Here is a 57,671-nt window from a genome sequence, read left to right on the forward strand (position 1 = left end):
GACCTCGACCGCGGCTTCTGGGACTTCCTGTTCTAGCGGTGCCGTGTCCCGGGCAAGCGCCGGGACGCGACACCGGGACCCCCGCCACGATGCCGCGTAGCCGTCGCGGCATCAACCCTCGTCGTCCGCCGCCGCCGGCGGCGGCGCGGCCACGGTCGTCGGCGCCTGCGGCGCCAGGGGCGCCAGCACCGGCATCGACGCCGCGACCGGCGCGCTCACCAGCATGGTGGGCGGCTTGCCCAGCGTGATGCCGTTCTGCGCCAGCCGTTGCAGGATATCGAACAGCAAGGTGCTGCGCGTGCCGTAGGCCTGGCGCGGGGAGGAGACATACGCCGTGGCGTTGAACTGCAGATTGCCGGCGTCGATGGCGTCCAGGTAGACATTGGGCGCCGGCGTCTCCAGCACGTCCGGGTGTTCGGCGAAGGCCGCCAGGATGGTTTCCTTGATCGTGGCCGCGTTCGCGCTCAGGGGCATGGGCAGCTTGATCTGCACCAGGCCCAGCGGGTTGGCGTGCGTGACGTTGCGCACGGTCTTGGTGATGAACTCCGAGTTCGGCACGATCACCGTGGAGCGGTCGCTCATCTGGATCTCGGTGGCGCGCACGTTGATCCGGCGGATGTCGCCTTCCACGCCGCCCAGCGACACCCAGTCGCCCACCTTCACCGGCCGCTCGGCCAGCAGGATCAGGCCGGACACGAAGTTCTGCACCACCGCCTGCAGGCCGAAACCGATCCCCACCGACAGCGCGCTGGCGACCCACGCCACGCGCTCCAGCCCGATGCCCAGCGCCGACAGCGACAGGGCGATCGCGATGACGATGCCGACGTAGCCGAACAGCGTCGTGGTGGACGTCTGCATGCCGGTGTCCAGCGTCGTGGTCGGCAGGAAGCGCGCGGTCAGCCAGCGCTTGAGCATGCGCACGGCGAACAGCCCGACGCCCAGCACCAGCAGGCCCTGCATCAAGGCCGCGGGGCGCAATTGCACTTCGCCGATGGCCAGGCCGTTGCGCCACTGGTCCACGCGCTGCAGCAGTTCCGTCGGCCCTTCGCCGAACTGGCTCAGCACCAGGGTGATGGCGACGATCGCGATGAACAGGCGCACGATGCCCGACAGCAGCACGGCGGCCTGGTCGCGCAGGCGCGGCGTATGCCTGTCCTGGTCCTTATCCTTGTCCTTGTCGCCGTGGTCGCGCCGGGAGCCCAGCACGGCCATGAAGAAGTCGTCGGCCAGCAGGGAGAGCAGGTAGGTGGCCGCGACCACGATGATGCTCCATATGAGCTGCTTGACCACGAAGTTGCCGAAGGCCACGTAGCCGACCAGCAGCGCCACCAGGGAGCCGGTCAGCGCCAGCCAGATCGCGCTGACCACCACCACGTACAGCAGGCTGCGCGGCGGCACGCGTCCGGTCTCGGGATCGCGCAGCGCGCTGCGGCGCGCGCGTTCCAGCCGGGTCAGGCCCAGCGCCACGACGCCGCCCAGCACGAGGGCGGCGATGCAGTTGGCGAGTATGGTGGTGCTCAGGCTGGCGCTGATGACGCCGGGCAGGCGTTCGAATACCCAGATCAGCGTCACCACCGGACCCAGCGTCAAGGGGAACCAGCGCATGCGCCGGGCGATCTCGTCCGGGATGTTGAGCAGTCGCCACGACGGGCGCGAGGGTTCGAGCAGGGCGATGCCCAGGCCGGCGACGAAGCCGCCGAAACAGACGATGCCCGCGGTGCCGGCCAGCAGGGCGCGGGTGTCGTCGGCCAGCTCGCCGCTCCAGTCCAGCGCGATGAAGGCCAGTTCCGCGATCAGTCCCGGCGTGATGGTCGCCAATAGGACGATGGTCAGTGCGTGCACGGAACGGCGCAGCCGGCCGGCGGGCACGCGGGACGCCGTCAGGCGTATCAGCGCGCGGCTGATCAGCGTCCACAGGCCGATCACGATGGCCAGCGCCGCGGCCAGCGCGATCCAGGCCCATCCCGGCAGGCCGGCCAGGGCGGTGCGCAATTCGTCGGTCAGCTCGCCCAGGCGCGTGATGTCGCGCGGCCCGTCGCCGCGGAATTCCGACCAGAAGGGCGTGCCGAGGACGGACGCGCGCCGCTCGCCCAGGCGGGCCTGGAACTGGGCGCGGCGCACGTCGGCGACCTGCGCGGCGGTCTGCGCGCCTTCCACCGACAACAGCCGCGCCAGCTTGACCTGCGCGTCCAGCGCGGTGCGGGACTTCTCGAGTTCGGCGCGCTGCGCCGCGACGTCATGGGCTTCCTTGGTGCCGTCCGGGATCGGACCGAGTTCGGTCAGGCGGGCCTGCATCGCCGCCAGCGCCGGCGCGAGGCGGTCGGCGATGGCGTCGGCCTTGGTCTGGATGTCGAGCGCGGCGGCGCGCCGGCGCAGCAGCTCGGCGTCGTCGGTTTCCTCGGCCAGTCCCTTGCGCAGCGCGTCCATCTGCTTGCGCGCCGCGTCCAGGGCTTTCTCGGGCGATTTTTCGGCCTCGGCCGGCGCCGCGGCGCCCTGCGCATGGACGGGGGCGGCGATGCCGGCAAGGAGGAGGCCGAAGCACAGGCTCAGGCAGAGCCAGACGGCGGCGATCAGGGCAGGGCGGCGCCGGGCAGGGCGCGGCCGTGCCTCATGGGCGGCGCCGCCGGCAGCGGCGGCGAGATCGGCGGCGGCGCGGGCCTGGCCGGCATCCCGCGCGGGCCGGGCCGCCGCCGGGTCCGCCGCGGCTTGCCCGCGGCTGGACGAAACGATGGAGGAATTCATTCTTGCGGTGGGAGTTCTGCGACGGACGGAGCATAGCAAGCCGATTTCCTCCTTGTGCAACAAACTAATGCTGCGACGGCCCGCGCCGCGACCGGAGGATATGCTGGACGAACGCACGGCCCGGCGCCGGGTACACCGGTTGCGGCCCGTAGGACTTTCCTCGTTCCTTTTACAGGAGGCGGTAATGGTCTATGACCTTTGGTATTGGGCAGGCATTCCGGGACGCGGCGAATTCGTCCGCCTGGCGCTGGAGGCCGCCGGCTTGCCGTATCGGGACCGGGCCCGCGAAAAAGATGGCGAGGCCGCCATGCTGCGCGACATGCGCGCCCATCCGCAGTGCCCGCCGTTCGCGCCGCCGTACCTGGTCGCTGGCGAACTGGTCATCGCGCAGACCGCCAACATCCTGCTGTTCCTGGGCGAGAAGCATGGCCTGGCGCCGGACGACCTGGGCGGGCGGCTCTGGGTGAATCAATTGCAGCTCACCATCGCCGACGTGGTGACCGAAGCCCACGACAGCCATCATCCCGTCGCCGCCGGCCTCTATTACGAAGAGCAGCAGGAAGAAGCGCGGCGCCGCGCGGACGACTTCCGCAATAGCCGCATGCCGAAATTCCTGGGCTATTTCGACGCCGTCCTGGCCGGGCGCGGCGACTGGCTGGCGGGCGGCATGCGCTGGACCTATGCCGACCTTTCCCTGTTCCTGCTGGTCGACGGCCTGCTCTATGCCTTTCCCAAGCGCATGGGGACGCTGGCCAGCCAGTATCCGCGGGTGTTCGTGCTGCATGCGCGGGTGGCCGGCCTGCCCGAATTGCAGGACTACTTCAAGAGCGACCGGCGCGTGCCGTACAGCAGCGACGGCATCTTCCGCCATTACCGGGAGCTGGACAGCGCCTGAGCGTGCAGCGCGTGCCGCGACGCCTCCAGTTCCTCGCGTATCCAGTCGCGCAGGGTGGCCAGCGGCGGCCAGTCCCGCAGGGCGGGCGGGTAGGCGAGCTGATAGGTATTGGCCGGATCGTAGAGGATGTCGACCGGCGACAGGCGCACGAGACGGCCGTCGCGCAGGGCGTCGGCGGCCAGCAGCTCCCGCACCACCGCCAATCCCAGGTTCTGTTCGACCGCCGACAGCAGCAGCCCCGCGTCGTTGAAGACCGCCACCGGGGTCGCCTTGCAGGGCGCGCCGGCCGCGGCGAACCACGCTTCCCACAAGCCGGCCTCGCCGAGCAGGGGTTCGCGCGCATAGTCGGCCGGCGTGGCGCCCGCCAGCCGCCGCGCCGCGGCGGGCGAGCCGACCAGGATCATGGGCATGGGGTGATCGAACAGCTTTTCCGATTCCAGCCCCGGCCAGGGGCCGCGTCCTTGCCGCAGGGCCGCGTGAAAGCCCTCGCGCCGCACGTCCACCAATTGCTGCGAACTTTCGATTTCCAGTGCGATATCGGGGTGCCGCTCGCGCCAACGCCCCATGCGCGGCAGCAGCCAGCGCTGCGCGAAAGACGGCAGCACGCTCAGGCGCAGGCGCTGCCTGGCTGAACTGGCCGCCGCCGCGGCCGCCTGCATCCCTTCGTCCAGTTGCGCCAGCGCTTCCTTGACGTAGGGCAGCAAGGCCGCGCCCGCGGCGTTCAGGCTCAAGCGCCGCCCATGCCGATCGAACACCGGATGACCCAGTTGCGTCTCCAGCACGCGCAACTGCTGGCTGACCGCGCTGTGCGTCAGGTGCAGCGCTTCCGCCGCCGCGCGCAGGTTCTGCAGCTCGGCAACGACGCGGAAGGTGGGCAGGGTGTTCAGGGGAAGTCTCGGCATCTGGTAAGAATAGCTTTCCAGTGTGGCGAGAACAAGTCGATTCCCATGGGAGAGCTGGTTCCATATCCTGAACAGCAGGGCATTCGAGATTCGCTCGGCCCGGCCGGGAAGCGCCTCGCTTCCGCGCCGCCCCGCAGGCGGCGGTTTCCAGGGGAAACGGATGAGTCAGGAACCCTACCCGGCGCCGGCGGAGGCCCGCGATGTGCCGGATGCTGCGCAGCCGATGCCAGCGGCGCCACCCGTCCAGCCGGCGAAAGCGGCCCAAGGCGGGGTGGCGCGGATACTGCGCTGGTTGGCATCGTGGCGCCGGCCTCGGCGGGGCGAGGCCGGCGCGTCGTTGAGCGGGCACATGATGCGCGACATCGGCATGCCGCACGACGTAGCCGACAGGCTCCAGGCGGAACGGGAACTAGGGCAGGCGCGCGACCCGGATCCGTGGCGGTGGTGAGGCCGTCATCGCGCCGTCGCGTGATGACGCGATCGCCTCATCGTTTCGCGTTGTTGTTCAGCCGCCAGCATTCAGCGGCTTTACTGCTCGACCGCGCCCAGCTCGCAGGGCTTGCCTTCCGGCGGCCGGATGTCGAACACGTTCAAGGTCATCGAGATCATCGTGTAATAGCCGGCGATGCCGACCAGGTCGATGACGCCCGCCTCGCCCAGCACGTGGACGATGCGGTCATAGAGCGGCTGGGCGATGGTGCGCTCCGCATGCAGGACGTCGAGGAATTCGTGGATCAGGGCTTCGTCCGGATTGCCATAGGGAATCGGCCGGCCGTCGCGCAGGGCTTCTATCATCTCCATGCCGATGCCGGCCTTCAGCGCGGCCGGCTTGTGCGCCCACCATTCGAACTCCGAACGCCAATGGTGCGCCAATATCAGGATGGCCCATTCCGAAAGCCGCGCCGGCAGGCTGGTCTCGAAGCGGCAGTAGCGGCCCAGCGCCTGGGCCGGCTCGGCCAGCGCGGGGCGATGCAGCCACACGGCCAGGGGGCCGCGCACCTGGCCGCGCGGTCCGGAGGTGATTACGTCGTGAATGCGTTTTTGTTCGGGCGTCATCTGAGCGGGCTCCAGCAGGGGAACTCGGGGCAAACGGGTCGAACTCATATGACTTCTCCAAAGCATCCAGGGCCGCGCGGGCCGGCGAGCCGGGTGCTCCGGCGCGGCCGGATGGGCGCGAACTACAAACTGCGAACGTACGCACGACACGGCGTAAGGTGAGACGTATGTGACGTGTGCCTGCCATTGTTGCCGGTGCGCCCCTACACGCATCTGAAACCGTTGCGCCGCCGCATACCGCCGCGGGGCGGGGCAGGACTGCCCGTCCTGCCTGGCCATAGCCAGGACAGGTCTCTATCTCTATATATAGATAGGACCGAGGCAAGCTGTGGATGGGACCAAGGCAAGCGGATCCGCCTGCCGGCAGGACCGGGATACGGATTCAAAAAAATTTGCGGGGGGCGCCTGCAAGCTTCAAAAAGCTGTGCTATAGTCTCGCACCTTCGCTGCTCCAACACGAAAACGCAACGACGAAACAGTAGGAATAACCCTCGGTTTCGACGAAGCAAAGTCGGAGTGAGGCAACGAAGATTGAAGTGAGAAGAAGCGGTTGACGGTTGAGCGCACAGCGCCGCCCGACACGGTTTCAGCGAGATCCGGCAACGGATCGAGCAAGGCTGCATTCAGATGCAAGGCGGTGACTTCGACGAAGCACGCAGCGTTTGAAGGAAGTAAAAAAGTTCAGAAATGAATTTGACAACTTCGAAAAACTGCTTCATAATCTCGTTTCTCTGCTGCTGACACAGCGACGCGACGAAAGCCGCCCAGCAAGTCAGGTAAACAGCAGGCAGTACGTAGTACCGAATTCAGCAGTACCGCTCTTTAACAACGAAACAACCGATAAGTGTGGGCGCTTGATGCGGATCGCGCGACCGTCGAGCAATCGATGGCGCCAACGAAATCAAGTGCTCACAAAGAAGTAAGAAATGCGAGACAAAGCAATTTGTCTTGGTTCTCACTTCCTTTGAGCAAATGCGAAATGCGTCCTTGGTCTGGCTTGCTGGATTAGAGGGCGCGCAAACAGAGATTGAACTGAAGAGTTTGATCCTGGCTCAGATTGAACGCTAGCGGGATGCCTTACACATGCAAGTCGAACGGCAGCACGGACTTCGGTCTGGTGGCGAGTGGCGAACGGGTGAGTAATGTATCGGAACGTGCCCAGTAGCGGGGGATAACTACGCGAAAGCGTAGCTAATACCGCATACGCCCTACGGGGGAAAGCGGGGGATCGTAAGACCTCGCACTATTGGAGCGGCCGATATCGGATTAGCTAGTTGGTGGGGTAAAGGCTCACCAAGGCGACGATCCGTAGCTGGTTTGAGAGGACGACCAGCCACACTGGGACTGAGACACGGCCCAGACTCCTACGGGAGGCAGCAGTGGGGAATTTTGGACAATGGGGGCAACCCTGATCCAGCCATCCCGCGTGTGCGATGAAGGCCTTCGGGTTGTAAAGCACTTTTGGCAGGAAAGAAACGGCGCTGGTTAATACCTGGCGCAACTGACGGTACCTGCAGAATAAGCACCGGCTAACTACGTGCCAGCAGCCGCGGTAATACGTAGGGTGCAAGCGTTAATCGGAATTACTGGGCGTAAAGCGTGCGCAGGCGGTTCGGAAAGAAAGATGTGAAATCCCAGAGCTTAACTTTGGAACTGCATTTTTAACTACCGGGCTAGAGTGTGTCAGAGGGGGGTGGAATTCCACGTGTAGCAGTGAAATGCGTAGATATGTGGAGGAACACCGATGGCGAAGGCAGCCCCCTGGGATAACACTGACGCTCATGCACGAAAGCGTGGGGAGCAAACAGGATTAGATACCCTGGTAGTCCACGCCCTAAACGATGTCAACTAGCTGTTGGGGTTTTCGGACCTTGGTAGCGCAGCTAACGCGTGAAGTTGACCGCCTGGGGAGTACGGTCGCAAGATTAAAACTCAAAGGAATTGACGGGGACCCGCACAAGCGGTGGATGATGTGGATTAATTCGATGCAACGCGAAAAACCTTACCTACCCTTGACATGTCTGGAATGCCGAAGAGATTTGGCAGTGCTCGCAAGAGAACCGGAACACAGGTGCTGCATGGCTGTCGTCAGCTCGTGTCGTGAGATGTTGGGTTAAGTCCCGCAACGAGCGCAACCCTTGTCATTAGTTGCTACGAAAGGGCACTCTAATGAGACTGCCGGTGACAAACCGGAGGAAGGTGGGGATGACGTCAAGTCCTCATGGCCCTTATGGGTAGGGCTTCACACGTCATACAATGGTCGGGACAGAGGGTCGCCAACCCGCGAGGGGGAGCCAATCCCAGAAACCCGATCGTAGTCCGGATCGCAGTCTGCAACTCGACTGCGTGAAGTCGGAATCGCTAGTAATCGCGGATCAGCATGTCGCGGTGAATACGTTCCCGGGTCTTGTACACACCGCCCGTCACACCATGGGAGTGGGTTTTACCAGAAGTAGTTAGCCTAACCGCAAGGAGGGCGATTACCACGGTAGGATTCATGACTGGGGTGAAGTCGTAACAAGGTAGCCGTATCGGAAGGTGCGGCTGGATCACCTCCTTTCAGAGCGAAGCGTGATTGGTGTCAAGCGTTCACACTTATCGGTTGTTGATATGGCTGGATCGGTGGCAGGGCAGAGAGGTTTATTTGTCTGTCATCCACAGCGGATCCGATGATTAATTGGGTCTGTAGCTCAGTCGGTTAGAGCACCGTCTTGATAAGGCGGGGGTCGTTGGTTCGAATCCAACCAGACCCACCAGGTTTTACGCGGCGCGGTGTATGCGACGGGTAAATGGGGGTGTAGCTCAGCTGGGAGAGCGCCTGCTTTGCAAGCAGGATGTCATCGGTTCGATCCCGTTCACCTCCACCACGAATTGCTTGGGTAACCGGGCAAGTGGGTGAGTAGGCTGATCGTCGGGTCCGTGGAAAGCGAAGAGAGTCCAACGTTTAGGGCTGCATCGAGTGTGATGCAGGGTTAAACGTTGGGTTTTTAATCCAATAAAGCTGTATATCGTTCTTTAACAATCTGGAAGAAGCAAAACGACAATGTGTTCGTCGAGTAGTTCGAGTGATCGGACGAAAGGTGAATACGGGTTGTGATTGCATTAATAGTTCTAAAGCAATTTGGAACGGCACAAATGCGATGTCATGTCAGACATTGAATTGAAGGTGGTTGTTTGGTTGTATAGCCATTAGCGTTATAGGATCAAGCGACTAAGTGCATATGGTGGATGCCTTGGCGATCACAGGCGATGAAGGACGTTGTAGCCTGCGAAAAGCTGCGGGGAGCTGGCAAACAAGCTTTGATCCGCAGATGTCCGAATGGGGAAACCCACCGTCGCGAGACGGTATCCATGACTGAATACATAGGTCATGGAGGCGAACCGGGTGAACTGAAACATCTCAGTAGCTCGAGGAAAAGAAATCAACCGAGATTCCGAAAGTAGTGGCGAGCGAAATCGGAAGAGCCTTCACGTTTTAGCACGCAGGATAGTCGAACGGTATGGAAAGGCCGGCCGTAGCAGGTGATAGCCCTGTAGACGAAATTCTGGGTGTGGAACTAAGCGTGAGAAAAGTAGGGCGGGACACGTGAAATCCTGTTTGAAGATGGGGGGACCATCCTCCAAGGCTAAATACTCGTGATCGACCGATAGTGAACCAGTACCGTGAGGGAAAGGCGAAAAGAACCCCGGAAGGGGAGTGAAATAGATCCTGAAACCGTATGCATACAAACAGTAGGAGCCTCCTTGTGGGGTGACTGCGTACCTTTTGTATAATGGGTCAGCGACTTACATTCAGTGGCGAGCTTAACCGAATAGGGAAGGCGTAGCGAAAGCGAGTCCGAATAGGGCGATTCAGTCGCTGGGTGTAGACCCGAAACCAGATGATCTATCCATGGCCAGGTTGAAGGCACGGTAACACGTGCTGGAGGACCGAACCCACTAGTGTTGAAAAACTAGGGGATGAGCTGTGGATAGGGGTGAAAGGCTAAACAAATCTGGAAATAGCTGGTTCTCTCCGAAAACTATTTAGGTAGTGCCTCAAGTATGACTGCGGGGGGTAGAGCACTGTTATGGCTAGGGGGTCATGGCGACTTACCAAACCATGGCAAACTCCGAATACCCGCAAGTCCAGCTTGGGAGACAGAGCACCGGGTGCTAACGTCCGGACTCAAGAGGGAAACAACCCAGACCGCCAGCTAAGGTCCCCAATTATCGCTAAGTGGGAAACGAAGTGGGAAGGCATAGACAGTCAGGAGGTTGGCTTAGAAGCAGCCATCCTTTAAAGAAAGCGTAATAGCTCACTGATCGAGTCGTCCTGCGCGGAAGATGTAACGGGGCTAAGCGATAAACCGAAGCTGCGGGTGTGCACTTAGGTGCACGCGGTAGGAGAGCGTTCTGTAAGCCTGTGAAGGTGGCTTGTAAAGGCTGCTGGAGGTATCAGAAGTGCGAATGCTGACATGAGTAGCGATAAAGGGGGTGAAAAGCCCCCTCGCCGTAAGTCCAAGGTTTCCTGCGCAACGTTCATCGGCGCAGGGTGAGTCGGCCCCTAAGGCGAGGCAGAGATGCGTAGCTGATGGGAAGCTGGTTAATATTCCAGCACCGTCGTACAGTGCGATGGGGGGACGGATCGCGGAAGATCATCAGGGTGTTGGATGTCCCTGTTGCTGCATTAGAGAGGGCGCTTAGGCAAATCCGGGCGCATGACTCAAGGGTGTGGCGCGAGCGAACATGTTTCGCGAAGTGATTGGAAGTGGTTCCAAGAAAAGCCTCTAAGCTTCAGCTGTACGAGACCGTACCGCAAACCGACACAGGTGGACGGGATGAATATTCCAAGGCGCTTGAGAGAACTCGGGAGAAGGAACTCGGCAAATTGATACCGTAACTTCGGGAGAAGGTATGCCCCGGTAGTGTGAGGCGCCTGCGCGCTGAGCATGATGGGGTCGCAGAGAATCGGTGGCTGCGACTGTTTATTAAAAACACAGCACTCTGCAAAGACGAAAGTCGACGTATAGGGTGTGACGCCTGCCCGGTGCCGGAAGGTTAAGTGATGGGGTGCAAGCTCTTGATCGAAGCCCCGGTAAACGGCGGCCGTAACTATAACGGTCCTAAGGTAGCGAAATTCCTTGTCGGGTAAGTTCCGACCTGCACGAATGGCGTAACGATGGCCACACTGTCTCCTCCCGAGACTCAGCGAAGTTGAAGTGTTTGTGATGATGCAATCTACCCGCGGCTAGACGGAAAGACCCCATGAACCTTTACTGTAGCTTTGCATTGGACTGTGAACCGGCCTGTGTAGGATAGGTGGGAGGCGCTGAAACCGAGTCGCTAGATTCGGTGGAGCCGACCTTGAAATACCACCCTGGTCTGTTTGCGGTTCTAACCTTGGCCCGTGATCCGGGTTGGGGACAGTGCATGGTGGGCAGTTTGACTGGGGCGGTCTCCTCCCAAAGCGTAACGGAGGAGTTCGAAGGTACGCTAGGTACGGTCGGAAATCGTGCTGATAGTGCAATGGCATAAGCGTGCTTGACTGTGAGACTGACAAGTCGAACAGGTGCGAAAGCAGGACATAGTGATCCGGTGGTTCTGAATGGAAGGGCCATCGCTCAACGGATAAAAGGTACTCTGGGGATAACAGGCTGATACCGCCCAAGAGTTCATATCGACGGCGGTGTTTGGCACCTCGATGTCGGCTCATCTCATCCTGGGGCTGTAGCCGGTCCCAAGGGTATGGCTGTTCGCCATTTAAAGAGGTACGTGAGCTGGGTTTAAAACGTCGTGAGACAGTTTGGTCCCTATCTGCCGTGGGCGTTGGATACTTGACGGAGCCTGCTCCTAGTACGAGAGGACCGGAGTGGACGTACCTCTGGTGTACCGGTTGTCATGCCAATGGCATTGCCGGGTAGCTATGTACGGAAGAGATAACCGCTGAAGGCATCTAAGCGGGAAACTCGTCTGAAGATTAGGTATCCCGGGGCCTCGAGCCCCCTGAAGGGTCGTTCAAGACCAGGACGTTGATAGGTCGGGTGTGGAAGCGCAGTAATGCGTTAAGCTAACCGATACTAATTGCCCGTGAGGCTTGATCCTATAACCCTGATGGTTGGTCCGTGTGGCGCGAGTGAGTGGACCTCGTGCCGGCGGACACCAACAACCCCAACGATTCGACACGATGAAATCATCGTGACGTGGCATCGCGTGTGCAAAGCGATTGCAACCCATCGCCTGAATCTACGAACATACTGTTGTAAGCTTCTTCCCAGATTGGCGCGGCGTGGCTGGTTTACGAACCGGTTCACGACGTGCAACCCCTTACGCCTGACGACCATAGCGAGGTGGTCCCACTCCTTCCCATCCCGAACAGGACAGTGAAACGCCTTTGCGCCGATGATAGTGGACGGACGTCTGTGAAAGTAGGTCATCGTCAGGCTCTTATTGTGCAAACCCCCGCTGGTGATCCAGCGGGGGTTTGTTTTTATGCGCTCGGTTTATGCGCACGGAAAATAGCTGTGCTCGGTTGACGCGCACACGAACAAACAAGCCCTCATGCAAAGGCCCGCCTGGTCATCCAGGCGGGCCTTGTCTTTTCCGCTTGCCGCGATGCCGACGCCGGCGCCGCTCAGGCGCCGTTATGCCGGCGCAAGGTCAGCGCATACGTAAACCGATCGGCGGGAAATATGCTGACCGTCACTTCGAAAGGCGGCTGGCCGGCGCTGACATACCAGCGGGTGACTTCCAGCGCATGGGTATCGGGCTCCACGCCCAGCGCCGCCGCGGCGCGCGCGGGCACGCCGATGGCGCGTATCTCCTGCCTGACCTCGTCGACCGTACAGCCGTACTTGGCCTCGACCATCTCGCAGATCAGCCCCGTGCTCTCATACAGTTGCTCGCCCAGCCCCGCGCCGATATCCGGGTCCAGGTAGACGTCCGTCCAGCACAAGGGCGCGTCGGGTTTCTGCATGTCCACGCGCAGCATGGCCACCCGCATCCATTTTTGCAGGACGTCGCATTTCAATTGCGCGGCCAGCTCCGCGTCGCAAACGACCTGGTCGGTGCCCTGCACGTGCCGCTCGGTCAGCGTGGCGAACTGCATGAGGTCTTCGAGATCCGAGAGCGAACGCTCGTAGGCCTTGCGCGGCTGGGCCGATTCGACGCGGATGCCGGCGCGCTTGCGGCGCGAGATCAAGCCCAGGTTCTGCACCACCTGTAGCGCGGACCGCACGGTCGCCCGGCTCACGCCGTGTTGCTGGGATAGGTCGACCTCGCTGGGTAAGGCCGCGCCGACGGCCAGATGCCCCGTCCTGATCTGCGCGATGAGATCTTGCGCAAGCTCCATATAACGCGCGGCCACGTGTCCTCCCTGTGGTGTTCGTGCTGCCTTGTATGACGCGGACTCTACACGGAGCCGCGTTTCTTACCAAATCTAAGGGTAAACCCTGGTTTCTTCGCATCGTATTCGGCAATAAAGTACGGACTTAATAAATAAGTACGTACTTTATGTTCGGAGACTAAGCATGGAATTCCCGTCCGCCAACGCGGCTCCCCCTCAACCTCCCAAGCCGTTCTATGCCCGCCTGGGCTTCCAGATCACGGCCGGCATCGTGCTGGGCATTGCGCTAGGCTTCATCGATCCGCACCTGGGCGCTTCGATGAAGGTCCTGGGCGACATCTTCCTGCGCTTGATCAAGACCGTGGTCGCGCCGCTGGTCTTCCTGAATCTGGTACTGGGTATCCTGGCTGCCGGCGATCTGAAGAAAGTGGGCAAGATCGGCTTCAAGGCCCTGATCTATTTCGAGGTCGTGTCCACCATCGTGCTGGCGATTTCCATGGTGCTGGCGAACTACTCGGGCGTGGGCGTGGGGCTGAACCTGCAGCCGGATGCCGCCGCCCATGCCGCGGCGACCGCGTCCTACGGCAAGGCGGCCGCGCCGCAGGGCTTCGACGCCTTCCTGCTGTCCATGGTGCCGGACAGCTTCGTCGGCGCCCTGACAGGGCATTCCCTGTTGCAGGTCGTCGTGCTCGCCATCGCCTTCGGCGCCGCGGTGCTGATGCTGACCGCCAGGACGCGCGAGACGGTCGAGGGCGCGTTCACGACGATGTCCGACTGCTTCTTCAAGCTCACCGACCTCGTGATGCGCTTCGCGCCCATCGGCGCCTTCGGGGCCATCGCCTACGCGATCGGCGCCAGCGGCATGCAGGCGCTGATCTCGCTGGGCTACCTGCTGCTGGTCATGTACGCCATGCTGGCCTTCGTCGTCATCGTGGTGTTCGGCGTCATCCTGCGCTGCTTCGGCATGAACATCTTCCACTTCCTGCGCTACTTCAAGGCCGAGATCGGCATCCTGTTCGCCACCGGTTCGTCCGAAAGCGCCTTTCCCCGCATGATGGAAAAGCTGCAGGCGCTGGGCTGCTCCAAGCAGACGGTCAGCCTGGTCCTGCCCACGGGCTATGCCTTCAACCTGGACGGCACCTCGGTGTACCTGCCGCTGTGCGTCATGTTCCTCGCCAACGCCTACGGCGTGCCGCTCACCTGGGAACACCAACTGGGCCTGCTGCTCATCATGCTGGTGACGTCCAAGGGCGCGGCCACGGTGTCGGGCGGCACCTTCATCGTCTTCGCGGCCACGGTCACGGCCTCGGGCATCCTGCCCGTCGAGGGCCTGCCGCTGCTGTTCGGCATCAACCGCTTCACCTCGCAGGCGGTGTGCATCTGCAACGCCATGGGCAATAGCGTGGCCACGGTGGTCGTCGCCAAGCTCAACGGCGATTTCGACGAAGGCCTGGCCAAGGCCGAATACCACCGCGCGCTGGGCCGGCCGGTCAACGCATCCCTCTAGCGCTTTGAACAAACCCGCATTCGCCTGCACAAGAAAGGAAGTACGCAACATGAGAATTACCGCCATCCGGGAGATCTCGGTGCCGATGGAGGGCAACGTCGCCAATGCCTTGGTCAATTTCTCCGAGCATGACATCTCGCTGGTCGCGCTGGTCAGCGACGTGATACGCGATGGCAAGCCGGTCTGCGGCTATGCGTTCGATTCCATCGGCCGCTATGCCCAGGGCGGCATCCTGCGCGACCGCATGATCCCGCGCCTGCTCAACGCCGAGCCCGGCAGCCTGCTGGACGACAGCGGCCGCCGCCTCGACCCCGCCAAGGTCCTGCAAACCGCCATGCGCAATGAAAAGCCCGGCGGCCATGGCGACCGGGCCGCCGCAGCCGGCGCGCTGGAACTGGCCGCCTGGGACCTGAACGCCAAGCTCGACGACGAGCCGGCCCACGTGGCGATCTCGCGCCATTACGGCCGGCAGGGCAAGGCGGGGGGCGTGGACGTCTATGCCGCCGGGGGCTACTACTATCCGGACGACGGCGCGGGCGACGGCACGGCGCGCCTGCGCGAGGAGCTGCTGGGATATCGGGAGCAGGGCTACCGGGCCTACAAGATGAAGATAGGCGGGGCCCCGCTGGCGACCGATCTCAAGCGCATCGAGGCCGCGCTGTCGGTGGCCGGCGACGGCAGCCGCCTGTCGGTGGACGTCAACGGCCGCTACGACCTGGAGATGGCCTTGGCCTGCGCGCGCGCGATCGAGCCCTACAGGCTGCGCTGGTTCGAGGAAGTCGGCGATCCGCTCGACTACCAGTTGAACCGCTGCCTGACCGAGGCCTATCCGCTGCCGGTGGCGACCGGCGAGAACCTTTTCTCCCTGCCCGACGTGAACAACCTGCTGCTGTTCGGCGGCATGCGTCCGGGCAAGGACATCTTCCAGATGGACGCGGGGCTCTGCTACGGCCTGACAGAATACGCGCGCATGCTGGCGCTGATGGAGTCGCGCGGCTACGACCGCGCCCAGGCCTATCCGCACGGCGGCCACCTGATCAACCTGCACATCGCCGTGGGCCTGGAACTGGGCGGTTGCGAAGCCTATCCTGGCGTCTTCCAGCCTTTCGGCGGCTACCCCAAGGGCTGCGGCCTGGGCGGCGGGCTGGTGCGGCCCACCGACGCCCCGGGCTTCGGCCTGGAGGAGAAGGAGAACCTGCGGCCATGGCTGGCGCGGTTGGCGCAGGCGCATTGACATCCACTCACAATGACAAGGACGATTCCATGACGATGCCGACTTTCCAAGGGGCCACCACGGTCCTCGACTCCGTGCTTTTCCGCGATGCCTTCGGCACGCCGGCGATGCGCGAGGTCTTCAACGACCGCGCCCTGATCGAACGCTACATCGAAGTCGAGGTGGCGCTGGCCCGCGCGCAGGCGCGCTGCGGCGTGATCCCGGCCGACGCGGCCGCCACCATCGCCGAGCGCTCCCGCTACGCCGACCTGGACCTCGATCACCTGCGCCACGAAACCGACATCGTCGGCTACCCCATCCTGCCCCTGGTGCACCAGCTCGTGAAGCTGTGCGGCGACGACGCCGGCCGCTACGTGCATTGGGGCGCGACCACGCAGGACATCATGGACACCGCCGTGATCCTGCAGGTGCGCGCCGCGCTCGACCTCGTGGACGCCGACATCGCGGAGCTGCGCCGCATCCTCGCCGACCTCGCGGTCAAGCACCGCGACACGCCGATGGCGGGCCGCACGCATTTGCAGCAGGCCTTGCCCATTACCTTCGGCTACAAGGCCGGCATCTGGCTGGCCATGTTCGACCGCCACGCCGAGCGCCTGGCGCAACTGCGGCCGCGCGTGCTGGTGGGGCAGTTCGCGGGCGCGGCCGGCACGCTGGCTTCGCTGGGCGACCAGGGCCTGGCCGTGCAGCAGGCCTTGATGGAGGAGCTGGGCCTGGGCGTGCCCGCGACGACCTGGCACGTGGCGCGCGACGGCCTGGCCGAAGCCGTGAACTTCCTGGCGCTGGTCACGGGCTCGCTGGGCAAGATCGGGCTGGACGTGATGCTGATGGCCTCGACGGAGTTCGCCGAGGTCTACGAGCCCTTCGTCACCGGCCGCGGCGCCAGCAGCACCATGCCGCAGAAACGCAATCCGATTTCCAGCGAATTGATGCTGGCCGCCTCCAAGGCGGTGCGCCAGCATGCCGGCCTGATGCTCGACGCCATGGTGCAGGATTTCGAGCGCGCCACCGGACCGTGGCATGCGGAATGGATCGCCGTGCCGGAAAGCTTCGTGCTGTCCGCCGGCGCCCTGAACCAGGCCAGGTTCATGCTGGGCGGCCTGATCGTGGACGCGGCGCGGATGCGCGAGAACCTGGGCATTTCGCGCGGCCTGATCGTGGCCGAGGCGGTGATGATGGGGCTGGCGCCGCACCTGGGCCGGCAGCAGGCGCACGACGTGGTGTACGCCGCCTGCCGCGAGGTCAATGAAAAGGGCGGCACGCTGGCCGAGGTGCTGGCCGCCATGCCGGACGTCTCGCGCTATCTGGACCGCCCGGCCCTGGACCGCCTGACGGCGCCCGAAAACTACCTGGGCATGGCGCCGGCCATGGTCGACCGGGCCGTCGGTCAGCGCGGCTGAGCGCGTTCGTGGATGTCGCCGTCCACGTAGAACCAGCAGCCGTCTTCCCGCACGAAGCGGCTGGTTTCATGCAGCCGCTCGCCCTTGCCCTGCCAGCGGCTGCGCGCCACGAACTCGACCGTGGCATGGGTGGCGTCCTGGACCTCGTGGCGCTTGACCGTCAGCCCGAGCCACTTCAGCCCGGGCGGCGACGGCTCGATGGCCGCGGGCCGGGTGGACGGGTGCCAGGTGTCGCGCAGATAGCCGGCGAGATCCAGCACGAAGGCGCTGTAGCGGGACCGCATGAGCGCTTCGGCATCCGGGGCTTGCAGGCGTTGCGGACCGTTATGCCAGCGGCCGCAGCAGGCGGCGTAGGCGTGGCCGCCGCCGCAGGGACAGGCGAGGGGAGCGGCAGGCATGGAGACCCCGGGCTTCACTTGTCCAGCTTCACCTCGAAGCCGCGCTTGACGCCGGGGCGCGCCATCAGGGCCTCGTACCAGCGCTTCACGTTGGGGAAGTCGGCCAGGTCGACCTGGTGCTTCTCGTGGCGCCAGGCCCAGCCGACGATGGCGAAATCGGCCACCGACAGCGGACCCGCGACGAATTCCACCTCGGCCAGGCGGCGGTCCAGCACGCCATACAGGCGGCGCGTTTCGGCCAGGTAGCGCTGCGCGCCGTAGCGGCGGTCGGCCTCGTTCTCCAGGCCCAGGAAGTGATGGGCCTGGCCGGGCATGGGACCGAAGCCGCCCATCTGCCACATCAGCCATTCGAGCACCGGGATGCGGTCGGCCAGCTTGGCGGGCAGGAACTTGCCGGTCTTTTCCCCCAGGTACAGCAGGATGGCGCCGGATTCGAAGACGCTGACCGGCTTGCCGTCCGGGCCGTCCGGATCGACGATGGCCGGGATGCGGTTGTTGGGACTGATGCGCAGGAAGGCCGGCTGGTGCTGCTCGCCGTTGCGGATGTCGACCGGGTGCACGGTATAGGGCAGGCCCATTTCTTCCAGCGCGACGCTGATCTTGCGGCCGTTGGGGGTATTCCAGGTGTGGAGTTCGATGGTCATTGCGTGTGCTTTGCGATGGAAAACCAGGGATAGGCGGGCGTCGAGGGTCAGGTCAGCGCGGGGGCGACGTAGCGCTGGAAAGCGGGGCGCCGCTTCAGGCCGTCGTACCACTTCTGCACATTGGGCAGGGCCGGGCGCTGGATGCCGTCCAGGTCCAGGTAGCGGCGGCAGTAGGCGCCGAGCACGATGTCGGCGAGGGAGAATGCCTCGCCTTCGGCATAGGCGCGGCCCGCGAGGTGGGCGTCCAGCATCTGCCAGAGCTTGCCGCAGGCGTCGGCGGCCGCCTGGATGGCGGCCATGTCGCGTTCGGCCGCCGGCGTGCGCACCAGGCCCCAGAAGACGGAGCGTTCCGCGGGTTGCAGGGTGGACAGCGTCCAGTCCAGCCAGCGGTCGATGCTGGCGCGCAGGCGCGGCTCGGCGGGGTAGAGGCCGGGGCCGGATCCCGGTTTGGCCGATGCCGGATTGCCGGATCCCGGTAGGCCGGCCCCCCCGTATTGCAGGGCCAGGTACCGCAGGATGGAGTTGGATTCCCAGAGGACGAAGTCGCCGTCCTCCAGCGTCGGCACCCGGCCGTTGGGATTCATGGCCAGATAGGCGGGTTCGTTGTTGCGGCCGAATTGCAGGCCGGCATCGATGCGCTCGTAGGGCAGGCCCAGCTCGTCACAGCACCAGAGGACCTTTTGGACGTTGACCGAGTTCACCCGGCCCCATATCTTGATCACACGCGTCTCCTCGCGAAAACGCCAAGCTTGAACGCAAAGGCGCCGCGATGCAACGGTATCGAGACCGGCGCGGCGGCCGCATCATGCGGCGGCGCCGCGGCGATGCGCGCTTTCGGCGGCCTCAGCGCCTCAGCGGCGCAGCACCATCAGGGTCCACAGCGTGAACATGGCGATCAGGCCGATCCAGCAGCCCGCCCACAGGCCCATCAGCGGCCATTTCAGGCGCAGGGGCACCTTCTTGGGATCGACGTGGGCGAGGATGCGGTTGGCATAGCCGAACAGGCCGAAGCTCAGGCCCGGGAAAAAGAGGCGCAGGAAGTAGTCTTGCAGGATGCCCGCCTGGAGCGAGCGCGGCAGGCGCTTGAACGGCTGCTTGGCCAGCAAGGGGTGGCGCATGGTGTCGTTCAGCTCGTTCAGCTTGAACAGATAGATCGTCGCCAGGGAGACGACGGCAATGAAGAAACACGCGACAAAAACGTTGAACGCGACGGTCATCGCGTAGGCGAGCACGGGGGAGGACATGAGAAACGGAGTTGGACAGCTTTCAGGAAGCGGAAAGGGTAACCCGATCTCTTACATAATTCCTACATAAAAACGACGAGACTTCACAAAAAGTCCCAAATGGAGCCCCAAATAGAGCCCCAAGGGAGCCCCAAGGGAGCCCCAAACGGCAGAGCGGCGCTGCGCGGCCGTCCGGCGCATGCAACGCCGCCGGCCGCGCGCCTGCCTTCAGATCACATACAGATCCACGTACTCATGCACCGGCATGGCCTCCAGGCGGGCCTGGTCCAGCGACACGTCCAGGATCCTGGCCTGCTGGCGAGGGGGGAACTGGCGCGCGAGGTTGGTGCGGAACTTGGCTTCCAGCAGGGGGATGCCGTCGGCGCGGCGCCGCTTGTGGCCGATGGGGTATTCGCAGACGACCTCGTCCAGCTTGCCGCCGTCCTTGAATTCCACCGTCAGCGCATTGGCGATCGAGCGCTTGTCGGGATCGTGGTAGTCCCGGGTGAAGGCGGGATCCTCGACGCAGACGATGCGGTCGCGCAGCGCGTCGATGCGCGCGTCGCCGGCGACGTCGTCCTCGTAATCGGCGGCGGTCAGGCGGCCGAACAGGATGGGCACGGCCACCATGTACTGGATGCAGTGGTCGCGGTCGGCGGGGTTGTTCAGCGGTCCCTTCTTGTCGATGATGCGGATGCACGCCTCGTGGGTGCGGATGGTGATCTTTGCGATGTCGTCGGCCGTCTTGCCGGCCTGCTTCAGCAGGTCGTGGACCTGCATCGCGCATTCCACCGCGGTCTGCGAGTGGAATTCCGCCGGATACGAGATCTTGAACAGCACGTTCTCCATCACGTAGCTGCCGTAAGGGCGCTGGAATTCGAAGGGCTTGCCCTTGAAGAGCACGTCGTAGAAGCCCCAGGTCTTCGCGGTGAGGACCGAGGGATAGCCCATTTCGCCGGTGCGTGCCATCAGCGCCAGGCGCACCGCGCGGCTGGTGGCGTCGCCGGCCGCCCAGCTCTTGCGGCTGCCGGTGTTCGGCGCGTGGCGGTAGGTGCGCAGGCTCTGTCCGTCGACCCAGGCCAGCGACACGGCGTTGAGGATTTCCTCGCGCGACAGTCCCAGCATCTGCGCGACCACGGCGGTGGAGGCCACCTTGACCAGCACCACGTGGTCCAGGCCGACCTTGTTGAAGGAGTTCTCCAGCGCGATGCAGCCCTGGATCTCATGCGCCTTGATCATGCCGGTCAGCACGTCGCGCATCGTCAGCGGCGGCTTGCCGGCGGCCACGGCGTTGCGCGAGAGCCAGTCGGCGGTGGCGAGGATGCCGCCGAGGTTATCGGAAGGATGGCCCCATTCGGCGGCCAGCCAGGTGTCGTTGAAATCCAGCCAGCGGATCATGGCGCCGATGTTGAAGGCGGCCTGGACCGGATCGAGCTGGAACTGGGTGCCGGGCACCTTGGCGCCGTTGGGCACGATGGTGCCGGGGACGATAGGGCCCATGAGCTTGCGGCAGGCGGGGTATTCCAGCGCCTCCAGCCCGCAGCCCAGGGTATCGATCAGGCAATTGCGCGCGGTCTCATAGGCCGGCGGGCTCGCGATCTCGTAATCGAGGACATAGTCGACGATGTCGACGAGGACCTGGTCGGGATCGGGGCGGACGTTCGAAACGTGTGTGGACATGGTGGTAGGGTCTCCCTCTGGACGTGCGACAGGAGCCGGCCGGGGAGGCCGGCTCCGCTCCCCTCACTTGTTCACTTGTGCACTTGCTCACTTGCGCTTTTCGAGCGAGACGAACTTCTGGTCTTCCGGTCCCGTGTAGTTGGCGGTCGGGCGGATGATCTTGTTGTCGATGCGCTGCTCGATGATGTGCGCCGACCAGCCGGCCGTGCGGGCGATCACGAACAGCGGCGTGAACATGGCGGTGGGCACGCCCATCATGTTGTAGCTGACGGCCGAGAACCAATCCAGGTTGGGGAACATCTTCTTGATTTCCGCCATGACGGTTTCCAGGCGCTCGGCGATGTCGAACAGCTTGGTGGTGCCGGCCTGCTTGGACAGCTTGCGCGCGACTTCCTTGATGACCTTGTTGCGCGGGTCCGAGACCGTGTACACGGGGTGGCCGAAGCCGATCACCACTTCCTTGTTCTCGACGCGGCGGCGGATGTCGGCCTCGGCCTCGTCCGGCGTGTCGTAGCGGCTCTGCACTTCGAAGGCCACTTCATTGGCGCCGCCGTGCTTGGGACCGCGCAGCGCGCCGATGCCGCCGGTGATGGCCGAGTACATGTCCGAGCCGGTGCCGGCGATGACGCGGCAGGTGAAGGTCGAGGCGTTGAACTCGTGCTCCGCGTACAGGATGAGCGAGGTATGCATCGCCTTGACCCACTCGGCGGGCGGCTCCTTGCCGTGCAGCAGGTGCAGGAAATGGCCGCCGATGCTGTCGTCGTCGGTCTCGACGTCGATGGAACGGCCGTTGTGGCTGTAGTGGTACCAGTACAGCAGGGCCGAGCCCAGGCTGGCCATCAGGCGGTCGGCGATGTCGCGCGCGCCCGGGGTGTTGTGGTCGTCCTTCTCGGGCAGCACGCAGCCCAGCACCGACACGGCGGTGCGCATGACGTCCATCGGGTGGCTGGAGGCCGGCAGCGCTTCCAGCGCCACCTGCAACTGCACCGGCAGGCCGCGCAGGGCGCGCAGCTTCTGCTTGTAGGCCTTCAGTTCGGCCTTGTTGGGCAGCTTGCCGTGGACCAGAAGGTAGGCGACTTCCTCGAATTCGCTGGTGTCGGCGATGTCCAGGATGTCGTAGCCGCGATAGTGCAGGTCGTTGCCGCTGCGGCCCACCGTGCACAGCGCCGTGTTGCCGGCGACCACGCCGGACAGGGCCACCGATTTCTTCGGCTTGAAGCCCGGCTTGTCCTGTTCCTTGCTTTCCTTGGTACTGGAAGTGCTCATGTGTCTGCTCCTTTCCTCAAAGGTGGGTAAGTATCACTTGGACTGTTGGTTCACTTGGACTTCTCGAACAGCGCGTCGAGTTGAGACTCGAAGGCGTGGTAGCCGATGCGGTCGTAGAGCTCGTCGCGGGTCTGCATCAGGTCGACCACATTCTTCTGGTGGCCGTCGTGGCGGATCGCGGTGTAGACGGTTTCGGCGGCCTTGTTCATGGCGCGGAAGGCCGACAGCGGATAGAGCACGATGCCCACGCCCACGGACTTCAGTTCCTCGACGCTGAACAGCGGCGTCTTGCCGAATTCGGTGATGTTGGCCAGGACCGGCACCTTCACGGCGCGCACGAACTTGTCGTAGGTGGGCAGGTCGTAGGCGGCTTCGGCGAAGATGGCGTCGGCGCCGGCTTCCACGCACTTCAGCGCGCGTTCGATGGCGGCATCCACGCCGTGCGAGGCGATGGCGTCGGTGCGGGCGATGAGGTAGAAATCCTCGTCGGTGCGGGCATCGGCGGCGGCCTTGACGCGGTCGGCCATCTCCTCCGTGGAGACGATTTCCTTGCCGGGCCGGTGGCCGCAGCGCTTGGCGCCGACCTGGTCCTCGATGTGGCAGGCCGCGGCGCCGAACTTGATCAGGCTCTTGACGGTGCGGGCGATGTTGAAGGCCGACGGACCGAAGCCGGTGTCGATGTCGACCAGCAGGGGCAGGTCGCAGACGTCGGTGATGCGGCGCACGTCCACCAGCACGTCGTCCAGCGTGTTGATGCCGAGATCGGGCAGGCCCAGCGAGCCGGCCGCCACGCCGCCACCCGACAGGTAGATCGCGCGATAGCCGGCGCGCTTGGCCAGCAGGGCGTGATTGGCGTTGATGGCGCCGATGACCTGCAACGGCGATTCTTCGGTCAGGGCCTGGCGGAACAGGGCGCCGGGCGACGGGGGACGGGACATGCGGATCTCCGGGATGAAAAGGCGGGGGAAAAGGGCCCCCACGCCGCGCGGCTTGCGCCGCTTGCTGCCCCCCAGGGGGGCTTTTTACCTTGGGGCGGCCCGGCGGTAAAAAAGGCCCCCACGCCGCGCGGCTTGCGCCGCTTGCTGCCCCCCAAGGGGGCTTTTTACCTTGGGGCGGCCCGGCGGTAAAAAAATGGGCCCATTTCCACGGGCCCATTTTTCACTTGCGCTGGATTACTTCAGCAGGTCTTTCACGCCGTCGCGCTCTTCGAGCAGCTCTTTCAGCGTGAAGTCCATGCGCTCGCGCGAGAACGCGTCGATTTCCAGGTCCTTGATGACCGTGTATTCGCCGTTGGCGGTGGTCACGGGCACGCCGTAGATGATGCCTTCGGGGATGCCGTAGGAACCGTCCGAGGGCACGCCCATGGTGACCCACTTGCCGTTGGTGCCCAGCACCCAGTCGCGCACGTGGTCGATGGCGGCGTTGGCGGCCGAGGCGGCCGACGACAGGCCGCGCGCCTCGATGATGGCGGCGCCGCGCTTGCCCACGGTGGGGATGAAGACGTCCTTGTTCCAGGCGTCGTCGTTGATGATCTTGTTCAGGCTCTGGCCGCCGACGGTGGCGAAGCGGGTGTCCGGATACATCGTGGGCGAGTGGTTGCCCCACACGACCAGCTTTTCGATGTCGGCGACCGGCTTGCCGGACTTGGCCGACAGTTGCGACAGGGCGCGGTTGTGATCCAGGCGCAGCATGGCGGTGAAGTTCTTGGCCGGCAGGTCCGGCGCGGACTTCATGGCGATGTAGGCGTTGGTGTTGGCGGGGTTGCCGACCACCAGGACCTTGACGGTGCGCTTGGCCACTTCGTTCAGGGCCTTGCCCTGGGCCGTGAAGATCTGGGCGTTGACGGTCAGCAGGTCCTTGCGTTCCATGCCGGGACCGCGCGGGCGGGCGCCGACCAGCAGGGCCACGTCGACATCCTTGAAGGCGGTGCGGGGATCGCTGTGCGCGGTCACTTCCTGCAGCAGCGGGAAGGCGCAGTCATCCAGTTCCATGATGACGCCCTTGAGGGCCTTCTGTGCCTTTTCGTCGGGGATTTCCAGCAGTTGCAGGATGACGGGCTGGTCTTTGCCGAGCATTTCGCCGGAGGCGATGCGGAACAGCAGAGCGTAGCCGATTTGACCGGCGGCGCCAGTAACGGCGACGCGCAAAGCGGGCTTGGACATGAACATTCTCCGTAAGAGTCGTCGAGAAAAAATCTCGCCGGACAGTGTAATCGTTAGGACCTTAAAAAGGGCCCCCACGCCGCGCGGCTGTGCCGCTTGCTGCCCCCAAGGGGGCGCCTCTGCCTTGGGGCGGGCCGGTAGTAAAAAAGATCCTTGCTGACTTTGGAAAAGTCTTTTGCGCCTGGGGAACGATGGCCATATTGCAGTGCGATGACGGCGCGGCGGCGAACCCGCAGGGCAGGCGTATCCTAAGACGAACATGACGTTTACGTCAATTGGACTTATATCTTATATAAGACATAAGACGTTGGACACGCGTCATGCCGTTGTGCAACAATAGCGCCGCTCGTGCGACAGCCCCGTTTCAGCTCACCGCCCCGAACGCCGCGGCCGCCGGCAAACCGAAGAAAATCAATGGCAGATCCCCGGCTAGAAGCCCCCGCTTGGAACAAGAACGCCGCTGGCCGTCCGGCCGGCGCGAGCGCCGCTTTCAGTCCGCTATACCGCCAGATCAAGGAATTGCTGGTGCAGAGCCTCGATCGCGGCGAATGGAAGCCGGGCGAGTTGATCCCCAGCGAAATCGACCTCGCGGCCCGCTTCCAGGTCAGCCAGGGCACCGTGCGCAAGGCCGTCGACGAACTGGCCGCCGAGCACGTGCTGCTGCGCCGCCAGGGCAAGGGCACCTTCGTCGCCACGCACCACGAAGCGCGCGTGCGCTTCCGTTTCCTGCGCCTGGCCGCCGACGAAGGCGCCGAAACCGAAGCCGCCGAAAGCCGCATCCTCGATTGCCGCCGCCTGCGCGCGCCGGCCGACGTGGCGCGCGCGCTGGAACTGCGCGCCGGCGAGACGGTCTTCGCCCTGCGCCGCCTGCTGACCTTCGGCGGCGTGCCCACGGTGCTGGACGAAATCTACCTGCCGGGCTCCGCCTTCCGCGGCTTGACCGTGGAGGCGCTCAGCGCCAACCGCGCGCCCCTCTACGGCTTCTTCGAATCCGAATTCGGCGTGAGCATGATCCGCGCCGACGAAAAACTGCGCGCCGTCGCCGCGACCGACGAGGCCGCCACCGCCCTGAACCTGCCGGCGGGGACGCCGCTTCTTCAGGTGGAACGCATTTCCTACACTTACGGCGACCGGCCCATGGAAGTCCGCCGCGGCTTGTACCGTACCGATCGCTACCATTACCGCAATAGTTTGAATTGATGGGCTTTTTCTTTTGATTTGATAGCAACCCGTTACATGGGTGAAAATAGACGAGTTTTACCCCCGAGGGTCGCAGCACGAAGATTCTCCGGGGCCGGGCATTCCCGCCATCACGATTTTTAGTTTCGAGACAACCGAGGTCGTCATGTCCGACACAGCTGCCAAGCCGCGTCCGCAGTTTCGCAATATCAGCATTGGCCAAATCGCCAAGTACCGCCTGCCCCTGGCCGGCCGTCTGTCGATTCTTCACCGCGTCAGCGGGGCGTTGTTGTTCCTCTGTATTCCCTTGGTCATCCTGCCTTTGCTCGGCGCCAGTCTGGCGTCGGCGGAAAGCTTCGCGGGCGTGGCCTCGGTGGTGGGGCATCCGATCGTCAAACTGATCCTGCTGGTCCTGATCTGGGGCTATCTGCACCATTTCTGCGCCGGCATCCGTTACCTGGTGCTGGACCTGCACATCGGCATCGACAAGGTCTCGGCCCGCAAGTCGGCCGGCATCGTGTTCGTGGTCAGCCTGGCGCTGACCGTGGTTTTCGGTCTCAAACTGTTCGGAGCCTGGTAATGGCCGCTAGCAAGAACTACGGGCCCAAGCGCCTGGTCGTCGGTGCCCACTACGGCACGATGGATTTCCTGGCCCAGCGCCTGACCGCGATCATCATGGCGGTCTATACGCTGGTGTTGTTCATCGGCGTGCTGGTCATGCCGGGCTTTACGTACGAAAGCTGGAAGGCGCTCTTCACTTTCCACGTATTCGCGCTGCCGCTGGGCCAGTTGCTGGTCACGCTGGCCTTCCTGTCGCTGGCTTATCACGCCTGGATCGGCGTGCGCGACATCTGGATGGACTACGTTCGCCCGGTGGGCGTGCGCCTGCTGCTGCAGGTCCTGACCATCCTGTGGCTGGTCGGCTCGGTCGTGTATTTCGCGCAAATTATCTGGAGGCTCTAAGCCGTGGTCGCTGTCAAGAAATCCTTGCCGCGCCGCCAATTCGATGTGGTGGTGGTCGGCGCCGGCGGTGCCGGCATGCGCTGTTCCCTGCAACTGTCCCAGGCGGGACTGTCCGTGGCGGTGCTGTCCAAAGTGTTCCCTACCCGTTCGCATACCGTGGCGGCGCAGGGCGGCGTCAGCGCTTCGCTGGGCAACATGAGCGAAGACAACTGGTACTGGCACATGTACGACACCGTGAAGGGGTCGGACTGGCTGGGCGACCAGGACGCGATCGAATTCATGTGCCGCGAAGCGCCCAGCGCCGTCTATGAGATGGAGCACTTCGGCATGCCGTTCGACCGCAACCCGGACGGCACCATCTATCAGCGTCCCTTCGGCGGCCATACCGCCAACTTCGGCGAGAAGCCGGTGCAGCGCGCCTGTGCCGCCGCCGACCGCACGGGCCACGCCCTGCTGCACACCCTGTACCAGCGCAACGTCGCCACGCGGACCCAGTTCTTCGTGGAATGGATGGCGCTGGACCTGGTGCGTTCGGAAAGCGGCGACGTGGTCGGCGTGACCGCGCTGGAAATGGAAACCGGCGAAATCTACCTGCTCGAAGCCAAGACCACGGTGCTGGCCACCGGCGGCGCCGGCCGTATCTGGGCCGCGTCCACCAACGCCTTCATCAACACCGGCGACGGCCTGGGCATGGCGGCGCGCGCGGGCATCGCCCTGCAGGACATGGAATTCTGGCAATTCCACCCGACCGGCGTGGCCGGCGCGGGCGTGCTGATCACCGAAGGCGTGCGCGGCGAAGGCGGCATCCTGCTGAACAAGGATGGCGAGCGCTTCATGGAGCGCTATGCGCCCACGCTGAAGGACCTGGCGCCGCGCGACTTCGTGTCGCGCTCGATGGACCAGGAAATCAAGGAAGGCCGCGGCTGCGGTCCGGACGGCAGCTACGTGGTGCTGAAGCTGGACCACCTGGGCGCCGACGTCATCAACAAGCGCCTGCCCTCGATCCGCGAAATCGCCATCAAGTTCGGCAACGTCGATCCGATCAAGGAACCGATCCCGGTCGTGCCGACCATCCACTACCAGATGGGCGGCATCCCGGCCAACTATCACGGCCAGGTGGTCGAGTGGAAGGACGGCGAATCCAAGGTCGTCAACGGCCTGTACGCCATCGGCGAATGCGCGGCGGTGTCGGTGCACGGCGCCAACCGCCTGGGCACCAACTCGCTGCTGGACCTGATCGTGTTCGGCCGCGCCACGGGCAACCACATCGTCAATTCGCATCCGGAGCGCCAGCATTCGCACCAGCCGGTGTCGCAGTCGTCCATCGATTTCTCGCTGGACCGCGTCAACGCCCTGGAAAACCGCACCGGCGGCGAGAAGACCCAGTACGTCGCCAACGCGATCCGCGCCTCGATGCAGCGCCACTGCGGCGTGTTCCGCACGCTGGAGCTGCTGAACGAAGGCGTGGGCCAGATCGAGGAACTGGCCGAACAGGCCAAGAACATCTCGTTCAAGGACAAGTCCAAGGTGTTCAACACCGCCCGCATCGAGGCGCTGGAACTGGCCAACATGACCGAAGTGGCGCGCGCCACCATCAAGTCGGCGGCCAACCGCACCGAGAGCCGCGGCGCCCACGCCCTGGACGACCACCCGACCCGCGACGACGTGAACTGGCTGAAGCACACCCTCTGGTACACGGAGGGCAGCCGCCTGGACTACAAGCCGGTCCAGATGAAGCCGCTGACCGTCGAGTCCTTCCCGCCCAAGGCGCGTACTTTCTAAGCAGGATGCCGGCATGAGCACCAAGCGTATCGTTAAATTCGAGATCTACCGCTACGATCCTGACAAGGACGAGCGTCCCTATATGCAGAAGCTGGAGGTCGAACTCCAGCCCACCGACAAGATGCTGCTCGATGCGCTGGTGCGCATCAAGAACGACGTCGACGACAGCCTGGCCCTGCGCCGCTCCTGCCGCGAAGGCGTGTGCGGTTCGGACGCCATGAACATCAACGGGAAGAACGGGCTTGCCTGTACAACCAACCTGCGCGAGTTGAAGGAACCCATCGTTCTGAAGCCGCTGCCGGGCTTGCCGGTGATTCGCGACCTGATCGTGGACATGACGCACTTCTTCAACCAGTACCACTCGATCCGGCCGTATCTGATCAACGATACGCCGCCGCCCGAGCGCGAGCGCCTGCAGTCGCCGGAAGCCCGCGAGGAACTGGATGGCCTGTACGAGTGCATCCTGTGCGCGTGCTGCTCGACGTCCTGCCCGTCGTTCTGGTGGAACCCGGACAAGTTCGTCGGTCCGGCCGGCCTGCTGCAAGCCTACCGCTTCATCGCCGATAGCCGCGACGAAGCCACCGGCTCGCGTCTGGACAACCTGGAGGATCCGTATCGGCTGTTCCGTTGCCATACCATCATGAACTGCGTCGACGTGTGCCCGAAGGGGCTGAATCCGACCAAGGCCATCGGCAAGATCAAGGAACTGATGGTCCGCCGCGCGGTCTAGTCTTGAAGGGTGCGAACATGAACGCGCTGACCGATCTCGATCGCACCCGCCTGCGCTGGCGGGCGCGGCGCGGTCTGCTCGAAAACGACCTGATTATTACGAAGTACCTGGATGCGTACGAGTCGTCCTTGACGAATGAAGACGTTGCAGCATTGACGCAATTGTTCGAACTCGGCGACAACGACTTGCTCGATCTGTTGCTGGCGCGAAAAGAGCCGGAAGGCGATCTCGACACGCCGAAGCTACGCGAAATCATCCACAAGATGCGCGAGCTATAACTTAGAGAGGAATGTGATGAAACTGTCAGACAAGAAAGCCACCCTATCATTTTCGGACGGCTCCGCTCCGATCGATTTTCCGATTTACCAGGGTACGGTAGGTCCGGACGTCATCGACATTCGCAAGCTGTACGGCCAGACCGGCATGTTCACGTATGACCCCGGTTTCATGGCCACGGCCTCGTGCTCTTCGGCGATCACCTACATCGACGGCGACAAGGGCGAGCTGCTGTATCGCGGCTACCCCATCGAGCAGTTGGCGGTGAAGTGCGACTTCCTGGACATCTGCTACCTGATCCTGAACGGCGAACTGCCCGACGCCGCCCAAAAGGCGGACTTCGACTCGCAGGTGACCCATCACACGATGGTCAACGAGCAGTTGCACTTCTTCCTGCGCGGCTTCCGCCGCGACGCGCACCCGATGGCCGTCCTGACCGGCCTGGTCGGCGCGCTGTCGGCCTTCTACCACGACTCGCTGGACATTACCAACCCGCAGCACCGCCACATTTCCGCGATCCGCCTGATCGCCAAGATGCCGACCCTGGTGGCGATGGCGTACAAGTACTCGCAAGGCCAGCCCTTCATCTATCCGCAGAACGACCTGTCGTACACCGGCAACTTCCTGCGCATGATGTTCGCCACGCCGTGCGAAGACTACAAGGTGAACGAAGTGGTCGAGCGCGCGCTGGACCGCATCTTCATCCTGCACGCCGACCACGAGCAGAACGCCTCGACCTCGACCGTGCGCCTGTGCGGTTCGTCGGGCACCAACCCCTTCGCCGCCATCGCGGCCGGCGTGGCTTGCCTGTGGGGTCCTGCCCACGGCGGCGCCAACGAAGCTTGCCTGCAGATGCTGGAGCAACTGCAGGCCGAAGGCGGCGTGGCCAAGGTCGGCGAGTTCATGGAGAAGGTCAAGGACAAGAACTCGGGCGTGCGCCTGATGGGCTTCGGCCATCGCGTGTACAAGAACTACGACCCGCGCGCCAAGCTGATGCAGCAGACGTGCAAGGAAGTGCTGGCCGCGCTGGGCCTGGAAAACGACCCGCTGTTCAAGCTCTCCATGGAGCTGGAGCGCATCGCGCTGGAAGACCCGTACTTCGTCGACCGCAAGCTGTATCCGAACGTCGACTTCTACTCGGGCATCGTGCAACGCGCCATCGGCATCCCGACCGCGCTGTTCACCGCCAACTTCGCGCTGGCCCGCACCGTGGGCTGGATTGCCCAGTGGAACGAAATGCTGTCGGATCCCGATTACAAGATCGGCCGCCCGCGCCAGTTGTTCACGGGTTCGGTCAAGCGCGACGTGCCGGACCGCAAGAAGAAGTAATCGCGCCAGCCCGCCCCCGCCGCGCCAAGCCCGGGGGCCCCGGCGGCCACGACGAGGAAGGCCTGTGCTTCGTGCACAGGCCTTTTTTCATCGCCGGGCCGCTCCCAAGATGAAAAGCGCCCCCTCGGAGGGCAGCAAGCGGCGCAGCCGCGCGGCGTGGGGGTCTTTTTCATTCTCGGCGCGGGCCGGGGGGAGTCAGAGCCAGGAGGTCAGGAGTAGGACCGAGGCGGGCAGGGAGATGCCGGCGATGACGGTCTGGACGGCGATGATGCCGGCCATGAGGGGGGCGTCTCCGCCGAGCTGGCGCGCCATGATGTAGGACGACGATGCGGTCGGCAGGGCCTGGAAGATGATGGCCGCGGTGGCGGCGGGGCCGCTGAGGTTGAAGAGGTGGCAGGCCAGGACGGTGGCCGCGGGCATCAGGGCGAACTTGAATATCGACGCGAAGATCGTGGGCCGCATCCAGGAACGGGCGGCGCCGAAATCCAGGGCCGCGCCCACGCACAGCAGCCCCAGCGGCAGCGATGCCTGTCCGAGCGACTTGAGCACCTGCGCCAGCACGCCCGGCAACGGGAAATCGGTGACCTTCAAGGCAATGCCGAGGACGCTGGCGACGACCAGCGGATTCAGGGCCAGTTGCTTCAGCACGTTCTTCAGCGACAACTGGCCGATGTTGCCGTAGCGGGCGAAGACCAGCACGCAGAGGACGTTGACGGTGGGGATGATGGCCGCGTTGGCGACGGCCGCGAGCGCCACGCCCTGGGCGCCGAGCAGCCCGGCGGCGGCGGAGATCCCCACGTAGTTGTTGAAACGGATGCCGCCTTGAAAGATGGACGTGAAGGCCGGATCGCCGACGCCGGCGGTCCGGCGCGTCGCCAGGACCAGCAGGGCCACGAGGGTCGTCGAGCAGACCAGCGTCGCCACCATCGCCTTGATGGGCAGGCCGTCCAGCCGGGCCGTCGCCAGGCCGTGCACGAACAGCGAAGGCAGCAGGATGTAGTAGCTGAGGCGTTCGGCCTGGCCCCAGAACGGGTCGGAAAGGACCTTGCGCCGGCGTAGCTCCCAACCCAGCGCAATCAGCAATGCGATTGGCGCGACCGAGGCGAGCAACGCGGTAATCATCCAGTCTCCTTCGTAGGCGTTATCGAATTACGCAATGGTTAGAAGGTGAACGATAGCGCCGCGAATCAATAACATAAAGCGATAAATAATCTGGTTTAGCTTGAGAAATTCTTATTGATCGTTGAGGTCTCGTTGGTGCGTCGTTGATGTCTCGGATCGCAATGCGCGCCGCGCCGGATCGCCGCGCGCCGGCCGCGCCGGATCGCCGCGCGCCGGCCGCGGCTGCCGCAGGGATCCGCGGCGCCCTTGTGACGCGGGATCCTGGCTCTACGGCGCGGCGTCGCGCTGCGCCACATGCCGTTCCACGCAATCCTGGATCTCATGCGCGACGGCCTGGGCGAACTGCAGGGACGGCCGGCCCGCGCGTTCCAGGATGACGACCTTGCGGTGCCGTTGCGGGCTGCCGAAAGGCAGGCAGGTCAGCCCCTGGCCGATGGCCTGCTGGCTGGTGAAAAGCGGAACGATGCCGGCGCCCAGCCCCTTGGACACCATCTGCACGATGGCTTCGATGTCGTCGAGCTCCATGCCGATGTCGAACTTCAGCTTCTGCTTGCGCAATTCGCGCGCGATGGTGCGGCCGGCCCAGGAGTGCTGCTGGAAGCGGATCATCGGATACTCCTGGAGGATGCGCCGCGCGTCCTTGTTGGCGGCCTCGCGCGGCGCCACGATCCAGTAGTCCTCCCGGTAGAGCGGCGTGCTGAAGAGGTCCGGCGGATGGGGCTTGACGGGTTCCGTGGTGATCGCCGCGTCCAGTTCGTCGTTGGTCAGCCGCACGGCCAGCTCGGCGGACAAACCGGACGAGACGAGGATGCGCAGCTTGGGATGCTTGGCCTGCAACTGTGCCAGCGCCGTGGGCAGGATGTCGGCGAAGATGGAGCGTATCGCGCCCAGGCGCAGCCGGCCCGACAGCTTCTCGCTTTCCACCAGTTCCGTATGCAGGCCGTCGTACAGGGCCAGGATCTCGTGCGCGCGCTCCAGCACGATCTTGCCGGCGTCGGTCAGCGTCGGCACGCGGTGCGAGCGGTCGAACAGCGCCGCGTTGAATTCGCGTTCCAGTTGGCGCACCTGCAGGCTGACGGCGGACTGCGTGAGGAAAACCGCTTCGGCGGCGCGCACGAAGGATCCATGCTGTGCGATGGCGACCAGGGTTCTCAGCGCGCGTAGGGACATGGCTCGGGGGAGAGGGTGAGGGGGCCGGCGTTAATCTAGCCCCCTCGTGCAACGATGGCAATAGCGCCGGAGACTACCTGGCCGGGGCCGCGCCGAATCGCGCCGCGGCGCTGAGCACCGCGAGCACGGACCCGGTGACGATGTTGGCGTGCCTGCCCACGCCGAAGCGCGAGCCCGGAACGCCGGGCCAGGCCGCTTCGACGATGGCCAGGGCCGAGGCGTCGGCGCCGCTGCCCAGGCTGCGCTCCTCGTAGCTGTCGATGCGCAAGGGCAGATCGAGCGCCGCGACGGCGGCGGCGATGGGGCCGTTGCCGATGCCGCGCCGCACGTGGACGGCGCCGTCCGGCGCGCTGAATTCCAGTTCCATGCCCTGGCCTTCCTCGCAGTCGTGGAGGCGGTGGCCGCGATAGGAGAAGCTTCCCGGCGCGAGATACGTTTCCTCGAACAGCGCCCATATCTGCTCGCTGGTCAGCTCCGTCTCGCTGGCGTCGGCCAGCGCCTGCACGATGGCGCTGAACTCGATCTGCATGCGGCGCGGCATGACCACGCCGTGGTCGCGCTGCAGGAGGAAGGCGATGCCGCCTTTGCCGGACTGGCTGTTGACCCGCACGATGCTGTCATAGGTGCGGCCTAGGTCTTTCGGGTCGAGCGGCAGGTAAGGCACGCGCCACGGCCCATGGGGATCCTGGGCGGCGAAACCCTTGGCGATGGCGTCCTGGTGCGAGCCGGAGAAGGCGGTGAACACCAGGTCGCCGACGTAGGGATGGCGCGGGTGGATGGGCAGGGCGGTGCATTCCTCGGCGATGCGGGCGACGGCGGCGATGTCGGAGAAGTCCAGGCCCGGCGCGATGCCCTGCGTATAGAGGTTCAGGGCCAGGGTGACCACGTCCAGGTTGCCGCTGCGCTCGCCGTTGCCGAACAGGCAGCCTTCGACGCGCTGCGCCCCGGCCAGCATGGCCTGTTCGGCGCAGGCCACGCCCGTGCCGCGGTCGTTGTGGGGATGCACGGACAGCACGATGTGCTCGCGGCGCTCCAGCCGCCGGTCCATCCATTCGATCTGGTCGGCGAAGATGTTGGGCGTGGACACTTCCACCGTGGTGGGCAGGTTGACGATCATGGGCCGTTGCGGCCCGGCGTCCCAGGCCCGGATGGCGGCGTTGCAGACGGCCAGCGACACGTCCAACTCCGCCATGCAGAAGGTCTCGGGCGAGTATTGCAGCACCCATTCCGTTTCCGGGTGCGCGGCGGTCAATGTCCTGAGCAGGCCGATGTGGTGCTCCACCATGGCGACGATCTGCGGCACGGTCATGCCGAACACGATCTCGCGCCAGGCCGGCGCGATGGCGTTGTAGAAGTGCACGATCACGCGGCGGGCGCCGGCGACGCTGCGCACCGTGGCCTCGATCAGGTCCTCGCGCAACTGCGTGATGACCATGGGCGTGACGTCCTCCGGGATCAGCCCGGCGTCGATCAGGTGGCGGACGATCTCGTAGTCGGTGCGCGATGCGGAGGGAAAGCCGACTTCGATTTCCTTGAAGCCGATGCGCACCAGTTCATGGAACAGGCGCAGTTTGCGCTCGCGGTTCATCGGCTCGAACAACGCCTGGTTGCCGTCGCGCAGATCGGTGGAAAGCCAGATCGGCGCCTGGGTCAGCACGCGCGAGGGCCATTGCCGGCCGGGAAGATCGATGCCGGGGAGGGCGCGGTATCGGGTGGAGGGATCTTTCAACATGGGGACCTCGGATAGGGAATCGGGAACACGCTGATTCCCCTGCTTCTGGGAAGCTGCCGAGGTCCGGGGTCAGGGGGAATCAGGAACGGTCAGGACGCAGGCGCGTGCGTGCCGACCCCGGCCGGGAGGCAGGGGTAGGGGTAGCGGGCGTTGCACGGACGGCGGGAAAGCGGACATGGCCGGGGATGGCGGAGGAAGAGTTCGGTTCCGCCACTATAGGTTTTCCCCGCGCGCCGCGCCGTCGCGCGATGGACAAGCCATCCAGCGCAATGGACAACGCCGCTTCGGCGAAAAAGGACAATGCCGCTGCGGCGCGACGGACAACGCCGCTTCAGCGCCCCACGCCGCGCGCCATCATCGCCGCGCACAGCGGCAGCAGCAGGAAGAGATGCGCTTCTATCATCACCCAGCGGCGGATGCGCGCGATTTCCGGGTTGGTCGGCACGAAGCCCGGCAGGTGGCTGGCCTGGCGCCGCCATTTGATGAAGGCGACGGTGGGGCGCGCCGAGCACAGGGCGATGATGACGAAGAGCGTCATCTTGGCGTGGAACCAGGGATTGGGCGTATAGAACTGCACGCCCTTGGCGCCCAGGAACAGGCGCAGCAGGCCGGTGACCAGCACCAGCACCGCACAGACGGCGTAGAAGATGTCGTAGTTCGCCAGGCGCCGGACGGTCGTGGCCGGCATGTCGGGGCGCAACAGCACGGCCTGGGCGGTCATCGGGACGAGCAGGCCGAAAATGGCCATGTAATGCAGCCAAGCGAGCAGGGCGTCGGTCACCATGGTGCCTCCTTCAGAAACTGCGGTGTATCGAAAAGCCGCTCTGCCCCCTCCGTTCTTCTGGTGCCTCGCGCTGGAAAACCGGCTTTTCTCGGTCTCGAGGGATGTTTATAGTCTCCCCATCATAAAAAACCAAGGAGACGCCGCCGGGTCCCGGCGGATCGGGACAGGTTCATCCAGGAACGCGGCATCCGCGCCGCGGAATCGCGCAACGCGAAGGCGCGCGCAATACGCTGCGCGCGCCATGCGGGCGCGCAGCGCCGGATGGCGCAAGGAATGGCACAAGGAAGGAAGCGATCATGCAGAACGAAGGCGAACACCCGCCGGCCGGCGCCGGTACTCCCCCTGGCCTGTCCGGCAACGCGGCCACGGCCGCGCCGCTGGATCCCGACGCCCTGCGCGCCTTTGCCGCCGCGGTCTACCGTAGCGCGGGCGTGCCGGACGAGGACGCGGCGCTGGCGGCCGATACGCTGGTGCAGGCCGACCTGTGGGGGCACCAGTCGCATGGCATGCTGCGCCTGGGCTGGTACTACGCGCGCCTGCGTTCCGGGGCGATGAAGGCGCGCACGGCGTCCCGCGTCGTCGTCGACGGCGGCGCGGTGGCGGTGCTGGACGGCGCCGACGGCATCGGCCAGGTGGTGGCGCGGCGCGCCACCGACGAAGCGGTGCGGCGCGCGCGCAAGCACGGCGTGGCGGTGGTGTCGGTGCGCAACTCCAACCACTTCGGCACGTGCATGTACTACACGCGGATCGGCGCGCAAGCCGGCTGCGTGACGATGCTCATGAGCAACGCCGGTCCCAATATGGCGCCCTGGGGCGGCTTGAAGAAAAAGATAGGCACCAATCCCTGGTCCATCGCGGCGCCGGCGGGCGACCGTCCACCCATCGTCATGGACATGGCCAATTCCGGGGTGGCGCGCGGCAAGATCTACCTGGCCGGCAATCGCCACGAGTCCATCCCCAGCCATTGGGCCATCGACAAGCACGGCAATCCCACCACCGATCCGGCGGCCGCGCTGGAGGGCTTCATCCTGCCGATGGCGGGGCACAAGGGCTACGTGATGGGCGTCATGGTCGACGTGCTGTCGGGCGTGCTGTCCGGCAGCCAATTCCTGGACGGCGTGCACGGGCCCTACGACCCGGTGAACCGCAGCGGCGCGGGGCACTTCATGCTGGCGCTCGACGTGGGCGCCCTGATGCCGCCCGAGGAATTCCACGCGCGCATGAATGCGTACATCGCGTCGCTCAAGGACGTGCCGGTCGCGCCGGGGCATGGGCAGGTGTATTACCCGGGCGAGATGGAGGCCCAGGCCGATGCGCGCAATCGCGCCGCCGGCCTGTGCCTGGCGCCGGAGACCCTGGCCGACATGGCGAGGATCGCCGGCGAGGCCGGGCTGCGCTGGGAGGATTATTTCCCCCCGGCGTCCGGACCCGTGGCGTGATCCGGCGCCGGGGGCGCTGCTTCAAAGGCCGCGTATCAACGGCGGCGCATCAACGGCGGCACATCAACGGCGGCGCTGCGTCGCTTCCTGCTGCGCGTCCACGACGGCCAGCGCCGTCATGTTGACGATGCGGCGCACGGTGGCGCTGTTCGTCAGGATGTGCACGGGACGGGCCGCGCCCAGGAGGATGGGACCCATCGCGACGCCGTTGCTGCCGGTCATCTTCAGCATGTTGTACGTGATGTTGCCGGTGTCCAGGTTGGGCATGATCAGCAGGTTGGCCGGACCCTTGAGCTTGCTGTCCGGATAGGAAACGGCGCGGATCTTGTCCGACAGCGCGGCGTCGGCGTGCATTTCGCCGTCGACTTCCAGGTCGGGCGCGCGCTGTTCCACCAGCTCGCGGGCCTTGGCCATCTTGTTCGACGACTCGGTCGGACGGCTGCCGAAGTTCGAGTGCGAGAGCAGGGCGATCTTGGGCACCATGCCGAAGCGCAGCATTTCGTCGGCGGCCTGCACGGTGATGTCGGCGATCTGCTCGGCGTCCGGGTTCTCGTTGACGTGGGTGTCGGCGACGAACAGGGTCTGGTCGGGCAGCATCAGCACGTTCAGCGCGGCGTACGTCGAGGCGCCTTCCTTGCGGCCGATGACGTCGTCGATGTACTTCAACTGGTTGTCGTAGCGGCTGCCCACGCCGCACAGCAGCGCGTCGGCGTCGCCCCGGCGCAGCAGCATGGCGCCGATCAGCGTGTTGTGCTTGCGCACCATCGCCTTGGCGATGGTCGGCGTCACGCCCTGGCGGCCGCGCATCTGGAAGTAGGCATTCCAGGTTTCGTTGAAGCGGTCGTCGTCTTCCGGATCGACGATCTGGACATTCTTGCCGGCGGCCAGGCGCAGGCCGAACTTCTCGATGCGCATCTGGATGACCGCGGGGCGGCCGATCAGGATGGGCTGGGCCAGCTTTTCGTCGACCACGGTCTGCACCGCGCGCAGCACGCGCTCGTCTTCGCCGTCGGCGTAGATGACGCGCTTGGGCGCCTGCTTGGCCTGCTGGAACAGCGGGCGCATCAACTGGCCCGAGTGGTAGACGAAGCCCATCAGCTTCTGGCGGTAGGCCTCGATGTCCTTGATGGGACGCGTGGCGACGCCGGAGTCGGCGGCGGCCTGGGCCACGGCCGGCGCGATCTGCACGATCAGGCGCGGATCGAAAGGCTTGGGAATGATGTACTCGGGACCGAAGGCCAGGTCCTGGCCCGGATAGGCGCGGGCCACTTCGTCGTTCTGCTCGGCCTCGGTCAGCTCGGCGATCGCCTTCACGCAAGCCAGCTTCATTTCTTCCGTGATGCGGGTGGCGCCGGCATCCATGGCGCCGCGGAAGATGAAGGGGAAGCACAGCACGTTGTTGACCTGGTTCGGATAGTCCGAGCGGCCGGTGGCGATGATGCAGTCGGGGCGCGCGGCCTTGGCGATTTCCGGACGGATTTCCGGCTCGGGGTTGGCCAGCGCCAGGATCAGCGGCTTGTCGGCCATGGTCTTGACCATGTCGCCGGTCAGCACGCCCGCGGTCGAGCAACCCAGGAAGACGTCGGCGTCCTTGACGATGTCGGCCAGGGTGCGCGCCTCGGTCTTCTGCGCGTAGCGCAGCTTGTTGGGCTCCATCTCGGCGTCGCGGCCGACCCAGATCACGCCGCGCGAGTCCGTGACGTAGATGTTTTCACGGCGCACGCCCAGGTGCACCAGCAGGTCCAGGCAGGCGATGGCGGCGGCGCCGGCGCCCGAGCACACCAGCTTGACGTTCTCGATCTTCTTGCCGACCACTTTCAGGCCGTTGATGATGGCGGCCGAGGAGATGATGGCGGTGCCGTGCTGGTCGTCATGGAAGACCGGGATCTTCATGCGCTCGCGCAGCTTCTTCTCGATGTAGAAGCACTCCGGCGCCTTGATGTCTTCCAGGTTGACGCCGCCCAGCGTGGGCTCCAGCGCCGCGATGATCTCGACCAGCTTGTCGGGATCGGTCTCGGCCAGCTCGATGTCGAACACGTCGATGCCGGCGAACTTCTTGAACAGGCAGCCCTTGCCTTCCATCACGGGCTTGGCGGCCAGCGGGCCGATGTTGCCCAGGCCCAGTACCGCGGTGCCGTTGGTGATCACGCCCACCAGGTTGCCGCGCGAGGTGTACTTGGAAGCGGCATCGTCGCCTTCCGCATGAATGGCCATGCAGGCGGCGGCCACGCCGGGAGAATAGGCCAGGGACAGGTCGTCCTGCGTGGCCAGGGTCTTGGTCGGCGTGACCGAAATCTTGCCGGGCGTCGGATACTGGTGATAGTCCAACGCCAGTTTGGTCAGGTTGTCATCCATTGCATACTGCCTTTAACGATGCGAAAAAATGGGCGGCGGGGCCGGGAATTGAAATCCGGAAGACGGCAAGAATAGCGCTTATTGCCGTCGCCGGTCACCGCGACTATCTCGCAAAACAGCGCAAGATGCATGATGCAGCGCCACAAAAACGAGCGGGGCGCGGAAAGGCGCGCATCATGTCCGGCATGCCGTGGCCGTTGTTGTGGCCGCTGCCGTGGCCATTGTCGTAGCCATAAGTGGAGAGGATCGACCGTGATGAATCGAAAGTCCCCGAGTCCGTCGTCCGTAAGTCCTTCCGCGAGTCCGCCTTCCGCCGCGCCCCTCGGCCATTCGTCCGATCGCCGTCTGCCCGAGCTCACCGTGCGCGGCGTGCTGCTGGGCGCGCTGATCACGGTGGTGTTTACCGCGGCCAACGTGTTCCTCGGCCTCAAGGTGGGCTTGACCTTTTCCTCCTCCATCCCGGCCGCCGTGATTTCCATGGCGGCGCTGCGGCTGCTGCCCGGCGCCAACGTGCTGGAAAACAATATGGTGCAGACCCAGGCGTCGGCGGCCGGCACCTTGTCGTCGGTGATATTCGTGCTGCCGGCCCTGGTGATGATGGGGTGGTGGCAGGGCTTTCCTTTCTGGCTGACCCTGGCCTTGTGCGCCGCCGGCGGCATGCTGGGCGTGCTTTTCACGATTCCCTTGCGGCGGGTGATGGTGGTGCAGAGCAATCTGCCTTATCCGGAAGGCGTGGCGGCCGCCGAGATCCTGCGCGCCGGGGCCGCACCGGCGGAGGGCAGCGCCGACGGCAGCGGCGGCAGCGGCCTGGGGGACATCGCCGCGGGCGGCCTGGTGGCGGGGCTGGTCAGTTTCTCGACCGGCGGATTGAAAGTGCTGGGCGAGGGGCTGAGCCTGTGGTTCAGCGCGGGCGCGGCGGTCTTTCGCCTGCCCATGGGCTTTTCGCTGGCGCTGGTGGGGGCCGGCTATCTGGTCGGCATCGGGGCCGGGGTGGCCATGCTGCTGGGGCTGGTCATCGCCTGGGGCGTCGCGGTGCCCCTGCTGACCGGGACGCAGGCCGTGGCGGCCGCGGCGACGCCCCAGGCCACGGCGGCGGCGGCCGCGGCGCAGGTGCGGTTCATCGGCGCCGGCATCATCGCGGTCGGGGCGGTATGGACGCTGGTCACGCTGGCCGGGCCCATCGCGCGCGGGTTGAAAGCTTCCTTCGCGGGCATGGCCGGCGGCCCCCTGGGCGCGGCCGGGGCGGGAACGGCCGGCCAGCGCGCGCCGGCGCCCCGCACCGAGCAGGACCTGCCGCCGCGCTGGATCGGCGCGCTGGCGCTGCTGCTGGTGGCCGCGCTGGCCGCCACCTGCGCCGCGTTCCTGGCTGGCGCGCCCCAGGACGTGCGCGGCGCCGGCGTGCTGGCGGCCTGCGCCGTGGCCTTCGCCGCCGTGTTCGGTTTCCTGGTGGCGGCCGCCTGCGGCTACATGGCCGGCCTGGTGGGTTCATCGACCAGCCCGATCTCCGGCGTCGGCATCGTCGCCATGGTGCTGGTCTCGGCCCTGCTGCTGGCGGTCGGCGCCGAAACGGGAGCGGGCGGGGCGCGCCTGGCGGTGGCCCTGGCGCTGTTCACCACCGCGGCCATCGTCGCGGTGGCGGCGATCTCCAACGACAACCTGCAGGACCTGAAGACGGGCTGGCTGGTGGGCGCCACGCCCTGGCGCCAGCAGGTGGCGCTGTTGATCGGCTGCGCGGTCGGCGCCGCGGTGGTCGCCCCGGTGCTGAACCTGCTGTACGAGGCATACGGCTTCACCGGCGCGCTGCCGCGCCCGGGCATGGACCCGGACCAGGCGCTGGCCGCGCCGCAGGCGACGCTGATGCTGGCGATCGCCCAGGGCATCATTACGCACCGCCTGAACTGGACCATGATCCTCACGGGCGTCGCCATCGGGGCGGCCCTGATCGTCGTCGACCAAGTCCTGAAGCGGACGTCGCCGGCGGCGCGGCTGCCGGTGCTGGCGGTCGGCATCGGCGCGTATCTGCCGCCCACGGCCACGGCGCCGCTGGTGGTCGGGGCGCTGCTGTCCTGGGCCGTGGGCCGGGCGCTGCGGCGCCGGGCAGCCGCGGCGGGAGCTGCGGGAGCTGCGGGAGCGGACGGGGGAGGGGCCGGCCGCGTCCGGCGCGCCGAGCGGCGGGGCACGCTGCTGGCTTGCGGCCTGATCGTGGGCGAGAGCCTGGTCGGCGTGGCCCTGGCCGCGGTCATCGGCTTCAGCGGGCACGCCGCGCCGCTGGCCCTGGCCGGCCCGGCTTTCGAGGGCGCGGCGCAATGGCTGGGACTGGCGGTTTTCGTGCTGGTGCTGGGGCTCTACGCGCGCCACCTGCTGACCTCGCCCTGAACGGCGAAACCCCGCCGGAGGCCGGGGCGCCGGGGGTGGAAAAGGGCCGTAGACCGTTGTATCGAGCGCAGCGCCAAGTCGGTTCACGTAAATTTAAAGATCCGATTCGGGAACCGTTCAGCCCCTGCTTCCCTCAAAGCGCTATACTCCGCCGAATAGGCTTTTGAGGCTTGTACGTGCCTTCTGCCCCGCTATCCGCTAATCGGTGAAGCCGTGTCGCGGAAGGTTTTCCTGCATCGCAACGGGTGAAGCACCCGGCAAGGTGAAGCAACACATGTCGACTGAGAAAGAATCCAGATCCAACTCATATCTGTTCGGGAGCAACGCTCCCTACGTCGAGGAGCTCTACGAAGCCTACCTCGACAATCCGGCGGCGGTTTCCGACAACTGGCGTAGCTACTTCGACCAGCTCCAGCACCAGCCCGCGACGGACGGACAGGAAACCACCCGCGATCGCGCCCACGCTCCCATCATCGAATCCTTCGCCCAGCGCGCCAAGGCCAATGCCTTCGTGCACCGCGGCCAGGAGCCGGACCTGTCGGTCGCTTCCAAGCAGGTCTCGGTGCAGTCGCTGATCGCGGCCTACCGCACCCTGGGTTCGCGCTACGCCGACCTCGATCCCCTCAAGCGCCAGGAACGCCCGGCCATCCCCGAGCTCGATCCGGCCTTCTACGGCTTGACGGAAGCCGACCTGGACCAGGTCTACTCCGCCACCAACACCTACTTCACGACCGCCAGCACGATGACGCTGCGCGACATCCTGAAGGCCTTGCGCGATACCTACTGTCGCACTATCGGCGCCGAGTTCTCGCATATCTCCGATCCGGTCCAGAAGCGCTGGATCCAGGAACGCCTGGAGTCGACGCTCAGCGCGCCGGCCGTGACGCCGGAGCATAAGCGGCATATCCTGCAGCAGTTGACCGAATCCGAAGGTCTCGAGCGCTTCTTGCACACGAAATACGTGGGTCAGAAGCGCTTTTCGCTGGAGGGCGGCGAAAGCTTCATCGCCTCCATGGACGAAGTGGTCAACCACGCCGGCGAAAACGGCGTGCAGGAAATCGTGGTCGGCATGGCCCACCGCGGCCGCCTGAACATGCTGGTCAACATCATGGGCAAGATGCCCGGCGACCTCTTCGCGGAGTTCGAGGGCAAGCACGCCGAAGGCCTGACCGACGGCGACGTGAAGTACCACAACGGCTTCTCCAGCGACCTCTCGACCCGTGGCGGTCCGGTGCACCTGTCGCTCGCGTTCAACCCCTCGCACCTGGAAATCGTCAACCCGGTGGTGGAAGGCAGCGTCCGCGCGCGCCAGGAACGCCGCGGCGACCATCAGGGCAAGCAGGTCCTGCCGGTGCTGGTGCACGGCGACGCCGCCTTCGCCGGCCAGGGCGTGGTCATGGAAACCCTGAACCTGGCGCAGACCCGCGGCTACGGCACGGGCGGCACGCTGCACCTGGTCATCAACAACCAGATCGGCTTCACCACCTCCGACCCGCGCGATTCGCGCTCGACGCTGTATTGCACCGACGTGGTCAAGATGATCGAAGCGCCGGTCTTCCACGTCAACGGCGACGATCCCGAAGCCGTGGTGTTCGTCACCCGCCTGGCGCTGGACTATCGCGCCCAGTTCCACCACGACGTCGTGGTCGACATCGTCTGCTTCCGCAAGCTGGGCCACAACGAGCAGGACACCCCCTCGCTGACGCAGCCCCTGATGTACAAGCGCATCGGCCACCACCCCGGCACCCGCAAGGTCTACGCCGACAAGCTGCTGGCCCAGGGCGTGCTGGCCGAGGGCGATGCCGAGCAACTGGTCAAGGACTATCGCCAGTTGATGGAAGACGGCCATCGCACCATCGAGCCGGTGCTGACCGACTACAAGAGCAAGTACGCCATCGACTGGTCGCCCTTCATGGGCGCCAAGTGGACCGACCAGGCCGACACCGCGGTGCCGCTGGCCGAGCTCAAGCGCATCGGCGAGCGCATCACCACCCTTCCCGAAGGCTTCACGCCGCATCCGCTGGTCGCCAAGCTGCTGAACGACCGCCGCGCCATGGCGCAGGGCACCCTGAACCTGGACTGGGGCATGGGCGAGCACCTGGCCTTCGCCACCCTGGTGGCCTCCGGCTACGCCATCCGCATCACCGGCCAGGATTCGGGCCGCGGCACGTTCACGCACCGCCACGCCGTGCTGCACGACCAGAACCGCGAGCGCTGGAACGACGGCACCTACATCCCGCTGCAGAACGTGTCCGAAGGCCAGGCGCCTTTCACCGTGATCGACTCCGTGCTGTCCGAAGAGGCGGTGCTGGGCTTCGAATACGGCTACTCCAGCGCCGAGCCCAATACGCTGACCATCTGGGAAGCGCAGTTCGGCGACTTCGTCAACGGCGCCCAGGTCGTGATCGACCAGTTCATCAGCGCCGGCGAAGCCAAGTGGGGCCGCCAGTCCGGCCTGACCATGATGCTGCCGCACGGCTACGAAGGCCAGGGCCCGGAACACTCGTCGGCCCGCATCGAGCGCTTCCTGCAACTGTGCGCCGACAACAACATGCAAGTGGTGCAGCCCACCACCGCCGCGCAGATCTTCCACCTGCTGCGCCGCCAGATGATCCGGCCCTTCCGCAAGCCGCTGGTCATCCTCACGCCGAAGTCGCTGCTGCGCAACAAGGACGCGGGTTCGCCCCTGACCGAACTGGCCGGCAGCAGCTTCAAGCCGGTGATCGGCGAGCTGGACGACTCGATCAAGCCCAATTCGGTCAAGCGCGTGCTGGCTTGCTCGGGCAAGGTCTACTACGACCTGGTCCACGGCCGCAAGGACCGCGAGCTGGACAACGTCGCGATCGTGCGCGTCGAACAACTGTACCCGTTCGCGCACAAGGCCTTCGAAACCGAACTGCGCAAGTATCCCAAGGCCACGGAAGTGATCTGGGTGCAGGACGAGCCGCAGAACCAGGGCCCGTGGTTCTACGTGCAGCATCATCTGTACGAAAACATGAGTGAAGGGCAGAAGCTGGCATATGCCGGCCGTCCCGCCTCGGCCTCGCCGGCGGTGGGCTACATGGCCAAGCACCAGGAGCAGCAGAAGGCGCTGGTCGAACAGGCGCTGGCCCCGAAGTACAAGGGCTTCATGCTGACCAAGTAAGCGCTTGACGCGCGCAGGGGCGCCCGCGGCGGGCGCCCCACGTCACGAACATTCAAATATACGGATATAAAAAAATGGCTATTACTGAAGTTGTCGTTCCCCAGTTGTCCGAATCGGTCTCCGAAGCGTCGCTGCTGACCTGGAAGAAGCAGCCCGGCGCCGCCGTGGAAGCGGACGAAATCCTGATCGAAGTGGAAACCGACAAGGTCGTGCTGGAAGTGCCGGCGCCCGCCAGCGGCGTGTTGGCCGAGATCGTCGAACCCGACGGCGCCACCGTGACCTCGGGCCAGCTCATCGCCCGCATCGACACCGCCGCCAAGGCCGCCGCCGCCCCGGCCACGGCGCCCGCCGCCGAAGCGCCCAAGGCCGCCGCCGCCGCGCCGGCCGCCGCGCCCGCCGCCGCCCCGGCCGCCTCGGCCTCGGCCCCGGTCGCTTCGCCCGCCGCCGCCAAGATCCTGGCCGACAAGGGCGTGTCGCCCGCCGACGTGGCCGGTTCCGGCCGTGGCGGCCGCATCACCAAGGGCGACGCCCTGGAAGCCAGCGCCGGCGGCGCCAAGGCCCCCGCCGCCGCCGCGCCCGCGCCGACGCTGTCGCTGGACGGCCGTCCGGAGCAGCGCGTGCCCATGAGCCGCCTGCGCGCCCGCATCGCCGAGCGCCTGCTGCAGTCGCAGTCGGAAAACGCCATCCTGACGACGTTCAACGAAGTCAACATGAAGGCGGTCATCGACCTGCGCAACACCTACAAGGAAAAGTTCGAGAAGGAACACGGCGTGAAGCTGGGCTTCATGTCCTTCTTCGTCAAGGCCGCCGTCGCGGCGCTGAAGAAGTACCCGATCCTGAACGCCTCGGTCGACGGCAAGGACGTGATCTACCACGGCTACTTCGACATCGGCATCGCCGTGGGCAGCCCGCGCGGCTTGGTGGTGCCCATCCTGCGCAACGCCGACCAGCTCTCCATCGCTGAAATCGAGAAGTGCATCGCCGACTTCGGCCGCCGCGCCGCCGACGGCAAGCTGGGCATCGAGGAAATGACCGGCGGTACGTTCTCCATCTCCAACGGCGGCGTGTTCGGCTCGATGCTGTCGACCCCGATCATCAACCCGCCGCAAGCCGCCATCCTGGGCATCCACGCCACCAAGGAGCGTCCGGTGGTGGAGAACGGCCAGATCGTGATCCGTCCGATCAACTACCTGGCCATGTCCTACGACCACCGCATCATCGATGGCCGCGAAGCCGTGCTGGGCCTGGTCGCCATGAAGGAAGCGCTGGAAGATCCGCAGCGCCTGCTGCTGGAACTGTAAGCACCACGCCGGCGGCCGGACGACCGGCCGCCGGCCGGCACGCCGCGCGGCGCATGCGCATGCGCTCGCCCCCCGCGTGCCGGCCAGCCGGCGCCTTCTTCCACCCGGGCGCGGCGTGTTGCTTCCGCCGTCCGCCCCCTCTAGCGAGAACACCATGTCCAAACAATTCGACGTCATCGTCATCGGCGCGGGCCCCGGCGGCTACATCGCCGCCATCCGCGCGGCCCAACTGGGCATGTCGGTGGCCTGCATCGACGCCTGGCAGAACGCCCAGGGCGGCCCCGCCCCCGGCGGCACCTGCACCAACGTGGGCTGCATCCCGTCCAAGGCGCTGCTGCAATCGTCCGAGCACTTCGAGCAACTGAACCACCACTTCGCCGAGCACGGCATCGAAGCCAAGGGCGCCACCGTCAACGTCGAGAAGATGATCGGCCGCAAGAACGGCGTGGTCAAACAGAACAACGACGGCATCCTGTACCTGTTCAAGAAGAACAAGATCTCCTTCTTCCACGGCAAGGGCGAGTTCGCCGGCAAGGCCGACGGCGGCTATGCCATCAAGGTGACCGGCCCGACCTCGGAAGACCTGGTCGGCAAGCACATCGTCGTGGCCACCGGCTCGGCGCCGCGCGCGCTGCCGGGCCTGCCCTTCGACGAGAAGGTCGTGCTGTCGAACGACGGCGCGCTGGCCATCGGCGCCACGCCGAAGAAGCTGGGCGTGATCGGCGCCGGCGTGATCGGCCTGGAAATGGGCAGCGTGTGGCGCCGCCTGGGCGCCGAAGTGACCGTCCTGGAAGCGCTGCCGGAGTTCCTCATGGCCGCCGACCAGCAGGTCGCCAAGGAAGCGCTGAAGGTCTTCGCCAAGCAGGGCCTGAACATCCAGACCGGCGTGAAGATCACCGAGACCAAGGCGACCGCCAAGGGCGTGAACCTGACCTACACCGACGCCAAGGGCGCCGAGCAGAAGCTGGCCGTGGACAAGCTGATCGTCTCGATCGGCCGCGTGCCCTACACCGACGGCCTGAAGGCCGACGCGGTGGGCCTGAACCTGGACGAACGCGGCTTCATCGCCGTCGACGACGAGTGCAAGACCAACCTGCCCAACGTCTGGGCCATCGGCGACGTGGTGCGCGGCCCCATGCTGGCGCACAAGGCCGAGGAAGAAGGCGTGGCGGTGGCCGAGCGCATCGCCGGCCAGCACGGCCACGTCAACTTCGCCACCGTGCCGTGGGTCATCTACACCTCGCCCGAGATCGCCTGGGTGGGCAAGACCGAGCAGCAGCTCAAGGCCGAAGGCCGCGAGTACAAGGCCGGCAGCTTCCCCTTCCTGGCCAACGGCCGCGCGCGCGCCCTGGGCGACACCACCGGCTTCGCCAAGGTGATCGCCGACGCCAAGACCGACGAGGTCCTGGGCGTGCACATCATCGGCCCGATGGCCTCGGAACTGATCTCCGAAGCCGTGACCATCATGGAATTCCGCGGCGCCGCCGAGGACATCGCGCGCATCTGCCATGCGCACCCGACGCTGTCCGAAGCCGTCAAGGAAGCCGCGCTGGCGGTCGACAAGCGCACCTTGAATTTCTAAGGCGCGCGCTCCCGGGCCCTGCCCGGGCATCCAGGGAGCGGGTTGGCAAGGCTCGCTCCCTTTTCTTTTGTGACGACGATGGGCCGCCTGGCCGGCTCATGACTTCCATGAACGTACGCGAGTACTACCAGAAGGCGCTGTCCGAGCGCGGCTACCGGCCCGACGCGGCCCAGCAGCAGGCGGTCGACCGGCTGCAGAAGTATTACGACGACTGGGTGTCCTTCAAGGCCATGCGGTCCAGCGCGCTGAAAAAGCTGCTCAATCGTCCCGAGGTGCCGCGCGGCGTCTACCTGTGGGGCGGGGTGGGGCGCGGCAAGAGCTTCCTGATGGACGCCTTCTACGCGACCGTGCCGGTGGTGCGCAAGACGCGCGTGCACTTCCACGAATTCATGCGCAGCGTGCATCGCGAGATGCAGGAAGTGAAGGGCATGGCCGATCCGCTGGACGAAGTGGCGCGGCGGGTGTCCAAGCGCTACCGGCTGATCTGCTTCGACGAATTCCACGTCTCGGACGTGGCCGACGCCATGATCCTGCACCGCCTGCTGCTCAAGCTGTTCGAGTACGGCGTGTCCTTCGTCATGACGTCGAACTACGAGCCGAACAAGCTGTATCCCGACGCGCTGTATCGCGAGCGCATCCTGCCGGCCATCGAGCTGATCGAGGCGCGCATGGACATCCTCAACGTCGATGCCGGCATCGACTACCGGCGCCGCACGCTGGAACAGGTCAAGTCCTACCACTGCCCGCTGGACAAGGCGGCCGAGCAGGCGCTGGCGGCGGCCTTCGACAGCCTGGCCGACCGCCCGCGCGAGGAGCCGGTGCTGCACATCGAGCACCGCGAGATCCGCTGCGTGGCCCTGGCCGGCAGCGTGGTGTGGTTCGATTTCGCCACGCTCTGCGGCGGCCCGCGCTCGCAGAACGACTACCTGGAGCTGGCCAGCCGCTTCCAGGCCGTGATCCTGTCGGGCGTGCCCAAGATGGCGCCGCGCCATGCGTCCGAGGCGCGCCGCTTCACCTGGCTGATCGACGTGTTCTACGACCACCGCGTCAAGCTGATCATGTCGGCGGAAGTGGAGCCGGAAGAGATCTATACCGAAGGCCCGCTGTCCAACGAGTTCCACCGCACGGTGTCGCGCATCCTGGAAATGCAGTCGAAGGAATACCTGGAGTCCAGCCGGCGCGATACGGTGGCGCTGTAGGCTGCGTCGCGGGCCGCGGCGGGAGCGGAGACGCGGGGGCGACACGTTAAACTACGTGCTTTCCCGCTTTCTTCGCGAACCGCCGTCATGAACACCCGCGTCCTCACCGGCATCACCACCACCGGTACTCCCCACCTTGGCAACTATGCCGGCGCGCTGCGCCCGGCGATCGAGGCCAGTGCCTCGCCCGGGGTCGACGCGTTCTACTTCCTGGCGGACTACCATGCGCTGATCAAGGCCGACGATCCGGTGCGCGTCTCCCGTTCGCGCCTGGAAATCGCCGCCACCTGGCTGGCCGCGGGGCTGGATCCGGAGCGCGTGACGTTCTACCGCCAGTCCGACATTCCCGAGATCCCGGAACTGAGCTGGATACTCACCTGCGTCACGCCCAAGGGCCTGATGAACCGGGCCCACGCCTACAAGGCGTCGGTGGACCTGAATACGGAGAAGGGCGTGGAGCCCGACGACGGCGTCACCATGGGCCTGTTCTCCTACCCCGTGCTGATGGCCGCGGACATCCTGATGTTCAACGCCAACAAGGTGCCGGTGGGCCGCGACCAGATCCAGCATCTGGAGATGGCGCGCGATATCGCCCAGCGCTTCAACCACACCTACAAGGGCGATTACTTCGTGCTGCCGGAAGTGGTGATCGCCGAGGAAGTGGCGACCTTGCCGGGCCTGGACGGCCGCAAGATGTCCAAGAGCTACAACAACACCATTCCGCTGTTCGAGGGCGGCGCGGCGGCGCTGCGCGCGGCAGTGATGCGCATCGTCACCGATTCGCGCCAGCCGGGCGAGGCCAAGGATCCGGACGACAGCCATCTCTTCACGCTGTTCCGCGCCTTCGCCACGCATGAGGAATCGGCCGAGTTCCGCGCCGCGCTGCTGGCGGGCATGGGCTGGGGCGAGGCCAAGCAGGCCCTGTGCGACCGCCTGGAACGCGAACTGGCCGACAAGCGCGACCGCTACGACGAACTGATGGCCAGGCCCGACGATATCGAGGACATCCTCCAGGCCGGCGCCGCCAAGGCGCGCAAGCTGGCGACGCCCCTGATGGAGCGCGTGCGCGAGGCCGTGGGCCTGCGCACGCTGCGCGCCGGCGCGGCAGGCAAGGGGGCGGGCAAGAAGGCCGCCGCCAAGCGGGCCCGCTTCGTCAGCTTCCGGGACGAGGACGGCCGCTTCCGCTTCCGCCTGGTCTCGGCCGAAGGCGAGGCGCTGCTGCTGTCGGCCGCGTATGCCGATCCCAAGGAAGCCGGCGGCGTGATGAAGCGCTTGCAAGGCGAGGATGTGCAGTTCGTTTCCGGCCCCGGGCCAGCGGGGGACGGCGCCGGCTACGCCGTGCTGCTGGACGGCGAGACGGTCGCGCGCAATGCCGTGGCGCTTGCCGCGGGAACCGTGGACGCCGCGATCGAAAGCGCGCGCGCCGCGCTGGCCAGTCTCAAGGCCGATTGAGGACGTCGCCGATGAGCGGTTTGCGGGACCTGGCCGGCTTCCAGGAGCTGGCCGACGCCCTTGGCGTGCCGCTGTCGCCCGTCCTGGCGCAATGCGTCGAACGGGGCCTGGCGTGCTATCCGGACGATTATCGCGACAACTACGGCGCCATTCTGCAAAGCCGTCCGCCGGCCTTGGCCAGCACCTACGATTTCGAATGGATGGGCCTGGACGAGGCGCGCACCTTGTGCGAGGAATGGCTGGTGCCGTCCAGCCAGGGCGGCAATGCCTTCCTGCCTTTCGCCATGTCCGGCGCCGGCGACGTGTATGCGCTGATCCGCCTGGCCGACGGCCGCGGCGGTTGCGGCGTGGTGCTGCACGACCAGGACGACAGCGAAATGCGCTATGGCGGTTTCGAGGATTTCGTCTGCGCGCAGTTGCTGGACACCCTGCGCGACCTCAGTCACCTGACCGACGATTTCGACATCGATACGGCGGCCCAATGCGTGCGCGCCGACATCTCGCGCCTGGCGCCCCTGTTGCCGCCACAGGCCGGCATGCTGTTGATGGGCGCCGCCGCGCGCGAGCCTTTCCCGTCTTCCATCCAGCGCGGTCCCCGGGCCAGGCCGGAAGACGTGCCGGCGCTGGTCACGGCGCGGGAGCACGCGGACCTGATCGCCCGCTTCCTGCTGCCCGCGCCGGTGACGTTCAACACCACGCCGCCCTGGGAAATCTGAGCGCGGCTCCGGCTCCGGTCATTTCCTGGCTTTCGCCGCGGCCGCCGCGCCCGTCTTCGGCGCGGGCGCCGGATACGCGATGCGGATCCTGATGTAGTCCGCCGCGCTGTCGCCCTTGACGAAGGTGCCGAGGCAGTTGCTCAGCGTCGCCGTCGACGACGTGCCGCACATGGCGCTGGAAACGAAGGTCCTGTTGGCCGGCGTGTTGTTCACGCTGCCGGTGTTGGCCGCCGTGATCTTGGTCTGCCAGCCGTCCTTGTGGTCGTGGTAGAACTGGAACGTGCCGGTGGCGACGACCATGTACGGGTTGGTGGTGTCCGGACTGGTGGCCTGGTTGCGGATCTCGAACGCCCAGGTGTTGTACTTTTCCTTCTTGGTGCACGGTGCGCTGTTCTTGTCCCTGATCGTCATGTGGAAGCTTTTCTTGCCGTTCGGATCCTCCGTGATCGTCTCCGGCTGCGCGGGAACCTGCCATGTTTCCATGCATCTGCTGTTGGGCGTATTGCCCTGGGGCGTAAAGATGACGATGGAATAGTGGGTATTGGGAAGCGAGTCGACGCCTACGTCCAGGGTGTAGTCATGCGCGGCCCGCGCGCCGTTCATCAAACCCATCGCCAGCGCCAGCCCGATGCCGAGTTTCACGATCACGTCTTTGACCATGGTTAGGTCCTCCGAGGTTGTGGGACAGCCATATGCGGCAAGACGGTTGGAAATGTAGGGCCGATCGCGCCGGCCGGCCGTTGTCTTCGGTCGCTTCCGTTTTGTTTTCCTGTACCGGAAAAGTATCGGAAAAGAAAAAGCCGGCGTCCCGTGAAGGGAGCCGGCTTCGCCGTCCGCGCTGCCTGGCGCCTGGCGCTTCAGCTTCGCTCAGCGCTTCAGCTTCGCGAACGCGTCCGCCATGGCGCTGTTCATCAGGCCGCCGCCGCCACCGCCGCCGCCGCGGCTGTCCTGGCCGCCGCGTCCACCGCGGTTGCCCTGGCCGCCGCCCGGACGGCCCGCGCCGGCGCTGCGGCCGTTGCCTTCGGCGCCCGCCGAACGGCGCGCGGGCTGCGCGGTGTCGTTCAGGCGCATGGTCAGCGCCACGCGCTTGCGCTGCACGTCGACTTCCAGCACCTTGACCTGCACCGTCTGGCCCACGCGCACGACGTCGCGCGGATCCTTGACGAATTTCTCCGACAGGGCGGAGATGTGGACCAGGCCGTCCTGGTGCACGCCGATGTCGACGAAGGCGCCGAAGTTGGCGACGTTGGTCACCACGCCTTCCAGGATCATGCCTTCGTGGAGGTCGTTCAGCGTTTCCACGCCTTCCTTGAACTGCGCGGTCTTGAATTCCGGACGCGGATCGCGGCCCGGCTTCTCCAGTTCGGTGAAGATGTCGCGCACCGTCGGCAAGCCGAAGCGGTCGTCGGTGAATTCCGACGGCGAGACGCCCTTGAGCGCTTCGCGTTGTCCCATGATCTGGCGCACGTCGGCCTTGATGCGGGCGAGGATGCGCTCGACCACCGGATAGGCTTCCGGGTGCACGGAAGACGCGTCCAGCGGGTTTTCGCCGCCCTGGATGCGCAGGAAGCCGGCCGCCTGTTCAAAGGCCTTGTCGCCGAAGCGCGGCACCTTGCGCAAGGCGTCGCGCGAAGGGAAGGCGCCGTTTTCGTCGCGCCAGGCGACGATGTTCTTGGCCAGCAGGGAATTCAGGCCCGACACGCGCGTCAGCAGCGGCGCCGAGGCGGTGTTGACGTCCACGCCGACCGCGTTCACGCAATCCTCGATGACCGCGTCCAGCGAACGGGCCAGCTCGCGCTGGTTGACGTCGTGCTGGTACTGGCCCACGCCGATGGCCTTGGGCTCGATCTTCACCAGTTCGGCCAGCGGGTCCTGCAGGCGGCGCGCGATGGAGACCGCGCCGCGCAGGCTGACGTCCAGGTCGGGGAATTCCAGGGCCGCGAGTTCGGAGGCCGAATACACGGAGGCGCCGGCCTCGGACACGACCACGCGGGTCAGGGCCAGGGCGGGGTAGGCGGTGCACAGGTCCGCGACCAGCTTCTCGGTCTCGCGCGAGGCGGTGCCGTTGCCGATGGCGACCAGTTCGATCTTGTGCTTGGCAGCCAACGCGGCGAGCACCTTGATGGAGCCTTCGCGGTCGCGGCGCGGCTCGAAGGGATAGACCGTGGCGGTGTCCACCACCTTGCCGGTGGAATCGATGACCGCCACCTTGACGCCCGTGCGGATGCCGGGGTCCAGGCCCAGCACCGTCTTGGGGCCGGCCGGCGCGGCCAGCAGCAGGTCCTTCAGGTTGGCGGAGAACACGCGGATGGCCTCGGCTTCGGCTTCCTCGCGCAGGCGGCCGACCAATTCGCTTTCGAAGGTGGTGAGCAGCTTGACGCGCCAGGTCCAGCGGCAGACCTCGCCCAGCCAGCGGTTGCGCGGCGTGGCGTCCAGGCCGAACAGGTTGTTGCCCAGCTTCAGGTGGCCGGCGACGCGCGCCACGCAGGGGTGCGGCGTCTGCGCCTCGAGTTCGGCCTCCAGGCCCAGGCGCAGTTCCAGCACGCCTTGCTGGCGGCCGCGCAGCAGCGCCAGCACGCGGTGCGAGGGCAAGGTGCGCAGCGGCTCGTTGAAGTCGAACCAGTCGCGGAAGTTGGCGCCTTCGGCTTCCTTGCCCTCGGCCATCTTGGAATACAGCAGGCCGGTGTTCCAGAGATGGTCGCGCATGTCGGCCAGCAGGTCCGCGTCCTCGGCATAGCGTTCGGCGAGGATGTCGCGCGCGCCGTCCAGCGCCGCCTTGGCGTCGTTGATGGAGGCTTCGGGATTCAGGTATTGCGCGGCCAGCGCGGCGGGGTCGCAGCCGGCGTCGGCCAGGATGGCGTCGGCCAGGGGCTCCAGGCCGGCTTCGCGGGCGATCTGGGCGCGCGTGCGGCGCTTGGGCTTGTAGGGCGCGTAAAGGTCTTCCAGGCGCTGCTTGGTGTCGGCGGCGCGGATTTCCGTTTCGAGTTCGGGTGTGAGCTTGCCTTGCTGGCCCACCGATTCGAGGATGGCGGCGCGGCGCTCTTCCAGCTCGCGCAGGTAGCCCAGGCGGACTTCCAGGTTACGCAGGACGGTGTCGTCCAGGCCGCCGGTGGCTTCCTTGCGGTAGCGCGCGATGAAGGGCACGGTCGCGCCATCGTCGAGCAATTCGACGGCGGCGGCGATCTGCGCGGCGCGCGCGCCGAGTTCTTCAGCCAGTTGAGCAATGATGCGGGCTTGGTCGACGCCGGCTTGGCCGGCGCTCGTGGTAGCGGAAGTTTCGGACATCTCGATACAACGACAAAAGGGAAAGAGAAAGCCGTCCCCGGCGGGTCTGCCACCCGGGACGCCCCGTGGGCAAGAGGCGGATTGTGCCACACGCCCGAGGCGGCCCGCGCCCCGCGGCGGGGGATTTTGTCCCTTTTTACCGCGAGATACACGCTGGAACGGTATCATTGCGGTTGGCGGCCACGGCGATCCGTGGTCGCTCCGTTTCTTACTTCTCTCCCTATGCTGGACCTGGAAATCACCGACTTTTTCGCCGCCGACGGCCCGCTGGCGCGCGCCCTGCCGGGCTATCGCATGCGTGAGTCGCAGGTGGCGCTGGCGCAGGCCATCGAAAGCGCCATCGCCGGCCGCGACACCCTCGTGGCCGAGGCGGGCACCGGCATCGGGAAGACCTGGGCCTACCTGGTGCCCGCCTTCCTGGGCGGCGGCAAGGTGCTGGTCTCCACCGGCACGCGCACCCTGCAGGACCAGTTGTATGCGCGGGACCTGCCGCGCGTGCGCGCCGCGCTGTCGGTGCCGATCACGGCCGCCCTGCTCAAGGGGCGCGGCAATTATCTCTGCCACTATCACCTGGACCGCCTGTCCGGCGACGAGCGCGCGCTGAAGTCGCGCGCCGAGGTCAGCCAGTTGCGCCACATCCAGAAATTCGCGGTCCACACCAAGACCGGCGATCGCGCCGACCTTGCGCAGGTGCCGGAAGACGCCGACATCTGGTCGCGCGTGACGTCCACCCGGGAAAACTGCCTGGGCCAGGAGTGTCCGCGCATCCGCGACTGCTTCGTGGTCAAGGCGCGGCGCCAGGCCCAGGAGGCCGACGTGGTGGTGGTCAACCACGCGCTGTTCATGGCCGACCTGGTGCTGCGCGAGGAGGGCGTGACGGACCTGCTGCCCGAGGCCGATACCGTCATCTTCGACGAGGCGCATCAACTGCCGGATACCGCCACCCGTTTTCTCGGCAGCAGCGTCTCTACCCATCAGTTCCTGGATTTCGGCCGCGCCGCCGAGGCCGCCGGCCTGGCCTATGCGCGCGAGGCCACCAACTGGAGCGAAGCCGGCCGCCAGGTCGAGCACGCCGCGCGCGAGCTGCGCCTGTCCTGTGCCGCCGTCGAGCGCATGCCGGGCCGCAAGGCCACGTTCGAGGCCATGCCCGACGCGGACGCGTTCGACGCCGCGCTGGCGGCCCTGTCGGACACCATCAAGTCGGTGACGCAGGGATTGACGCAGGTCGCGGAGAAGCATCCCGACCTGATGGCGGCGGCGCGGCTGGGCGCGGACCTGCTGGTGCGCCTGAAACGCTGGTCGACGCCCGCGCGGGCGGGCGGCGCGGGCGCGCAGGAGGCCGACGACGCCGAGATACTGGCGGCCTGGGCGGCGTCGCAGGACGCCGTGAAGGCGCTGGACGGCGTCACCGAGATGTCCCAGGGCGCCGAGGAGGCGCTTGCCGCGGAACTGCTGGAGGGCGCGGCCAGGTCCGCGGGCCGCCGCGACGCCGCGCCGGCGCCGCCGGCCAAGCTGGAATGGACGGGCCCGGCGGTGCGCTGGGTCGAGCATGGCCTGCACCACGTGCGGCTGCACTCCGCGCCGCTCTCCGTGGCGCAGGCGTTTTCGCGCTTCCGCAAGCCGGGCCAGGCCTGGATACTGACCTCGGCCACGCTGTCGGTGCATGGCGACTTCGGCCATTTCACGCGGCAACTGGGGCTGCGGGAGGCCCGGACCGGCCATTGGGAATCCCCCTTCGACTACGGGGAGCAGGGGCTGTTGTTCGTGCCCAAGGGCTTGCCCGAGCCGCAGGCGCCCAACTATGCCGAGCGTTTCGTCGAGACCTTGATGCCCTTGCTGCACGCCAGCCCGGGCGGCGCGCTGGTGCTGTGCACGACCCTGCGCGCGGTGGAGCGTTTCGCCGGCCTGCTGGCCGACGAGTTCGACCGCGCCGGCGTGGCGTGGCCGCTGCTGCGCCAGGGCGAGGGCACGCGGCGCGACCTGCTGGAACGCTTCCGCACGCTGACCCATCCGGTGCTGGTGGGCAGCGCCAGTTTCTGGGAAGGCATCGACCTGCCGGGAGACATCCTGACGCTGGTGGCCATCGACAAACTGCCGTTCGCGCCGCCGGACGATCCGGTGATCGAGGCGCGCTTGCGCGAATGCCGCGAGCGCGGCGGCAATCCTTTCGCCGAGTACCAGTTGCCGGAAGCGGCGATCGCCCTCAAGCAGGGCGCGGGGCGCCTGATCCGCACGATGTCGGATTGGGGCGTGCTGATGGTCGGCGACGTGCGCCTGGTCGAGAAAAGCTACGGCAAGCGCCTGTGGCGCGGCCTGCCGCCCTTTGCCCGCACGCGCGAGCTGAACGAGGCGCTGGGCTTCCTGGAACGCAAGGCCGGCGCGGCGCGCGAGGCCCGCGGCGGGACGGACGGCGGACAGGGCGCGGACGGCGAGCCGGGGAAGGACGGCGAGTAGGGGACCGACGGCGAGCAATAAAAAAACGAGGGCCGCGCGATGCGGCCCTCGTCTTTTTTCCTTGAATTCTCCCAGATCGAAACCAACACTTCGACCAGGAGACCGGGCGGGCGGCGGCTATCGGCTGCTATCGGCTATACCGGGCAGCCGCGTCCGTGCCTCAGAACCAGCCCCAGGGATCCCACCAGGCCTTGTCCACCTTGAAGCCCTGCTGGGGGAATTTGCTGTTCGGATAGTTCCGGTCCAGCACGCGCTGGGCGTCGTTCTTCAGGTCCGGCATGTTCAGCTTGTCGTAGGCCAGGACCATGATGTACAGCGCTTCCTCGGCGGCGGGGGCGCCCTCGAAGTCGGTGATCACGGTCTGCGCGCGGTTGGCCGCCGCGACGTAGGCGCCGCGCTCGTAGTAGTAGCGGGCCACGTGCACTTCGTTCATGGCGATGGCGTTGACCAGCCAGGCCATGCGCTGCTTGGCGTCGGGCACGTACTTGCTGTCCGGGAAGCGGTTGATCAGCTCGGTGAAGGCGTCATACGACGCGCGCAGGCCCTTCGGGTCCCGTTCGCTGGGATCCTGGCCGGTGACGCTGGTCATGAAGGCGCTGGCCGGCGTGAAGTTGATCAGCCCCTTCAGGTACAGGACGTAGTCGGTGCCCGGGTGGTTGGGATAAAGCTGCTGGAAACGGTCGATGGCCGCGAGCGCTTGCTCGTTTTCACCGTCCTTCCAGTTGATGTACGCGACGTCGATCAGGGCTTGTTGGGCATAGACGCCAAAGGGATAGCGGCTTTCGACCGCCGTCATACGCTCGCGCGCATCCTTCCAGTTGCCCGCCGACATTTCCTGCTTGCCGTCGGCATACAGTTGCTCGGCGCTCC

At 65.8% G+C, this 57,671-nt stretch carries 42 protein-coding genes, 2 tRNA genes and 3 rRNA genes (2 of these 47 running past the window's edge); 27 read left to right on the forward strand and 20 right to left on the reverse strand.

Annotation, left to right across the window (positions count from 1 at the left end; translation table 11 throughout):
• Positions 1–36, forward strand: the final stretch of a protein-coding gene (locus CAL29_RS08440) for a transglycosylase SLT domain-containing protein (protein ID WP_094852432.1). The gene continues 576 nt to the left of window position 1, outside the view; the window shows 36 of its 612 coding nt (coding positions 577–612); the start codon falls outside the window, past its left edge; it ends in the stop codon at positions 34–36.
• A 75-nt stretch (positions 37–111) separates the two neighbouring features.
• Here the strand turns inward: CAL29_RS08440 and CAL29_RS08445 are convergent, their stop codons facing one another.
• Positions 112–2,742, reverse strand: a complete 2,631-nt coding sequence (locus CAL29_RS08445) for a DUF3772 domain-containing protein (RefSeq protein ID WP_094852433.1) — start codon at positions 2,740–2,742, stop codon at positions 112–114.
• A gap of 184 nt (positions 2,743–2,926) precedes the next feature.
• Between CAL29_RS08445 and CAL29_RS08450 the strand changes: the two genes are divergently transcribed.
• Entirely contained in the window at positions 2,927–3,637 is a 711-nt protein-coding gene (locus CAL29_RS08450; protein WP_094852434.1) for a glutathione S-transferase, read from the forward strand.
• Here CAL29_RS08450 and CAL29_RS08455 read toward each other — a convergent pair.
• Both CAL29_RS08455 and CAL29_RS08465 read right to left on the reverse strand, forming a co-directional pair.
• Entirely contained in the window at positions 3,613–4,539 is a 927-nt protein-coding gene (locus CAL29_RS08455; protein ID WP_094852435.1) for a LysR substrate-binding domain-containing protein, read from the reverse strand. The genes CAL29_RS08450 and CAL29_RS08455 overlap by 25 nt on opposite strands.
• A 528-nt stretch (positions 4,540–5,067) precedes the next feature.
• Positions 5,068–5,643: a carboxymuconolactone decarboxylase family protein gene (locus CAL29_RS08465; protein ID WP_179283947.1), complete on the reverse strand. Its 576-nt coding sequence runs from the start codon at positions 5,641–5,643 to the stop codon at positions 5,068–5,070.
• Between the two features lie 981 nt (positions 5,644–6,624).
• Between CAL29_RS08465 and CAL29_RS08470 the strand changes: the two genes are divergently transcribed.
• The 5 genes from CAL29_RS08470 to rrf all read left to right on the forward strand — a co-directional run bounded on the left by CAL29_RS08470 (position 6,625) and on the right by rrf (position 12,019).
• A 16S ribosomal RNA gene (locus CAL29_RS08470) occupies positions 6,625–8,155 on the forward strand.
• Between the two features lie 119 nt (positions 8,156–8,274).
• A tRNA-Ile gene (locus tag CAL29_RS08475) sits at positions 8,275–8,351 on the forward strand.
• 35 nt (positions 8,352–8,386) lie between these two features.
• Positions 8,387–8,462 (forward strand) — tRNA-Ala (locus CAL29_RS08480).
• Positions 8,463–8,796: 334 nt separating this feature from the next.
• Positions 8,797–11,679 (forward strand): 23S ribosomal RNA (locus CAL29_RS08485).
• A 227-nt stretch (positions 11,680–11,906) separates the two neighbouring features.
• A 5S ribosomal RNA gene (gene rrf / locus CAL29_RS08490) occupies positions 11,907–12,019 on the forward strand.
• Together the 16S, 23S and 5S rRNA genes with 2 tRNA genes alongside form the textbook arrangement of a ribosomal RNA operon.
• Before the next feature lie 189 nt (positions 12,020–12,208).
• Here the strand turns inward: rrf and CAL29_RS08495 are convergent.
• Positions 12,209–12,925 carry a GntR family transcriptional regulator gene (locus CAL29_RS08495; protein WP_094852437.1) on the reverse strand — a complete coding sequence of 239 codons (717 nt, stop codon included), beginning with the start codon at positions 12,923–12,925 and terminating at the stop codon, positions 12,209–12,211.
• 178 nt (positions 12,926–13,103) lie between these two features.
• Between CAL29_RS08495 and CAL29_RS08500 the strand changes: the two genes are divergently transcribed.
• From CAL29_RS08500 to pcaB, 3 genes are read left to right on the forward strand one after another with little or no spacing between them, the layout of a single operon-like run.
• On the forward strand, positions 13,104–14,426 hold the full coding sequence (locus tag CAL29_RS08500; protein ID WP_094852438.1) for a cation:dicarboxylate symporter family transporter: 1,323 nt from the start codon (positions 13,104–13,106) through the stop codon (positions 14,424–14,426).
• Positions 14,427–14,475: 49 nt separating this feature from the next.
• Positions 14,476–15,660, forward strand: coding sequence for an enolase C-terminal domain-like protein (locus tag CAL29_RS08505; RefSeq protein ID WP_094852439.1), 1,185 nt, complete (start codon positions 14,476–14,478; stop codon positions 15,658–15,660).
• A gap of 35 nt (positions 15,661–15,695) precedes the next feature.
• Positions 15,696–17,057 carry a 3-carboxy-cis,cis-muconate cycloisomerase gene (gene pcaB / locus CAL29_RS08510; protein ID WP_373559722.1) on the forward strand — a complete coding sequence of 454 codons (1,362 nt, stop codon included), beginning with the start codon at positions 15,696–15,698 and terminating at the stop codon, positions 17,055–17,057.
• On the opposite strand, the gene CAL29_RS08515 is transcribed toward pcaB, so the two are convergent.
• From CAL29_RS08515 to CAL29_RS08550, 8 genes are all read right to left on the reverse strand, one after another.
• Positions 17,045–17,455, reverse strand: a complete 411-nt coding sequence (locus CAL29_RS08515) for a YchJ family protein (RefSeq protein WP_094852441.1) — start codon at positions 17,453–17,455, stop codon at positions 17,045–17,047. The two genes, pcaB and CAL29_RS08515, sit on opposite strands and share 13 nt — an antisense overlap.
• 14 nt (positions 17,456–17,469) lie before the next feature.
• Positions 17,470–18,099 (reverse strand): glutathione S-transferase family protein, encoded by a 630-nt coding sequence (locus CAL29_RS08520; protein WP_094852442.1) that lies wholly within the window; start codon positions 18,097–18,099, stop codon positions 17,470–17,472.
• A 47-nt stretch (positions 18,100–18,146) separates the two neighbouring features.
• Positions 18,147–18,821, reverse strand: coding sequence for a glutathione S-transferase family protein (locus tag CAL29_RS08525; protein WP_094852443.1), 675 nt, complete (start codon positions 18,819–18,821; stop codon positions 18,147–18,149).
• Positions 18,822–18,950: 129 nt separating this feature from the next.
• Positions 18,951–19,343, reverse strand: a complete 393-nt coding sequence (locus CAL29_RS08530) for a hypothetical protein (protein ID WP_094852444.1) — start codon at positions 19,341–19,343, stop codon at positions 18,951–18,953.
• A 207-nt stretch (positions 19,344–19,550) separates the two neighbouring features.
• Positions 19,551–21,002 (reverse strand): bifunctional 2-methylcitrate dehydratase/aconitate hydratase, encoded by a 1,452-nt coding sequence (locus CAL29_RS08535; RefSeq protein WP_094852445.1) that lies wholly within the window; start codon positions 21,000–21,002, stop codon positions 19,551–19,553.
• Between the two features lie 87 nt (positions 21,003–21,089).
• A complete protein-coding gene (prpC, locus tag CAL29_RS08540; RefSeq protein WP_094852446.1) occupies positions 21,090–22,268 on the reverse strand; it encodes a bifunctional 2-methylcitrate synthase/citrate synthase in 1,179 nt (392 codons plus the stop codon).
• 50 nt (positions 22,269–22,318) lie between these two features.
• Positions 22,319–23,206: a methylisocitrate lyase gene (prpB, locus tag CAL29_RS08545; RefSeq protein WP_094852447.1), complete on the reverse strand. Its 888-nt coding sequence runs from the start codon at positions 23,204–23,206 to the stop codon at positions 22,319–22,321.
• Positions 23,207–23,440: 234 nt separating this feature from the next.
• Positions 23,441–24,430, reverse strand: a complete 990-nt coding sequence (locus CAL29_RS08550) for a malate dehydrogenase (RefSeq protein ID WP_094852805.1) — start codon at positions 24,428–24,430, stop codon at positions 23,441–23,443.
• Between the two features lie 414 nt (positions 24,431–24,844).
• Here CAL29_RS08550 and CAL29_RS08555 point away from each other — a divergent pair, with 414 nt between their 5' ends.
• From CAL29_RS08555 to gltA, 7 genes are all read left to right on the forward strand, one after another.
• Positions 24,845–25,630, forward strand: a complete 786-nt coding sequence (locus tag CAL29_RS08555) for a GntR family transcriptional regulator (RefSeq protein ID WP_094852448.1) — start codon at positions 24,845–24,847, stop codon at positions 25,628–25,630.
• Positions 25,631–25,775: 145 nt separating this feature from the next.
• Positions 25,776–26,189 carry a succinate dehydrogenase, cytochrome b556 subunit gene (gene sdhC, locus CAL29_RS08560; RefSeq protein ID WP_094852449.1) on the forward strand — a complete coding sequence of 138 codons (414 nt, stop codon included), beginning with the start codon at positions 25,776–25,778 and terminating at the stop codon, positions 26,187–26,189.
• Positions 26,189–26,572 carry a succinate dehydrogenase, hydrophobic membrane anchor protein gene (sdhD, locus tag CAL29_RS08565; protein ID WP_094852450.1) on the forward strand — a complete coding sequence of 128 codons (384 nt, stop codon included), beginning with the start codon at positions 26,189–26,191 and terminating at the stop codon, positions 26,570–26,572. The genes sdhC and sdhD overlap by 1 nt, the downstream gene beginning before the upstream one ends.
• 3 nt (positions 26,573–26,575) lie before the next feature.
• Entirely contained in the window at positions 26,576–28,354 is a 1,779-nt protein-coding gene (sdhA, locus tag CAL29_RS08570) for a succinate dehydrogenase flavoprotein subunit (protein WP_094852451.1), read from the forward strand.
• A gap of 13 nt (positions 28,355–28,367) precedes the next feature.
• A complete protein-coding gene (locus CAL29_RS08575; RefSeq protein ID WP_094852452.1) occupies positions 28,368–29,084 on the forward strand; it encodes a succinate dehydrogenase iron-sulfur subunit in 717 nt (238 codons plus the stop codon).
• 17 nt (positions 29,085–29,101) lie between these two features.
• A complete protein-coding gene (locus CAL29_RS08580; RefSeq protein ID WP_094852806.1) occupies positions 29,102–29,362 on the forward strand; it encodes a succinate dehydrogenase assembly factor 2 in 261 nt (86 codons plus the stop codon).
• A gap of 16 nt (positions 29,363–29,378) precedes the next feature.
• A complete protein-coding gene (gene gltA, locus CAL29_RS08585; RefSeq protein ID WP_094852453.1) occupies positions 29,379–30,689 on the forward strand; it encodes a citrate synthase in 1,311 nt (436 codons plus the stop codon).
• A gap of 195 nt (positions 30,690–30,884) precedes the next feature.
• Here gltA and CAL29_RS08590 read toward each other — a convergent pair whose 3' ends face one another.
• The 4 genes from CAL29_RS08590 to CAL29_RS08605 form a co-directional block, all read right to left on the reverse strand.
• The gene (locus tag CAL29_RS08590) at positions 30,885–31,811 is read right to left on the reverse strand and encodes an AEC family transporter (protein ID WP_094852454.1); all 927 of its coding nucleotides are present in this window, start codon (positions 31,809–31,811) and stop codon (positions 30,885–30,887) included.
• 267 nt (positions 31,812–32,078) lie between these two features.
• The gene (locus CAL29_RS08595) at positions 32,079–32,981 is read right to left on the reverse strand and encodes a LysR substrate-binding domain-containing protein (protein ID WP_094852455.1); all 903 of its coding nucleotides are present in this window, start codon (positions 32,979–32,981) and stop codon (positions 32,079–32,081) included.
• Positions 32,982–33,054: 73 nt separating this feature from the next.
• Positions 33,055–34,713, reverse strand: coding sequence for a 2-isopropylmalate synthase (locus CAL29_RS08600; RefSeq protein WP_094852456.1), 1,659 nt, complete (start codon positions 34,711–34,713; stop codon positions 33,055–33,057).
• A 331-nt stretch (positions 34,714–35,044) separates the two neighbouring features.
• A complete protein-coding gene (locus CAL29_RS08605) occupies positions 35,045–35,497 on the reverse strand; it encodes a DUF2214 family protein (protein ID WP_094852457.1) in 453 nt (150 codons plus the stop codon).
• Between the two features lie 296 nt (positions 35,498–35,793).
• On the opposite strand from CAL29_RS08605, the gene CAL29_RS08610 reads away from it, so the two are divergent.
• Positions 35,794–36,936, forward strand: coding sequence for an Ldh family oxidoreductase (locus CAL29_RS08610; protein WP_094852458.1), 1,143 nt, complete (start codon positions 35,794–35,796; stop codon positions 36,934–36,936).
• Positions 36,937–36,999: 63 nt separating this feature from the next.
• Here the strand turns inward: CAL29_RS08610 and CAL29_RS08615 are convergent, their stop codons facing one another.
• Positions 37,000–39,291 carry an NADP-dependent malic enzyme gene (locus tag CAL29_RS08615; RefSeq protein ID WP_094852459.1) on the reverse strand — a complete coding sequence of 764 codons (2,292 nt, stop codon included), beginning with the start codon at positions 39,289–39,291 and terminating at the stop codon, positions 37,000–37,002.
• Between CAL29_RS08615 and CAL29_RS31280 the strand changes: the two genes are divergently transcribed.
• The 8 genes from CAL29_RS31280 (at position 39,291) to CAL29_RS08650 (ending at position 51,062) form a co-directional block, all read left to right on the forward strand.
• Positions 39,291–39,521, forward strand: a complete 231-nt coding sequence (locus CAL29_RS31280) for a hypothetical protein (RefSeq protein ID WP_143277638.1) — start codon at positions 39,291–39,293, stop codon at positions 39,519–39,521. The two genes, CAL29_RS08615 and CAL29_RS31280, sit on opposite strands and share 1 nt — an antisense overlap.
• A 25-nt stretch (positions 39,522–39,546) precedes the next feature.
• The gene (locus tag CAL29_RS08620) at positions 39,547–41,667 is read left to right on the forward strand and encodes an OPT family oligopeptide transporter (protein ID WP_094852460.1); all 2,121 of its coding nucleotides are present in this window, start codon (positions 39,547–39,549) and stop codon (positions 41,665–41,667) included.
• A gap of 274 nt (positions 41,668–41,941) precedes the next feature.
• Positions 41,942–44,812, forward strand: coding sequence for a 2-oxoglutarate dehydrogenase E1 component (locus tag CAL29_RS08625; protein ID WP_094852461.1), 2,871 nt, complete (start codon positions 41,942–41,944; stop codon positions 44,810–44,812).
• 74 nt (positions 44,813–44,886) lie between these two features.
• Positions 44,887–46,113, forward strand: a complete 1,227-nt coding sequence (gene odhB, locus CAL29_RS08630) for a 2-oxoglutarate dehydrogenase complex dihydrolipoyllysine-residue succinyltransferase (protein WP_094852462.1) — start codon at positions 44,887–44,889, stop codon at positions 46,111–46,113.
• Positions 46,114–46,267: 154 nt separating this feature from the next.
• The gene (gene lpdA, locus CAL29_RS08635) at positions 46,268–47,695 is read left to right on the forward strand and encodes a dihydrolipoyl dehydrogenase (RefSeq protein WP_094852463.1); all 1,428 of its coding nucleotides are present in this window, start codon (positions 46,268–46,270) and stop codon (positions 47,693–47,695) included.
• A 107-nt stretch (positions 47,696–47,802) separates the two neighbouring features.
• Entirely contained in the window at positions 47,803–48,894 is a 1,092-nt protein-coding gene (gene zapE / locus CAL29_RS08640) for a cell division protein ZapE (RefSeq protein WP_094852807.1), read from the forward strand.
• Between the two features lie 87 nt (positions 48,895–48,981).
• Positions 48,982–50,346 (forward strand): tryptophan--tRNA ligase, encoded by a 1,365-nt coding sequence (locus CAL29_RS08645; protein WP_094852464.1) that lies wholly within the window; start codon positions 48,982–48,984, stop codon positions 50,344–50,346.
• Positions 50,347–50,357: 11 nt separating this feature from the next.
• Positions 50,358–51,062: an SMI1/KNR4 family protein gene (locus tag CAL29_RS08650; protein WP_094852465.1), complete on the forward strand. Its 705-nt coding sequence runs from the start codon at positions 50,358–50,360 to the stop codon at positions 51,060–51,062.
• Between the two features lie 18 nt (positions 51,063–51,080).
• Here the strand turns inward: CAL29_RS08650 and CAL29_RS08655 are convergent, their stop codons facing one another.
• Positions 51,081–51,722 (reverse strand): hypothetical protein, encoded by a 642-nt coding sequence (locus tag CAL29_RS08655; RefSeq protein WP_094852466.1) that lies wholly within the window; start codon positions 51,720–51,722, stop codon positions 51,081–51,083.
• Positions 51,723–51,929: 207 nt separating this feature from the next.
• Complete coding sequence (gene tex, locus CAL29_RS08660; protein WP_094852467.1) at positions 51,930–54,347, reverse strand: RNA-binding transcriptional accessory protein Tex; 2,418 nt, start codon at positions 54,345–54,347, stop codon at positions 51,930–51,932.
• Between the two features lie 222 nt (positions 54,348–54,569).
• Between tex and CAL29_RS08665 the strand changes: the two genes are divergently transcribed.
• Positions 54,570–56,801, forward strand: coding sequence for an ATP-dependent DNA helicase (locus tag CAL29_RS08665; protein ID WP_094852468.1), 2,232 nt, complete (start codon positions 54,570–54,572; stop codon positions 56,799–56,801).
• A 160-nt stretch (positions 56,802–56,961) separates the two neighbouring features.
• On the opposite strand, the gene CAL29_RS08670 is transcribed toward CAL29_RS08665, so the two are convergent.
• Positions 56,962–57,671, reverse strand: partial view of an outer membrane protein assembly factor BamD gene (locus CAL29_RS08670; protein WP_373559706.1) — the 3' portion only. The gene runs 139 nt beyond the window's last position; the window shows 710 of its 849 coding nt (coding positions 140–849); the start codon falls outside the window, past its right edge; its stop codon occupies positions 56,962–56,964.

It is taken from the genome of Bordetella genomosp. 10 (assembly GCF_002261225.1).
Taxonomy (GTDB): domain Bacteria; phylum Pseudomonadota; class Gammaproteobacteria; order Burkholderiales; family Burkholderiaceae_B; genus Bordetella_C.

Excerpts from the sequence above, each read along its gene's own strand:
- tex (WP_094852467.1), bottom strand. The coding sequence starts at position 54,347 with ATGTCCGAAACTTCCGCTACCACGAGCGCCGGCCAAGCCGGCGTCGAC.
- CAL29_RS08620 (WP_094852460.1), top strand. The coding sequence starts at position 39,547 with ATGAATCGAAAGTCCCCGAGTCCGTCGTCCGTAAGTCCTTCCGCGAGT.
- CAL29_RS08505 (WP_094852439.1), top strand. The coding sequence starts at position 14,476 with ATGAGAATTACCGCCATCCGGGAGATCTCGGTGCCGATGGAGGGCAAC.
- CAL29_RS08605 (WP_094852457.1), bottom strand. The coding sequence starts at position 35,497 with ATGGTGACCGACGCCCTGCTCGCTTGGCTGCATTACATGGCCATTTTC.
- sdhC (WP_094852449.1), top strand. The coding sequence starts at position 25,776 with ATGTCCGACACAGCTGCCAAGCCGCGTCCGCAGTTTCGCAATATCAGC.
- lpdA (WP_094852463.1), top strand. The coding sequence starts at position 46,268 with ATGTCCAAACAATTCGACGTCATCGTCATCGGCGCGGGCCCCGGCGGC.
- odhB (WP_094852462.1), top strand. The coding sequence starts at position 44,887 with ATGGCTATTACTGAAGTTGTCGTTCCCCAGTTGTCCGAATCGGTCTCC.
- CAL29_RS08610 (WP_094852458.1), top strand. The coding sequence starts at position 35,794 with ATGCAGAACGAAGGCGAACACCCGCCGGCCGGCGCCGGTACTCCCCCT.
- CAL29_RS08625 (WP_094852461.1), top strand. The coding sequence starts at position 41,942 with ATGTCGACTGAGAAAGAATCCAGATCCAACTCATATCTGTTCGGGAGC.
- CAL29_RS08550 (WP_094852805.1), bottom strand. The coding sequence starts at position 24,430 with ATGTCCAAGCCCGCTTTGCGCGTCGCCGTTACTGGCGCCGCCGGTCAA.
- CAL29_RS08600 (WP_094852456.1), bottom strand. The coding sequence starts at position 34,713 with ATGTTGAAAGATCCCTCCACCCGATACCGCGCCCTCCCCGGCATCGAT.
- CAL29_RS08465 (WP_179283947.1), bottom strand. The coding sequence starts at position 5,643 with ATGAGTTCGACCCGTTTGCCCCGAGTTCCCCTGCTGGAGCCCGCTCAG.
- sdhD (WP_094852450.1), top strand. The coding sequence starts at position 26,189 with ATGGCCGCTAGCAAGAACTACGGGCCCAAGCGCCTGGTCGTCGGTGCC.
- CAL29_RS08515 (WP_094852441.1), bottom strand. The coding sequence starts at position 17,455 with ATGCCTGCCGCTCCCCTCGCCTGTCCCTGCGGCGGCGGCCACGCCTAC.
- prpB (WP_094852447.1), bottom strand. The coding sequence starts at position 23,206 with ATGTCCCGTCCCCCGTCGCCCGGCGCCCTGTTCCGCCAGGCCCTGACC.
- gltA (WP_094852453.1), top strand. The coding sequence starts at position 29,379 with ATGAAACTGTCAGACAAGAAAGCCACCCTATCATTTTCGGACGGCTCC.
- CAL29_RS08575 (WP_094852452.1), top strand. The coding sequence starts at position 28,368 with ATGAGCACCAAGCGTATCGTTAAATTCGAGATCTACCGCTACGATCCT.
- CAL29_RS08520 (WP_094852442.1), bottom strand. The coding sequence starts at position 18,099 with ATGACCATCGAACTCCACACCTGGAATACCCCCAACGGCCGCAAGATC.
- CAL29_RS08665 (WP_094852468.1), top strand. The coding sequence starts at position 54,570 with ATGCTGGACCTGGAAATCACCGACTTTTTCGCCGCCGACGGCCCGCTG.
- prpC (WP_094852446.1), bottom strand. The coding sequence starts at position 22,268 with ATGAGCACTTCCAGTACCAAGGAAAGCAAGGAACAGGACAAGCCGGGC.
- pcaB (WP_373559722.1), top strand. The coding sequence starts at position 15,696 with ATGCCGACTTTCCAAGGGGCCACCACGGTCCTCGACTCCGTGCTTTTC.
- CAL29_RS08450 (WP_094852434.1), top strand. The coding sequence starts at position 2,927 with ATGGTCTATGACCTTTGGTATTGGGCAGGCATTCCGGGACGCGGCGAA.
- CAL29_RS08580 (WP_094852806.1), top strand. The coding sequence starts at position 29,102 with ATGAACGCGCTGACCGATCTCGATCGCACCCGCCTGCGCTGGCGGGCG.
- CAL29_RS08500 (WP_094852438.1), top strand. The coding sequence starts at position 13,104 with ATGGAATTCCCGTCCGCCAACGCGGCTCCCCCTCAACCTCCCAAGCCG.
- CAL29_RS08555 (WP_094852448.1), top strand. The coding sequence starts at position 24,845 with ATGGCAGATCCCCGGCTAGAAGCCCCCGCTTGGAACAAGAACGCCGCT.
- CAL29_RS08455 (WP_094852435.1), bottom strand. The coding sequence starts at position 4,539 with ATGCCGAGACTTCCCCTGAACACCCTGCCCACCTTCCGCGTCGTTGCC.
- CAL29_RS08645 (WP_094852464.1), top strand. The coding sequence starts at position 48,982 with ATGAACACCCGCGTCCTCACCGGCATCACCACCACCGGTACTCCCCAC.
- CAL29_RS08535 (WP_094852445.1), bottom strand. The coding sequence starts at position 21,002 with ATGTCCACACACGTTTCGAACGTCCGCCCCGATCCCGACCAGGTCCTC.
- CAL29_RS08655 (WP_094852466.1), bottom strand. The coding sequence starts at position 51,722 with ATGGTCAAAGACGTGATCGTGAAACTCGGCATCGGGCTGGCGCTGGCG.
- CAL29_RS08495 (WP_094852437.1), bottom strand. The coding sequence starts at position 12,925 with ATGGAGCTTGCGCAAGATCTCATCGCGCAGATCAGGACGGGGCATCTG.
- CAL29_RS08530 (WP_094852444.1), bottom strand. The coding sequence starts at position 19,343 with ATGTCCTCCCCCGTGCTCGCCTACGCGATGACCGTCGCGTTCAACGTT.
- CAL29_RS08445 (WP_094852433.1), bottom strand. The coding sequence starts at position 2,742 with ATGAATTCCTCCATCGTTTCGTCCAGCCGCGGGCAAGCCGCGGCGGAC.
- CAL29_RS08650 (WP_094852465.1), top strand. The coding sequence starts at position 50,358 with ATGAGCGGTTTGCGGGACCTGGCCGGCTTCCAGGAGCTGGCCGACGCC.
- zapE (WP_094852807.1), top strand. The coding sequence starts at position 47,803 with ATGAACGTACGCGAGTACTACCAGAAGGCGCTGTCCGAGCGCGGCTAC.
- CAL29_RS08595 (WP_094852455.1), bottom strand. The coding sequence starts at position 32,981 with ATGTCCCTACGCGCGCTGAGAACCCTGGTCGCCATCGCACAGCATGGA.
- CAL29_RS08590 (WP_094852454.1), bottom strand. The coding sequence starts at position 31,811 with ATGATTACCGCGTTGCTCGCCTCGGTCGCGCCAATCGCATTGCTGATT.
- CAL29_RS08615 (WP_094852459.1), bottom strand. The coding sequence starts at position 39,291 with ATGGATGACAACCTGACCAAACTGGCGTTGGACTATCACCAGTATCCG.